This window comes from Streptosporangium sp. NPDC000563, from assembly GCF_040299985.1.
Lineage (GTDB): Bacteria > Actinomycetota > Actinomycetes > Streptosporangiales > Streptosporangiaceae > Streptosporangium.
This window is the reverse complement of sequence record NZ_JBEPDA010000011.1, coordinates 125947-182904: the sequence shown is the minus strand read 5'-3', so window position 1 is coordinate 182904 and position 56958 is coordinate 125947. Positions and strand designations below refer to the sequence as shown.

The 56958-nt window shown below is 71.7% G+C and carries 51 protein-coding genes and 1 pseudogene (1 of these 52 only partly in view); 22 read left to right on the top strand and 30 right to left on the bottom strand.

Annotated elements, in window-relative coordinates:
- Positions 1–3456: the start of a non-ribosomal peptide synthetase gene (locus ABT352_RS24735; protein WP_350947282.1), read on the bottom strand. Its footprint begins 9213 nt before the window's first position; 3456 of the gene's 12669 nt are visible here — the first part of the coding sequence; its start codon is at positions 3454–3456; its stop codon lies off the left edge, out of view.
- A 139-nt stretch (positions 3457–3595) separates the two neighbouring features.
- On the opposite strand from ABT352_RS24735, the gene ABT352_RS24730 reads away from it, so the two are divergent.
- Positions 3596–4999, top strand: a complete 1404-nt coding sequence (locus ABT352_RS24730) for a salicylate synthase (RefSeq protein WP_350947281.1) — start codon at positions 3596–3598, stop codon at positions 4997–4999.
- Positions 5000–5012: 13 nt separating this feature from the next.
- Here the strand turns inward: ABT352_RS24730 and ABT352_RS24725 are convergent, their stop codons facing one another.
- On the bottom strand, positions 5013–6656 hold the full coding sequence (locus ABT352_RS24725) for a (2,3-dihydroxybenzoyl)adenylate synthase (protein ID WP_350947280.1): 1644 nt from the start codon (positions 6654–6656) through the stop codon (positions 5013–5015).
- A gap of 3 nt (positions 6657–6659) precedes the next feature.
- Positions 6660–7067 (bottom strand): aspartate 1-decarboxylase, encoded by a 408-nt coding sequence (panD, locus tag ABT352_RS24720; RefSeq protein ID WP_350947279.1) that lies wholly within the window; start codon positions 7065–7067, stop codon positions 6660–6662.
- Positions 7068–7145: 78 nt separating this feature from the next.
- Between panD and entS the strand changes: the two genes are divergently transcribed.
- Entirely contained in the window at positions 7146–8435 is a 1290-nt protein-coding gene (gene entS / locus ABT352_RS24715) for an enterobactin transporter EntS (RefSeq protein ID WP_350947278.1), read from the top strand.
- 181 nt (positions 8436–8616) lie between these two features.
- Complete coding sequence (locus tag ABT352_RS24710; protein WP_350947277.1) at positions 8617–9045, top strand: hypothetical protein; 429 nt, start codon at positions 8617–8619, stop codon at positions 9043–9045.
- Positions 9046–9175: 130 nt separating this feature from the next.
- Here the strand turns inward: ABT352_RS24710 and ABT352_RS24705 are convergent, their stop codons facing one another.
- From ABT352_RS24705 to ABT352_RS24695, 3 genes are all read right to left on the bottom strand, one after another.
- On the bottom strand, positions 9176–12850 hold the full coding sequence (locus ABT352_RS24705; protein WP_350947276.1) for a non-ribosomal peptide synthetase: 3675 nt from the start codon (positions 12848–12850) through the stop codon (positions 9176–9178).
- 161 nt (positions 12851–13011) lie between these two features.
- A complete protein-coding gene (locus ABT352_RS24700) occupies positions 13012–14040 on the bottom strand; it encodes a FecCD family ABC transporter permease (RefSeq protein WP_350947275.1) in 1029 nt (342 codons plus the stop codon).
- Positions 14037–15056 carry a FecCD family ABC transporter permease gene (locus ABT352_RS24695; protein WP_350947274.1) on the bottom strand — a complete coding sequence of 340 codons (1020 nt, stop codon included), beginning with the start codon at positions 15054–15056 and terminating at the stop codon, positions 14037–14039. The genes ABT352_RS24700 and ABT352_RS24695 overlap by 4 nt, the downstream gene beginning before the upstream one ends.
- Before the next feature lie 228 nt (positions 15057–15284).
- Here ABT352_RS24695 and ABT352_RS24690 point away from each other — a divergent pair, with 228 nt between their 5' ends.
- A complete protein-coding gene (locus ABT352_RS24690) occupies positions 15285–15926 on the top strand; it encodes a response regulator (RefSeq protein ID WP_350947273.1) in 642 nt (213 codons plus the stop codon).
- Between the two features lie 150 nt (positions 15927–16076).
- Here the strand turns inward: ABT352_RS24690 and ABT352_RS24685 are convergent, their stop codons facing one another.
- The 5 genes from ABT352_RS24685 to ABT352_RS24665 form a co-directional block, all read right to left on the bottom strand.
- A complete protein-coding gene (locus ABT352_RS24685; protein ID WP_350947317.1) occupies positions 16077–16895 on the bottom strand; it encodes a maleylpyruvate isomerase family mycothiol-dependent enzyme in 819 nt (272 codons plus the stop codon).
- Positions 16777–17481, bottom strand: coding sequence for a hypothetical protein (locus tag ABT352_RS24680; RefSeq protein ID WP_350947272.1), 705 nt, complete (start codon positions 17479–17481; stop codon positions 16777–16779). The genes ABT352_RS24685 and ABT352_RS24680 overlap by 119 nt, the downstream gene beginning before the upstream one ends.
- Positions 17482–17977: 496 nt before the next feature.
- A complete protein-coding gene (locus ABT352_RS24675; RefSeq protein WP_350947271.1) occupies positions 17978–19381 on the bottom strand; it encodes a helix-turn-helix domain-containing protein in 1404 nt (467 codons plus the stop codon).
- A 270-nt stretch (positions 19382–19651) separates the two neighbouring features.
- A complete protein-coding gene (locus ABT352_RS24670) occupies positions 19652–20080 on the bottom strand; it encodes a nitroreductase family deazaflavin-dependent oxidoreductase (protein WP_350947270.1) in 429 nt (142 codons plus the stop codon).
- A 147-nt stretch (positions 20081–20227) separates the two neighbouring features.
- Complete coding sequence (locus ABT352_RS24665) at positions 20228–20644, bottom strand: winged helix-turn-helix transcriptional regulator (RefSeq protein WP_350947269.1); 417 nt, start codon at positions 20642–20644, stop codon at positions 20228–20230.
- A gap of 115 nt (positions 20645–20759) precedes the next feature.
- Between ABT352_RS24665 and ABT352_RS24660 the strand changes: the two genes are divergently transcribed.
- Positions 20760–21617 (top strand): NAD(P)H-binding protein, encoded by an 858-nt coding sequence (locus tag ABT352_RS24660; protein ID WP_350947268.1) that lies wholly within the window; start codon positions 20760–20762, stop codon positions 21615–21617.
- Positions 21618–21710: 93 nt separating this feature from the next.
- Here ABT352_RS24660 and pdxR read toward each other — a convergent pair whose 3' ends face one another.
- Positions 21711–23165: a MocR-like pyridoxine biosynthesis transcription factor PdxR gene (gene pdxR / locus ABT352_RS24655; protein WP_350947267.1), complete on the bottom strand. Its 1455-nt coding sequence runs from the start codon at positions 23163–23165 to the stop codon at positions 21711–21713.
- Between the two features lie 46 nt (positions 23166–23211).
- On the opposite strand from pdxR, the gene ABT352_RS24650 reads away from it, so the two are divergent.
- Together ABT352_RS24650 and ABT352_RS24645 are read left to right on the top strand one after the other, a co-directional pair.
- Positions 23212–24633, top strand: a complete 1422-nt coding sequence (locus tag ABT352_RS24650; RefSeq protein ID WP_350947266.1) for an MFS transporter — start codon at positions 23212–23214, stop codon at positions 24631–24633.
- A gap of 66 nt (positions 24634–24699) precedes the next feature.
- Positions 24700–25275 carry a dihydrofolate reductase family protein gene (locus tag ABT352_RS24645; RefSeq protein ID WP_350947316.1) on the top strand — a complete coding sequence of 192 codons (576 nt, stop codon included), beginning with the start codon at positions 24700–24702 and terminating at the stop codon, positions 25273–25275.
- A 40-nt stretch (positions 25276–25315) separates the two neighbouring features.
- Here the strand turns inward: ABT352_RS24645 and ABT352_RS24640 are convergent, their stop codons facing one another.
- From ABT352_RS24640 to ABT352_RS24630, 3 genes are all read right to left on the bottom strand, one after another.
- On the bottom strand, positions 25316–26077 hold the full coding sequence (locus tag ABT352_RS24640) for an SRPBCC family protein (protein ID WP_350947265.1): 762 nt from the start codon (positions 26075–26077) through the stop codon (positions 25316–25318).
- Between the two features lie 49 nt (positions 26078–26126).
- Positions 26127–26870: a helix-turn-helix domain-containing protein gene (locus ABT352_RS24635; protein WP_350947264.1), complete on the bottom strand. Its 744-nt coding sequence runs from the start codon at positions 26868–26870 to the stop codon at positions 26127–26129.
- Between the two features lie 115 nt (positions 26871–26985).
- Positions 26986–27342 carry an ArsR/SmtB family transcription factor gene (locus ABT352_RS24630; protein WP_350947263.1) on the bottom strand — a complete coding sequence of 119 codons (357 nt, stop codon included), beginning with the start codon at positions 27340–27342 and terminating at the stop codon, positions 26986–26988.
- A 48-nt stretch (positions 27343–27390) separates the two neighbouring features.
- On the opposite strand from ABT352_RS24630, the gene ABT352_RS24625 reads away from it, so the two are divergent.
- The 5 genes from ABT352_RS24625 to ABT352_RS24605 all read left to right on the top strand — a co-directional run bounded on the left by ABT352_RS24625 (position 27391) and on the right by ABT352_RS24605 (position 31239).
- The gene (locus tag ABT352_RS24625; protein WP_350947262.1) at positions 27391–28632 is read left to right on the top strand and encodes a cation diffusion facilitator family transporter; all 1242 of its coding nucleotides are present in this window, start codon (positions 27391–27393) and stop codon (positions 28630–28632) included.
- 260 nt (positions 28633–28892) lie between these two features.
- Positions 28893–29492 (top strand): hypothetical protein, encoded by a 600-nt coding sequence (locus tag ABT352_RS24620; RefSeq protein WP_350947261.1) that lies wholly within the window; start codon positions 28893–28895, stop codon positions 29490–29492.
- Between the two features lie 74 nt (positions 29493–29566).
- The gene (locus tag ABT352_RS24615; protein ID WP_350947260.1) at positions 29567–29794 is read left to right on the top strand and encodes a hypothetical protein; all 228 of its coding nucleotides are present in this window, start codon (positions 29567–29569) and stop codon (positions 29792–29794) included.
- 22 nt (positions 29795–29816) lie between these two features.
- Positions 29817–30410: a nucleoside/nucleotide kinase family protein gene (locus ABT352_RS24610; RefSeq protein WP_350947259.1), complete on the top strand. Its 594-nt coding sequence runs from the start codon at positions 29817–29819 to the stop codon at positions 30408–30410.
- 250 nt (positions 30411–30660) lie between these two features.
- A complete protein-coding gene (locus ABT352_RS24605; protein ID WP_350947258.1) occupies positions 30661–31239 on the top strand; it encodes an HAD-IA family hydrolase in 579 nt (192 codons plus the stop codon).
- Positions 31240–31317: 78 nt separating this feature from the next.
- Here ABT352_RS24605 and ABT352_RS24600 read toward each other — a convergent pair whose 3' ends face one another.
- From ABT352_RS24600 to ABT352_RS24560, 9 genes are read right to left on the bottom strand one after another with little or no spacing between them, the layout of a single operon-like run.
- Positions 31318–32607 carry an MSMEG_0565 family glycosyltransferase gene (locus ABT352_RS24600; RefSeq protein ID WP_350947257.1) on the bottom strand — a complete coding sequence of 430 codons (1290 nt, stop codon included), beginning with the start codon at positions 32605–32607 and terminating at the stop codon, positions 31318–31320.
- Positions 32604–33431, bottom strand: a complete 828-nt coding sequence (locus tag ABT352_RS24595; protein ID WP_350947256.1) for a carbon-nitrogen hydrolase family protein — start codon at positions 33429–33431, stop codon at positions 32604–32606. Before ABT352_RS24595 ends, ABT352_RS24600 begins: the two co-directional genes overlap by 4 nt.
- A gap of 3 nt (positions 33432–33434) precedes the next feature.
- Complete coding sequence (locus tag ABT352_RS24590) at positions 33435–34277, bottom strand: carbon-nitrogen hydrolase family protein (protein ID WP_350947255.1); 843 nt, start codon at positions 34275–34277, stop codon at positions 33435–33437.
- The gene (locus tag ABT352_RS24585; protein WP_350947254.1) at positions 34274–35812 is read right to left on the bottom strand and encodes an MSMEG_0567/sll0787 family protein; all 1539 of its coding nucleotides are present in this window, start codon (positions 35810–35812) and stop codon (positions 34274–34276) included. The genes ABT352_RS24590 and ABT352_RS24585 overlap by 4 nt, the downstream gene beginning before the upstream one ends.
- Before the next feature lie 7 nt (positions 35813–35819).
- Positions 35820–36872 carry an MSMEG_0568 family radical SAM protein gene (locus tag ABT352_RS24580; protein WP_350947253.1) on the bottom strand — a complete coding sequence of 351 codons (1053 nt, stop codon included), beginning with the start codon at positions 36870–36872 and terminating at the stop codon, positions 35820–35822.
- Positions 36873–36881: 9 nt separating this feature from the next.
- A complete protein-coding gene (locus ABT352_RS24575) occupies positions 36882–37394 on the bottom strand; it encodes an MSMEG_0572/Sll0783 family nitrogen starvation response protein (RefSeq protein ID WP_350947252.1) in 513 nt (170 codons plus the stop codon).
- A gap of 13 nt (positions 37395–37407) precedes the next feature.
- On the bottom strand, positions 37408–38223 hold the full coding sequence (locus tag ABT352_RS24570; RefSeq protein ID WP_350947251.1) for an amidohydrolase family protein: 816 nt from the start codon (positions 38221–38223) through the stop codon (positions 37408–37410).
- A 1-nt stretch (position 38224) separates the two neighbouring features.
- Positions 38225–39571 (bottom strand): MSMEG_0569 family flavin-dependent oxidoreductase, encoded by a 1347-nt coding sequence (locus ABT352_RS24565; protein ID WP_350947250.1) that lies wholly within the window; start codon positions 39569–39571, stop codon positions 38225–38227.
- A complete protein-coding gene (locus ABT352_RS24560) occupies positions 39568–39840 on the bottom strand; it encodes an MSMEG_0570 family nitrogen starvation response protein (protein WP_350947249.1) in 273 nt (90 codons plus the stop codon). The genes ABT352_RS24565 and ABT352_RS24560 overlap by 4 nt, the downstream gene beginning before the upstream one ends.
- A gap of 319 nt (positions 39841–40159) precedes the next feature.
- On the opposite strand from ABT352_RS24560, the gene ABT352_RS24555 reads away from it, so the two are divergent.
- Positions 40160–40657: a pyridoxamine 5'-phosphate oxidase family protein gene (locus tag ABT352_RS24555; RefSeq protein ID WP_350947248.1), complete on the top strand. Its 498-nt coding sequence runs from the start codon at positions 40160–40162 to the stop codon at positions 40655–40657.
- Positions 40658–40695: 38 nt separating this feature from the next.
- The gene (locus ABT352_RS24550; protein ID WP_350947247.1) at positions 40696–41808 is read left to right on the top strand and encodes a zinc-binding alcohol dehydrogenase family protein; all 1113 of its coding nucleotides are present in this window, start codon (positions 40696–40698) and stop codon (positions 41806–41808) included.
- Between the two features lie 78 nt (positions 41809–41886).
- Here the strand turns inward: ABT352_RS24550 and rox are convergent, their stop codons facing one another.
- The gene (gene rox / locus ABT352_RS24545) at positions 41887–43434 is read right to left on the bottom strand and encodes a rifampin monooxygenase (protein ID WP_350947246.1); all 1548 of its coding nucleotides are present in this window, start codon (positions 43432–43434) and stop codon (positions 41887–41889) included.
- Positions 43435–43720: 286 nt separating this feature from the next.
- Between rox and ABT352_RS24540 the strand changes: the two genes are divergently transcribed.
- Positions 43721–44581: an aldo/keto reductase gene (locus tag ABT352_RS24540; RefSeq protein ID WP_350947245.1), complete on the top strand. Its 861-nt coding sequence runs from the start codon at positions 43721–43723 to the stop codon at positions 44579–44581.
- Between the two features lie 227 nt (positions 44582–44808).
- Here ABT352_RS24540 and ABT352_RS24535 read toward each other — a convergent pair whose 3' ends face one another.
- Positions 44809–46647: a discoidin domain-containing protein gene (locus tag ABT352_RS24535; RefSeq protein ID WP_350947244.1), complete on the bottom strand. Its 1839-nt coding sequence runs from the start codon at positions 46645–46647 to the stop codon at positions 44809–44811.
- Between the two features lie 424 nt (positions 46648–47071).
- Here ABT352_RS24535 and ABT352_RS24530 point away from each other — a divergent pair, with 424 nt between their 5' ends.
- Positions 47072–47581 (top strand): hypothetical protein, encoded by a 510-nt coding sequence (locus ABT352_RS24530; protein ID WP_350947243.1) that lies wholly within the window; start codon positions 47072–47074, stop codon positions 47579–47581.
- A gap of 393 nt (positions 47582–47974) precedes the next feature.
- Positions 47975–48934: pseudogene (locus tag ABT352_RS24525) on the top strand (RNA polymerase sigma factor); the annotation flags it as partial.
- A gap of 40 nt (positions 48935–48974) precedes the next feature.
- Here the strand turns inward: ABT352_RS24525 and ABT352_RS24520 are convergent.
- Both ABT352_RS24520 and ABT352_RS24515 read right to left on the bottom strand, forming a co-directional pair.
- On the bottom strand, positions 48975–49799 hold the full coding sequence (locus ABT352_RS24520; RefSeq protein WP_350947315.1) for an NAD(P)H-binding protein: 825 nt from the start codon (positions 49797–49799) through the stop codon (positions 48975–48977).
- A 301-nt stretch (positions 49800–50100) separates the two neighbouring features.
- Positions 50101–50589 (bottom strand): hypothetical protein, encoded by a 489-nt coding sequence (locus tag ABT352_RS24515; protein WP_350947242.1) that lies wholly within the window; start codon positions 50587–50589, stop codon positions 50101–50103.
- A 132-nt stretch (positions 50590–50721) separates the two neighbouring features.
- Here ABT352_RS24515 and ABT352_RS24510 point away from each other — a divergent pair, with 132 nt between their 5' ends.
- The gene (locus ABT352_RS24510; RefSeq protein ID WP_350947241.1) at positions 50722–51882 is read left to right on the top strand and encodes a sensor histidine kinase; all 1161 of its coding nucleotides are present in this window, start codon (positions 50722–50724) and stop codon (positions 51880–51882) included.
- Positions 51879–52535, top strand: coding sequence for a response regulator (locus ABT352_RS24505; RefSeq protein ID WP_350947240.1), 657 nt, complete (start codon positions 51879–51881; stop codon positions 52533–52535). Before ABT352_RS24510 ends, ABT352_RS24505 begins: the two co-directional genes overlap by 4 nt.
- 20 nt (positions 52536–52555) lie before the next feature.
- On the opposite strand, the gene ABT352_RS24500 is transcribed toward ABT352_RS24505, so the two are convergent.
- A complete protein-coding gene (locus ABT352_RS24500) occupies positions 52556–53035 on the bottom strand; it encodes an Lrp/AsnC family transcriptional regulator (RefSeq protein ID WP_350947239.1) in 480 nt (159 codons plus the stop codon).
- Positions 53036–53144: 109 nt separating this feature from the next.
- On the opposite strand from ABT352_RS24500, the gene ABT352_RS24495 reads away from it, so the two are divergent.
- Positions 53145–54212, top strand: a complete 1068-nt coding sequence (locus tag ABT352_RS24495; RefSeq protein ID WP_350947238.1) for a Glu/Leu/Phe/Val dehydrogenase family protein — start codon at positions 53145–53147, stop codon at positions 54210–54212.
- A gap of 22 nt (positions 54213–54234) precedes the next feature.
- Here the strand turns inward: ABT352_RS24495 and ABT352_RS24490 are convergent, their stop codons facing one another.
- A complete protein-coding gene (locus ABT352_RS24490; protein WP_350947237.1) occupies positions 54235–54684 on the bottom strand; it encodes an Lrp/AsnC family transcriptional regulator in 450 nt (149 codons plus the stop codon).
- Between the two features lie 34 nt (positions 54685–54718).
- Between ABT352_RS24490 and ABT352_RS24485 the strand changes: the two genes are divergently transcribed.
- Together ABT352_RS24485 and ABT352_RS24480 are read left to right on the top strand one after the other, a co-directional pair.
- Positions 54719–55606, top strand: coding sequence for an SMP-30/gluconolactonase/LRE family protein (locus tag ABT352_RS24485; protein WP_350947236.1), 888 nt, complete (start codon positions 54719–54721; stop codon positions 55604–55606).
- Between the two features lie 233 nt (positions 55607–55839).
- Positions 55840–56907 (top strand): CPBP family intramembrane glutamic endopeptidase, encoded by a 1068-nt coding sequence (locus ABT352_RS24480; protein WP_350947235.1) that lies wholly within the window; start codon positions 55840–55842, stop codon positions 56905–56907.
- Positions 56908–56958: the final 51 nt, after the last annotated feature.

Below are 56958 nucleotides of genomic sequence, written 5' to 3'. Positions count from 1 at the left end.
GTACAGGCGCAGGCCCAGCGGCAGCGCGTCGGCGGCCGAGGGGCCGCGCAGGCGTTCCTCGAACCAGAAGCCGCGCTGGGCGGGAGAGGCGGGCACGATCTCGGGCCTGCTCACGTCGCGGACCCTCGGCCGGGTGCCCCGTACCAGCCTGGGCGCGAGCGTGGCGACCGTGGGCGCCTCGAAGACGTCGGCGACGGTGAGCTCGGCGTCGAGCGCGGCGCGCACCCGCCCGGCGAGGCGGGTGGCCAGCAGGGAGTGGCCGCCCAGGGCGAAGAAGTCGTCGTCGATGCCCACGGTGCGCAGGCCGAGGGTCTCGGCGAAGACCGCGCACAGCGCCGCCTCTCGGTCGTCGCGCGGACCTCGGCTCGACACCCGCGCCTCGGGCGCGGGCAGCGCGGCCCGGTCGAGCTTGCCGTTGACGGTACGAGGCAGTGCCTCAAGCCGGACGATCACCGAGGGAAGCATGTACTCGGGCAGCGTCTCGGCCGCCGTCGCCCGAAGGTCCGCCTCGTCGAGGTCATCGAGGTCTCCGCTCGGCACCACGTACGCGACTAGCCGCTTCTCGCCGGGCGCGTCCTCGCGGACCACGACGGCGGCCTGGACGACGCCGGGGTGGGCGGCGAGCACGGCCTGCACCTCGGCGGGCTCGATGCGGAACCCGCGGATCTTCACCTGGTCGTCGGTGCGTCCCAGGTATTCCAGCGATCCGTCGCGGCACCGGCGTGCCAGGTCGCCGGTGCGGTACATGCGCTCGCCCGGCGGGCCGAAGGGGTCGGCGACGAAGCGTTCCGCGGTGAGGCCCGGCCTGCCCGCGTAGCCGCGCGCCAGCTGCGTCCCGGCGAGGTAGAGCTCGCCGGGGACACCGATCGGGGCGGGACGCAGCGCGGCGTCCAGGACGTGGGCGCGGGTGTTGGGGAACGGCCTGCCGATCCCCGAGGACGGCAGTTCGGCGGAGGTCGCCCAGATCGTCGCCTCGGTCGGCCCGTACACGTTGACGGCCGACGCCGCCACCGCGTGGAGGGTTCCGGCGAGCGCCGCCGGAAGGGCCTCACCGCCGACGAGCACCCGCAGCCCGCGCAGCGCGGCCGGGTCCAGCGAGCCCAGCAGTGACGGGGTGCCCTGGACGATCGTCGCCCCGGTGAGCAGCGCGCCCAGCGCCGCCGGGTCGCGTACGCTCTCGCGCCCGGCGAGCACGACGGTCGCGCCGCTGATCAGCGGCACGTACAGCTCCAGCGCGGCGATGTCGAACGCGATCGTGGTCACCGCGACCAGCCGGTCGGCGGCGTCCAGGGCGAGACGCTCCCTCATGGTGAGCAGGAACGCGGTGAGCGCGGTGTGCGGGACGGCCACGCCCTTGGGCCGGCCGGTCGAACCCGAGGTGTAGATGACGTACGCCAGGTCGCCGCCTCGGACCGGATACGGCTCCTGGCCTGCGGTCGGCCCGGGGTGCGCGTCGGGGAACGTGTCGTCCGGTGTCGGCGTCTCGGCGCGGGGGGCGGCGAGCACCGGGGGGACATGGGCGGAGCGGAGCGCACCGTCCTGGGGCAAGGGCTCGGTTGTCAGCGTCCGGGGTGTCAGCGTCTCGGTTCCCCGCGGGATGAGGGCGGCCGTCTCCGGGGTCGCGATCGCGCAGAGCGGGGCGGCGTCCCGGATCATGTAGGCGATCCGGTCGGCCGGGTGGTCCAGGTCCAGCGGCAGGTAGGCGGCGCCGGACTTCAGCACGGCGAGCAGCGCGACCACCAGGTCGGGGGTGCGGGGCAGGGCCAGGGCGACGACCCGGCCGGGTCCCGCGCCGCGCTCGCACAGCACCCGGGCGAGGGCCGAGGCCCGCAGGTCCAGCTCGGCGTAGGTGAGCGTGGCCCCGCCAGTGCCATCGCCAGTGCCCTCGACGGCGACCGCGCCGGGAGTGCGGGCGGCCTGCTCCTCGAACAGGGAGGTCACCGTCGTGTCCTCGACGGGCCGCGCGGTGTCGTTCCACTCCTCCAGCAGGGCCGCCTCGGCCGCACCGAGCAGCTTCAGGTCGGCGATCCGCCGGTCCGGGCGGCTCACCGCGTCGCCGAGCAGCGTCTCCAGATGGCCGAGGAGCGCGTCGATGCGCTCGTCGTCGAACAGCTCGCGACGGAAGGTGGCCTCGACGGTCATCCCCCGGGGCCTGACGAATGCCTCCAGCGACAGGTCGAAGTGGGTGGTGCCGTTGTGGATGTGCGTCCAGCTCGTGGTGACGCCCGGTAGGTCCAGGTCGCCGATCTCCTGGGCGAGAAAGAGCAGCATGGTGTCGAAGAACGGCGAGCCGCCGCGCCTGCGGGCGGGCCGCAGCTCCCGCACGATCGTGTCGTAGGGCAGTGTCCGGTGCGCGAACCCCTCGGTGCAGGTGTCGCGGACCCGGCGCAGGACCTCGCGGAAGGTGGGGGCACCGGACAGGTCGGTGCGCAGCACGAGGGTGTTGCCGAAGTTCCCGGCCAGCCGCTCGATCTCGGTGTGCTCGCGGTTCATCACCGCCGAACCGATCGCGATGTCGGTCGCGCCGGTGTAGCGGTGCAGGAGCACGGCGTGGGCGGCGAGCATCACCATGTACGGGGTGAGGTTCTCCCCGGCGGCCAGTTTCCGCATGCCGTCGGTGACGGTGTCGTCGAAGCGGCGGGCCCTGCGTCCGCCGCGCTCGGAGGCGGTCGCGCCGCGCGGGCGGTCGGCGGGCAGGTCCAGGGGCGCGGGCGGCGGGTCGAGGCGCCGCCGCCAGTAGTCCATCTCCTCGGCCGGGTGCGGGCGGTTCTGCTCCCAGTCGGCGTAGTCGGGATAGTGGACGGTGAGCGTGGGCAGGCCGTCCGGCTCACCGGAGACGGCCGCGCGGTACAGGGCCGACAGGTCCCGTGAGAGCGAACCCCAGGTCATGCCGTCCCAGGCGATGTGGTGCACGACCAGGACCAGGGCGTACCTGTCGACGCCGAGCCTGAGCAGTTCGAGCCGGATCGGCCGCTCGGCGCGCAGGTCGAAGGGGAGCGCCGCGAGCCGCTCGGCGTACGCCTCGGCGTCGTCGGCGTCGTCGGCGTCGGTGGCGTCGGTGGCGTCGGTGGCGTCGGTGGCGTCGGTGGCATGGTCACGCACCGGCAGGTCGAGGGAATCGTCGGCGAGGACGTACTGCACCGGCGTCCCGTCGTCGTTCTCGTCGTAGACGGTGCGCAGCACGGCGTGCCTGCGCAGGAGCGCGCGCAGCGCCTCGCGGAGCGCCTCGGGGTCGAGCTCGCCTGACATGCGTACCAGCAGGCAGACGTTGTAGGCGGGGCTGGAGGGGAACGTCCGGTGGTGCAGCCACATGCTCTGCTGCGCGTACGACAGCGGGGCGGGGCCGTCACCGGCGCGTGGGGTGATCCGGTCCCTGCCGGGTCCGAGCCCCGCCTCGGTCATCATCCGCCGCATCAGTTCGCGCCGCTGCGCGACGTCCTGCCGCTGTTCCCGCACGCTCAACGTCCTTAGTGGCCGGGGGTCGGGCGCTCTGTCCCGCATCGCGACTTAGGTTAGCCTTGCCTCTTAAATCCACACAAGGTTAGCCTTACCTAAATTGCTGGAAGTTGTCCGGTTTCATAAAGGGGTGGGTTCCTTGTCCTCTGGTGTCCGCACGGATCAGACGCGCACGGAGATAGTCGTCGAGAGCGCGGCCGACCCGTTGCGCCTGGTCACCCACCTGGCCCAGTCCGGGCTGTTCGACGACTACGTCGTGTACGAGCGGCCGGGCCTGTGGACCTTCGCGGGCGGGGTGGCGGGTGAGGTGATCCTCGAACCCGGAGTCGTCCGCAGCCGCTGGCTGGACGCCCCCTCCCCGGCCTCCGCCGACCCCGCGCACGCGCCGGACCCCCTGGACCCGCTGGATCCGCTGCACGCGCTGGACCCGCTCGACCCGGTGGACCGGTTCGACGAGCCGTGGTCGGGCCGACCGGCCGCGGCGCTGGAGGCGGCGCTGCGGACCGCCCCGTGGCCGGCGTGGAACGCCTACGGCTGGATCGCGTTCGAGTTCGCCGCGCTCGCCCCCGCGGGCAGGCTCGCCCACCTGGTCGTGCCGCGCACCGAGGTGCGCGTCGAGGCGGGGCGCGCGCTGGTGGTGAGCATGGACGCCGAGGAGGCCGAGCGGGTCGCCGAGCTGCTGTCCGGCCAGGTCGTCCCCGGATCGCCGTCGTCGCCGTCGCCGGTCGACGTGCGCACCGGCGGCGACCTCTACAGGTCGCGGGTCGCCCAGGCGATCTCCGAGATCGACGCCGGGCTCTACGAGAAGGTCATCGTCTCCCGGCGGCTGCCGATCCCGTTCCCCGTCGACGTCGTCGCGACGTACGCGTGCGGCCGTGCCGCCAACACCCCGGCCCGCTCGTTCCTCCTCGACCTGGAAGGCTTCCAGGCCGCCGGGTTCAGTCCCGAGGTGCTGGCGGGCGTCGACGGGCACGGCACGGTGACGACCCAGCCGCTCGCCGGCACGCGCGCCTTCGGCCAAGGTGAGAACGTGGACTCGCGGACCCGCCACGAGCTGGAGAACGACCCCAAGGAGATCTTCGAGCACGCGGTATCCGTACGCGCGTCGCAGGACGAGCTGTACCGGGTGTGCGTGCCCGGCACGGTCCGGGTCACCGGCTTCATGGCGGTGAAGGAACGCGGCAGCGTGCAGCACCTGGGATCAAGTGTCAGCGGTGAGCTGGCGCCCGGCCGCACCGGCTGGGACGCGCTCGACGCGCTGTTTCCCGGCGTGACCGCCTCCGGCATCCCCAAGCCGGCGGCCGTCGACGCGATCGCCAGACTTGAGGAGCCCCGAGGGCTCTACGCCGGAGCCGTCCTCGCTGTCTCACACGACGGGGCGATGGACGCCGCCCTGGTGCTGCGCGCCGTCTACAGCGAGAACGGCCGGGCCTGGCTGCGGGCCGGCGCCGGCATCGTGTCAGGTTCGACGCCGGAACGGGAGTACGAGGAGACCTGCGAGAAGCTCTCCAGCATCGCCCCGTACGTGGTCCCGCGCACCTGAGAAGCGGAGGAGCTCAGCGCAGGCTCGCGGCGAGCTCCTTCTTGCTGATCTTGCCGACCGGAGTGCGGGGGAACGCCTCGACCGGCTCGACGCGGTCGGGCCACTTGTATCCGGCCACACCGCGCTCCCTGAGGAACCGCTTGATCTCCCTGAGGGTCGGCGCCTGGTCCCGCACGATCAGGAAGGCGCAGGTCCGCTCCCCCATCACCGGGTCCGGGATGCCGACCACCGCGACGTCGTGCACCGCCGGATGGGCGAGCAGGTGGTTCTCCAGCTCCTCTGCCGAGATCTTGTCACCGCCCCGGTTGATCTGGTCCTTGTCGCGGCCCTCCACGACGAGGTGTCCCGAGGGGAGCACCCGCACCAGGTCTCCGGTCCGGTAGAAGCCGTCGGTGGTGAAGGAGCGCGCGTTGTGCTCCGGTGCGCGGTAGTAGCCGCGCAGGGTGTACGGACCGCGGGTGAGCAGCTCCCCGACCTCGCCGGGGGCGACCTCCGCGCCGTCGGAGTCGACCACGAGGATCTCGTCGGCCGGGGACAGCGGCCTGCCCTGCGTGGTGTCGACCAGCTCGCGGGGATCGTCCAGCCGGGTGTAGTTGAGCAACCCCTCGGCCATTCCGAACACCTGCTGCACCGCGCAACCCAGCACGCCGGGAACCCGCTCGGCCCGCTCGGCGGCGAACTTGGCCCCGCCCACCTGCAGCAGCCGGAGCGACGACAGGTCCTCCCGCGACCAGGATGCCGCCTCAAGCCAGAGCAGCGCGATGGGCGGCACCACCGCGCACACCGTCACCCGCTCCCGCTCGATGAGGGGGAACGCCTCGTCGGGTGACCCGGAGGGGGCGAGGACGACGGTGCCGCCCTTGGCGAACACCCCCAGCACCCCGGGGCAGGCGAGCGCGAAGTTGTGCGCGACCGGGAGCACCACGAGGTAGACGGTCTCGCGGGTGAAGCCGCAGACCTCGGCGCTCGCCTCCAGGTTGTAGACGTAGTCGCGGTGGGTGCGCGGGATCAGCTTCGGAAGTCCGGTGGTGCCGCCGGAGAGCAGGAACACCCCCACGTCGGCCGGATCCGGCCGCTCGTACGACACGGGTCCGGAGACGAGGCCGTGATCGGGGGCGGTGTCGCGACCGGGAGTTCGGTCGGAGTCAAGGGCGGAGCCACGGTCGAGGTCGGTGTCGAGGTCGGCGAGGGCGAGGAACTCCTGGGCGTCCCCGTCCACCACGACGTGCTCCACGGCCAGCGAGCGGGCCAGGTCGCGGTAGTCGAATCCGCCGTGCGCGTCCGGGATGACGTACGCCCTCGCCTCGCTCAGCTCGCACAGGTAACCGATCTCGCTGCTGCGGTGCGCGGGCAGGGCGAGCACCGGGGCGGCGCCGATCCGGACGAGGGCGAGGAAGACGACGACGAATGAGGTGGTGTTGGGCAGTTGCACCACGACGCGGTCACCGCGCCGGATGCCCAGCCGCGCGAAACCCGCGGCGGTGCGCTCGGCCCGGCGGTCCAGCTCGGCGTAGGTGAGTCGCTCGTCCCCGGCCACGAGCGCGGTCCGCTCGGGGTCGCCCCCGTTCAGCACGTCGCCGAGCGGCCGGTCGCTCCAGTAGCCCTCCGCCAGGTAGCGCGCCGCGACCTCCTGTGGCCAGGGGGTGAATCCCTCCACGGGTCACCTCCCCGCGATCTGGGCCACCGCGCCCGCGACCGGCTCGGCCGGGTCGCCGCCGAGCGCGACGACGCGGTTGGCTCCGTCCACGTGCACGACCTTGGGCCGGTGCGCCCGCGCCTCCGCGTCGTCGAAGTTCCCGTACGAGATGACGATGACCAGGTGTCCGGGGTGGACCAGGTGGGCCGCCGCGCCGTTGACGCCGATCACCCCGCTGCCCGCCTCGCCGGTGATCGCGTAGGTGACCAGGCGGGCGCCGTTGTCGATGTCGACGACATGGACCTGCTCACCTTCGACGATGTCGGCGGCGGCCATCAGGTCGGCGTCGATCGTCAGGGAACCCACGTAGTGCAAATCCGCCTGGGTCACGGTGGCACGGTGGATTTTTCCGTTCATAAGGACCCGCTGCACTGGTCTGTCCTCTTTCCCTAAGGTCAACTAAGGTTAGCCTCACCTTATCCACTGTGTTCGGTGAGGAGAACCCCGAAGATGCTGCGCCGTCTGGCCATGGACATCAGCCCGCTCCGGACCAGCAGAGCCTTCCGCGACGTGTTCGTGGCGCGCACCGTGTCGGTCTTCGGGATCGGCATGCTGATGGTCGGGGTGCCCGTACAGGTCTACGCGATGACCGGATCGACCGTGCACGTCGGCGCGGTCTCCTCGGCCGAGGGCTTCGCGCTGCTCGCGGGATTCCTGTGGGGCGGTGTGCTCGCCGACCGGCACGACCGGCGCCGGTTGATGCTCGTCGCACGCACCGCCGCCGGTATCGGCTTCGCGCTGCTGACGCTGAACGCCTTCCTGCCCTCCCCCTCGCTCGCGGCGATCTACGTGCTCGCCGCCTGGGACGGGCTCGCGACCGGCGTCAGCGTGACCGCGCTGCTCGCCGCGACCCCCGCCCTCGTTCCTCCCGACAAGCTGGTCGCGGCGGGCGCGCTCAACGCGCTGACCGTACGGCTCGGTTCGATGCTCTCCCCCGCGCTCGGCGGCCTGACCGTGTCGGCGTTCGGCGTCGGGTGGAACTACGCGGCAGCGGCCGTGGGAACGCTCGCCACCCTCGGCCTGCTCACGAGGTTGCCCGCGCTCAGACCGGCCGTCGAGGTCACGGAGAACCCGCTCAGAGCGATCGGCTCGGGGCTGCGGTTCGTGGCCTCGCACCGCGTGGTCGGCTCGCTCATGCTGCTCGGCCTGCTGTTCATGGTGGCGGGCGGTATCCCGGTGCTCATGCCCGCGTTCGCCACCCTGCGGCTGGGCGGCGGCCCGGCCACGATCGGCCTGCTCTACGCCGCGCCCGCCTGCGGCGCGGTGCTCGGCTCGGTCACCAGCGGTTGGACCGGACGGTCACGCGCGCCGGGCAAGGCGCTGCTCGTCGCCTCGGTCTGCGGCTTCGCGCTGCTCGCCTGCCTCGGGCTGGCGACCCATCCGGCGCTCGCCGTCGCGATCCTCTTCGGGTACGGCCTCGTCGCGTCCGTCGAGGAGATCCTCCGCTACGGCCTCATCCAGGCGCACACCCCCGACGGTTACCTTGGACGGGTGAACGCCCTGTGGGCCGCCCAGGAGACCGGCGGCGAGGCCGTCGGCGCGCTCGGCGCGGGCGTCCTCGGCCGCTACCTCGCACCCGGCACCGCGATCGTCGTGTACGGCGCGGCCAGCGCCGCCCTCGCCCTCGGCCTCGCCCTCACGCTCACCGGCCTGCGCGGCGCGACCCTGAGGACCGACCCGCAGGACACCGAACCGGGAAAGGCCCGGTCCAGGGACGCCGAGCCGCGCCGGCCGGGGTGAGAACCGTCCAGGCAAAGGCACCGCGAAGAAACCACTGGAAAAACGACCGCTCTTGCCAGATCGTGAGAAGCGACAGCAAACCCCTCATGTCCCGTGCCGGCGCAGGACCGCCGGTGACGCCCACCCGACGAACCACGGCCCGGCCTCTGGGGGAAACCGCAGGAACGACGAGAGGAAGAACATGCCTCAGACGACCGCCGCCCTCCTGCTGCTCGTCGCCCTGACCGGCGGCACCGCACCGGCGCAGTCCGGCCTGACCCCGGCGGAAACGCCAACGGTCGCCCTCGCACCGGTTTCGGCCGCCGCCCCGGCGACGGGCGCCGTCGCGCGAGGGAAGGCCACCGGCCCGAACCTCCGAGCGTGTTACGACGGAAGGTGCAAGCTCACCATCTCGAAGGCGGTGCGGTTCCGGGTCAGCCCTCGATTCGGCGTCACCCGGCTGTCCGTCTCCTTCGGCCGGGATTTCGTGCGGGTACGGGCCACCGGCCCCGGTGTCACCTCGCAGGCGGTGCTCGGCCTCCGTTCGACGGGGTCGGTCAACGGCATCGGCGTACGGGTGGTCTCGCTCTCCCGGGGCAAGGCGGTGCTGAGGCTCTCCCCCGTCCGCTGACCGCGACGACCATTCCCTCCGCTCGTGAGCGGAGGGAATGGTCGCACCGGAGGCGCGGTCCCGGGCGACCGGCACCGGTTACCGCGACCACCCCCGGCGGTCACGTCCCGCCGGGGGTGGTCGCGGAGCGTCAGCCGGACTCCCCCGCGCCCAGGCGCTCGGTGAGCTCGTCCTCGGACATGTCCTCGACCATGAGCCAGATCTCGGCGACCGCCTCCAGCCTGCCGGGGGCCTCCTCCACCTCGACGAACCGGCGGGCGACGCGCGACACGGTCCGCTCGGTGAACAGCGCCCGCAGCGGGAGCGAGGAGGCGTCGAGTGCCTCGCGCAGCCGCGCGATGACGGTGGTGGCCAGCACCGAGTCACCGCCGAGCGCGAAGATGTCGTCGTGCGCGCCGACCCTCGGCACGCCGAGCACCTCACCGACGACCCGGGCGAGCACCCGCTCCAGCGCCGTGCCCGGCGCCGTGTAGGGCGTGCCCGTCTCCCCTGCCGCCGCTGCGACGAGGGCGGCGAGCGCCTTGCGGTCCACCTTGTTGTTCGCGGTGAGCGGGAGCGCCTTCAGGGGCACCAGGAGGTCGGGAACCATGTGCGGGGGCAGCAGTTTTCGCACGTGGGCGAGCAGTTCTCGTGTCGCGCTCTCCTCGGGCCCCGTCTTTCCCCGCCCGGTCCTCTCCAGGCCCGCCCTTTCCCGTCCCGTCTCCTCCGTCCCGGTCTTCTCCTGCGCCGTCTTGTGCGGCTCCGCCTCCTGGTCAGCCTCCCCGGCGAGCACGACCGCGGCGGCCAGGCGCGAGTCGGCGAGGAGCGCGACGGCGCGGCGCACCCGGGGGTGGCTCTCCAGCGCCGTCTCGACCTCGCCGAGTTCGATCCGGAACCCGCGCACCTTCACCTGGTGGTCGCGCCGTCCCAGGAACTCCAGCGTGCCGTCGGGCCGGTAGCGGGCCATGTCCCCGGTCCGGTACCAGCGGATGCCCTCGTGGACGACGAACCGGTCGGCGGTGCGCTCGGCGTCGCCGCTGTAGCCGTCCGCGACCCCCGCGCCGCCGATCCACAGCTCGCCCTGCGCCCAGTCGGGGCGGTCGCGCCCGGCCTCGTCGACGACCCGGCAGGCCACCCCGCGCAACGGGACGCCGTACGGGACCGCCGTCCAGTCCGCGGGCACCTCGCCGTCGACCTCGATCACGGTCGAGTGGATGGCGGTCTCCGTCGTACCGCCGAGCGCGACGAACCGTGCTCCCGGCGAGCGTTCCCGCAGCAGCGCGGGCAGGTGCGTGCCGACCCGGTCGCCGCCGAGCAGGACCAGCCGCAGGCTGGGCGCGGGGCCGGTGCGCAGCAGCATCTCCAGCACCGACGGCACGCAGTTCAGCACGGTCACCGACCACCGCTCGACCAGTCCGGCCCAGCGAGTGGCGTCGCGACGGTCGTCCTCCAGCGGGATCGCCACGGCGCCGCCGGCCGACCAGAGAGCGAACAGGTCGAACACCGACAGGTCGAAGTCGAGGGCCGACACGGCGAGTGACACGTCCGCCTCGCCGATCGAGAACCGCTCGACCAGATCGCCGATCGTGTTCATCGCGGCCCGGTGCGAGACCTCGACGCCCTTGGGCTCCCCGGTGGAGCCGGAGGTGTACAGCACGTAGCCGACCTGGCCGGGCGGGACGGGCACCGGCTCGTCCAGCGGCGCGGGGTGCGTCACGGCCGAGGTGAGCGAGACCGCGACCCCGGCCGTCCTGAGGATCCTCTCCCGCCGGACGGCGGGCTGCCCCGTTCCGACGGGCACGTACGCGGCCCCGGCCGCCAGCACGCCGAGCACCGCCACGGCCTGGTCCGGCCCCTTGGGCAGCTCGACCGAGACCCGGTCACCCGGCCGCACCCCCCGTTCCACGAGATGGGCGGCGACGCGCAGGGCACGGTCGGCCAGCTCGCCGTACGTGAGCGTGCGGCCATCGCCATCGCCACCGACGTCGTCGGCGCCACGAGTGCCGCCCGTGCCATCGCCGCCCCAGTGCAGCGCGGGGAGGCCGGGGGTGCGGCGCGCCCGCGCGAAGAACTCCTCGTGCAGCGTCCGCGCGGGCGGCGGTGGCTGGGCGTTGAGCTCGTGCCGCAGGCGTAGCCGGTCCGGCGAGGCGCCGATCCGCAGCGGCTCGCTCCAGTCGGCGTCCGGCGCGCCCAGACGGGTGATCGCCCCCGTGTAGGCGGCGAACATCGCGTCGGCGACGCCTTCGGGGAAGGCGGGGTCGCGCACGTCCCAGTTCAGCAGCAGTCCGCCGGAGACCTCGGTGACCTGGGCGTCCAGGAGCACCTGCGGCCCCTGGGAGATGATCCATCCCGGTTCTCCGAAGCTGCGCCGCGCCCGGTCGCCGAACAGCTCGCCGAGGTTGAGCGCGCTGGTGTAGACGATCGGGGCGAGCACCTGCTCGCCCCGCGACCTCGACAGATCCCGCAGCACCTCCAGGCCGGAGTAGTCGCTGTGCTCACCGGCCGTGTGCATCAGCGTCTGAACCTCGCGGGCGCGCTCGGTGAACGGCAACTCCCTCGACAGGTCGGCCTCAAGCAGGATGGAACCGGTGAAGTCGCCGACCACGGCGTCCACGTCGGGGTGGATCGGCTCGCGGTGGAACAGCGGCAGGTTCAGCAGGAAGCGCGGGGTCGCCGACCAGGCGCCCATCACCTCGGCGAAGACGGCGGCGAGCGCCATCGCGGGGGTGACACCCTCGCGGTGGGCGCGGGCGATGAGCCGCCGCCTGTCCTCGGGAGGCAGCCAGTGGTGCTTGCGGACGACGCGGTCGCCCGGTTGCGGCACGACCGGCAGCTCGGGTGGCCCCGACATCTCGCCGAGCCGCTCACCCCACCAGCGCCGGTCGCGGTCGCGTGCCTCGGCGCGCGGGTCGGCGGCGAGATAGCGCGCGTAGCCGTAGCCGATCGGCGGCAGGTTCTCGCCCTCGTACAGCGCCGCGAGGTCGGCCAGCAGCGTGCGGTAGCTCATCGCGTCGGCGGCGACCATGTCGACGTCCAGATGCAGCCGCGTCGCGCCGGAAGGCAGCAGGCTCAGCCGCACGTCGAAGACCCGGCCCGTCTCGATGGGGAGCCGCTGGGTGGACATCTCGGCGCGCAGCCGTTCCAGCTCCCCGGCGGGGTCCGGCACGGCGCGCAGGTCGTGCACCGTGACGGCGGGGCCCGGCCGCTCCGGCAGGATGCGCTGGGTTCCCTCGTCGGAGATCGCGACCCTCAGCATCGGATGCCGCTCGGCGAGTGCCACGACGGCCGCCTCCAACCGGGCGGGGTCGATCTCGCGGCCGTCGAGTTCCACGTAGAGGTGCGCGGCGACGGAGCCGAGCGACTGGCCGGAGTCCCGGCCGATCCAGTAGGCGTGCTGCATGAGCGCGAGAGGGAACGACCCGTCCGGTTCCGCGTCCCCCCGTTCCGCGGCAGGGGCGGGAACGCCGTCGAGGGCGGCACCGGAACCGAATCTGGAGCCGGAGCCGGACTCGATCCCGGAATCCGAAGCGGAACCGGCCTTGGTCCCGGGAGCGGACCCGGAAACAGACTCGGAAGCGGAGTTCGGGGACGGAAGCGGGTGCGGCGCGATGGCGCCGCGCTCGGCGAGCAGTTCCCACCACTCGGCCAGCGTGGGCCGCCGCGCGAGTTCGGCGAAGCCGACCTCGACGCCGAGGCGGCGCAGGTGGCCGGTCAATCCCATCAGCTGGATCGAGTCCATGCCCAGCTCGATGAGATTGTCGTGTGCCTCCACCCGCTCTCCGAGCAGGTCCGTCAGCGAACGGTGCAGTTCTTCCCTGGTCAGCACGAAGCTCCCCTTAATTCAGGTAAGGCTAACCTAATTTAGGAGCGTTGGGTCGTCAACGCGCGTCTCATGACGGCTCGCACGATCCAGGAGGCGCGGCCTCTCTCGTCGCCACGGCCGACCGGAACCCTCAGCATGCCGTCGCCTCGAAAACACCCGGCCGCTCACGCCCGCCCTCGCACTCCCTCGGTCGAGAGCAGCCAGACCAGATAGACGCCGCCGAGGATCCCGGTGACCACGCCGACCGGCACCGCGACCGGCAGGTGCAACGTCACCAGGTCGCTGAGCACGAGCAGCGTCGCGCCCATCAGCGCGGCCGGTACGAGCTGCGTACCGGGCTTGCGGGTGAGTCCGCGCGCCAGCTGAGGCGCGGCGAGCGCGACGAACGGGACCGGGCCCACCGCCGCGGTCGCCACCGCCACCAGCCCCACCCCGATCACCACGAGCGCGGCCCGCGTCCGCTGGACGGGCACACCGAGCGCCTGGGCCGCGTCGTCCCCGAGCTCGCCCATGCGCAACCGGCCCCCGAAGGCCAGCGCGGCCGGTACGAGGACGGCCATCGCCAGGGCGAGTGGCCACGCGTGCGGCCAGCCCCTGCCGTTCAGGCTGCCGGTGAGCCAGAACGCCGCCTCGTACGCCTCGCGCAGCTCGGCTCGGGTGACGAGGTAGGCGTTGAACGCCTCGAGCATCGCGGCCGCGGCGACCCCGACCAGGACCAGCCGGTAACCGTGCACCCCACCCCGGTAGGCGACCAGGTAGACGGCGAGCGCGGTCAGCACCGCGCCGAGGACGGAGCCGACCGCGACGGCGAAGGCGCCGCCGCCGATGACCAGGATCTGCAGCAGCGCGCCGGTCGCCGACCCGGTGGTGAACCCGATGATGTCCGGGCTGCCCAGCGGGTTGCGCGTGATGCTCTGGAAGACGGCCCCGCTCAGGCCGAGCGCCGCGCCGGCGAGCAGGCCGGTGAGCGCCCTGGGCAGGCGCAACGTGAGCACGATGAACTCCGTGGCCCGCTCCCCCCGACCGGTCAGCGCCCCCACCACCTCGGCGGCGGAGACGGGGAAGTCACCGCTGCCGACCACCGCCATCGCCGTCCCCAGCGCGAGGGCCACCAGCGCGGCACACACCACGACGACGCGCGGCTCCCATCGCAGGGACATCGCCCCGACGCGCAGGACACGACTCGTGCTCACAGCTGGGGAACCCTTCCGCGACGGACCATCAGGGCCAGGAGGGGGGCGCCGAGGAACGCGGTGACGATGCCCGTCTCCAGTTCGCCGGGCGCCGCGACCACGCGCCCGAGGACGTCGGCGGCGAGCATCAGCACCGGCGCCAGCAGCAGCGAGTACGGCAGCACCCAGCGCTGGTCGGGGCCGACCAGCGCCCTGACCATGAAGGGCACCGCCAGCCCGACGAACGCGATCGGGCCCACCGCTGCCGTGGCGGCACCGCACAGCACCACGATCGCGAGCGCCCCCAGCGCGCGGGTCCTGCCCGGCCTGGCACCCAGTGCGCGCCCGGTGTCCTCCCCCAGGGCGAGGGCGTTGAGCGGGCGCGCCAGGAGAAGCGCCAGCACCGTTCCCGCCAGCAGGAACGGGCCGATCCGCACGAAGAGAGCGAGGTCACGCCCGGACAGCGAGCCCACCTGCCAGAAGCGGAAGCCGTTGAAACTGCGCGGGCTGAGCAGCATCATCCCCGCCGTCAGCGAGCTGAACACCGCGTTGATCCCGGCGCCCGCGAGGACGAGCCGCGCGGGTGTGGCGCCGGAACGGCCGCGCGCCCCGATCAGGTAGACGAGCAGCGCGGCTCCGGCGGCCCCGAGGAACGCCGCCCACACGTAGACGAGGACGTCGTCCACCCGGAAGAGACCGATCACCGTCACGACCGCCACCGCCGCGCCGCCGTTGACGCCGAGCAGTCCCGGCTCGGCCAGCGGGTTGCGGGTCAGCGCCTGCATGAGCGCGCCCGCCAGTCCGAGCGCCGCCCCCACGGCGACCCCGAGCAGGGTGCGCGGCAGCCGCAGCTCCTGGATGATCAGCGCGTTCTCCGAGCCGTCCGGGGAGAACACTCCGGCCAATGCCTGGCCCGGCGGGATGTGCTTGGCGCCGATCACGATTCCGGCCAGCACGGCGAGCAGCAGCAGGCCACCCAGCAGGAACAGACCGGTGAGCCGTTTGGCGAGGTACGCGCTCTTCACGGAAGGAGACACGCGATTAAAGTTAGCCTAACCTAACTCAGGTGGCGAGGAAAAGATCCCGCTCCCCGGGGAGCCCGGCCGGTGACCCGCGAGATCGTACGGCGGCGGCGCTGAGGACCCGTTGAGGACCCGTTGAGGACCCGTTGAGGACCCGTTGAGGACCCGTTGAGGACCCGTTGAGGACCCGTTGAGGACCTTGGTCCCTACAGGCGAGGTCGTCGGACGACTACCATCCGAGGCATGATTCGCGTGTTCCTGGTCGACGATCACGAAGTGGTACGGCGGGGCGTGGCCGCGCTGCTGGAGTCCGAGGGCGACATCGAGGTGATCGGCGAGGCGGGGACCGCCGAGTCGGCGGTGGCCCGCATTCCGGCGCTGCGGCCCGACGTCGCCGTCCTGGACGTACGCCTGCCCGACGGCAACGGGGTGGACGTGTGCCGGGAGGTCCGCTCCAGGGTCCCGGATCTGGCCTGTCTGATGCTCACCTCATTCGCCGACGACGACGCCCTGTTCAACGCGGTGATGGCGGGCGCGTCCGGCTACGTGCTCAAGCAGATCCACGGCTCGGACCTGGTGGGCGCCGTGCGTACGGTGGCGGGCGGCCAGTCGCTGCTCGACCCGCAGACGACCTCGGCCATGCTGGCGCGGCTGCGCGAGCAGGCCGCCCGCAAGGACCCACTGGAGGCGCTGACGGACCAGGAGCGGCACATCCTGGAACTCATCGGCGAGGGCCTGACCAACCGGCAGATCGGCGAGCGGATGCACCTCGCCGAGAAGACCGTCAAGAACTACGTCTCCAACATGCTGTCCAAGCTCAGCATGGAGCGCCGCACCCAGGCTGCGGCCCTGTCAGCGCGGCTGAAGTCCCGCCGACAGGATTGACAGGATCTCCGCCCGACGCCGAGGTCACCGGCATCGGGCGGATCGTCACCGCTTCGGTCGTCGCCACCACTCCGGTCGCGCGGGACGCTCCACCCCGGCCGGGTGCCACGCCGTTCGGGTGTCTCGGTGACGAAGGACCCGCCGTGCGGGTTATCGGACGACCGCGAGGAGAGTGGTGGCGGCCGAGGTGAGGCCGAGGTCGCCGCGCGTGTCCGAACGTCGTCGCGCCTCTTCGACGGTGATTCCCCGGCTGGCGAGACGCCAGAGCACATCCTGATCCATTGTGACGTGCGCGACGGGTTCGTCCACCGTGTCGTCGGCGGTCATCTGCCATCGACCGGCCTGTCGTGCGACAAACCAGACACCGCCCGCCGAGCCGGTGACGTCGAATCGCATGACCGTGCCCTCGGGGCGGGTCTCGGCCCGCAGGGTGTGGGGCAGCGCGCGCAGGAACGTGTCGATGACGGGACCCAGCAGATCCGGGTCGTCGGCGCCCTGCCGGGAGACGGCATCGCGTATCTGCTGCTGGTGGACCCAGAACTCCGTGTATTCGCGGGCGATGTCGAGCCAGGTGGGACTGGTCAGATCGGTGGCGGCCCAGGACACGTCCAGATCGGCGGGGGCGTCCAGGTCGCGGACCGACCACAGGGCGTCGAGTTCGGGGCCCAGGTGAGCCAGCAGTTCGATCATCACCTGCGGGCTGCATTGACGAAATGCCCGGACGAACTCCTCGTTGACACGTGCCAGGTAGACGGGCAACGTCTCGTCGTCGGCGAAAACGGCGCCGCGGTACCCGTCCCGACCGCCCGAGAGCCGACGCAGGTAGTCGTTGAGGACGTGTCCGACGACATCATGAACATTCCACCCCGGGCAGACCGTCGGCCGCTCCCAGTCCTGCGGATCCAGTGATCCGAGCAGGTCGAGCAGCGCGCGACGTTCGCGTGGGAAGAGAGGCCGGGTGTCGACCACGGGACCGAAGATCATCATGCCGTGACAGTAGACCGCCTCGGCACGACACCTGGCCACAGGTTTTCGTGCCGAGGGCTTCGAGCAGGTTCTCGGCCTCGTCAGGGGCGACCCCGTCGAGCACCGTACCGAGGTGGGCGGCGAGCGCCTCGGTCGCGCTCGCGCCGACGAACACGCCGCCGTCGGTCATGGGGAACGCGATCCCGGCCGTGTTCGCGTCGCCCGGTGCGGCCAGGTAGTCGCTCTCGACCATCCAGGAACGTTCCAACACCTCGTCCCTGCGGCACGTCACCAGCCACCGGTTCGGCACGGCGGGCACCCACGTCTTCCCGTCCTCCTGGACGAGCCGGGTCAGCGCGTCCGGAAGCGGCCAGTGCAGGTGCACTCCCGGCCCGAGCACGAAGTCCCGCCCCTCGAAGGGGTCCGGAAGGATCTCCTCGCTGATGTACGGGGTTCCCGGCCGGACGTCCCGTTTCGTCATGGGATCGACATACGGCAACCGGGTGAAATCCACCGGCTCGACGACTCCGACCTCGTCCTTCGAATAGAGCGCCGCCAGACGCACCGGAACCACGAGCACATCAGCCATTAGCCCCTCTCGCCCCACCATCAGACCGACCGCACACAATAACGATATGTGCGACATTCCAGGAAGGCCGAATTTCGGGGCTGCAACACGGAGGGAATTTATCCGCAATTACCGAGAAGCCTCATTCACCTATCCAACCCTGAGGACCTGAGCCCGCGACACGTCTCGCCACCACCCCTGAGCTGCATTGATAATTCAGTGTCACCGATTTTTACGGATCCGCCATTCGCCGATCCGCCCTCTACTCATTCATCCACTACAAAAGGAACGAAAGACCGACTCAGCCTTTATTGCCACTTTTTCCGCACGGCGTTACGCATCGCCCCGCGGTTCACCTTCGACCCCGCCGCCCAGGGCATGACAAAGCCCTCACACCCCATTTCGCGAACGCGCCGGAAATCCCGGCGAACGAGGCGCACCCGCCCATGCGTCATCGACGCGCGCCCACCCCAAAGAGGCCGGAGGGGCACGGCGTCAATGCGTCAGGGCGAAAACGTCACCCGGCTCTCGACTCGTGCGACACCCCGAGGTGCGCGGGGATCGCCGGACTCGCCGGGATCGCCACCTCACGCCACTTCGAACCGGACGGTGCTTCCGTGCGTGGACCGATCCCCACCGTTTCGAGCGCCCTGCGATAGGCGTTCATCTGCTCCTCGGCCGCCCCGGCCCGGCCCCAGAGGTCACCGATCTCACGCCAGAGCCTGGCCGACTCCCGGTCGACGACGGGAGCCCCGGAGGTGCCCGGATCGGTGAGCAGCTCCTGCGCCTTCACCAGTGCCGGGCCCCCGTTTTTGGAGCGTGCCAGAGCCAGTTCGGCCAAAACCACGTGTGCCATCGCCGGCACCGTCCCCCGCACGTCGGCGAGCAGGCCGAGAGCCTGCTCGGCCAGACCGGTGGCGGCCTCCACGTCCCCGGAGCGCAGCCGCACGCGGGAGAGCACGACCAGGCCACGGGCGTGCTCGATCGTCCCGGGCGACAGGCGCGAGAGAATCTCGACCGCCGAGGCGGCGAACTCACCCGCCCGGTCGAGGTCGGCGTCCTCGGGACGCACGGTGGCGATCCATGCCCAGCGCATCGCGCTCTGGACGTGGCGGATGGCCATCCGCGCGGGCCGGCCCGCGGCGACGGCCTCCGCCGCGAGCCGCGCGGCGAGCGACGAGTCCTCCTCCTCCGCCGCGGCCGTACTGGCCCGCCACAGGCTGAGAACCTCCGAGTCGCGGTCAACGGCGTCGGGCAGCGGGGAGATCGCCAGCACGCGCTCGACGTACGCGAAGTCGATCTCGGTCTCGGCGAGCACCGCGGCGAGGTCGAGGGCGAGCTCGCCCCGGTCGAGCCCGAACCGCTCGGCCTGGGCAAGGGCCTCCAGCCCGAGATCCCGGGCACGCATCGTGTCACCGGCACGGTGGTAGCAGCGGCAGAGCGCCACGGCGACGGGAAGGACGGCGAGACGCTCGGGATGCGTCACGGCCTCGTGGCGAAGCCGCTCGTAGACCTCGACCGCCCCCGCCGTGTCCCCCTGGGCCTCCAGCGCGCGAGCATGACCGAAACGCGCCTGCGCCGCGAGCACGGCGCTGTCGTCACTCGCCGCCTTGGCCGTGTCGGCGAAGAGCTCGGCCGCGGCGGCCGGGTCCCCGTGACACAGTTCGAGTTCGGCCTGACGCAGGGCGAGCCCGGTGTCGACGCGCTGGTGCGGCTCGATCCCGTGGAGGAGGAACTCCATGCCGCAGCCGAGCCGGTCGGCGAGCAGGCGCGTGACGACCGGTGTGGGGGTCCGTTTTCCTGACTCGATGAGCGAAACATAACTGTCAGACAGGTCTGGCCCGGCCAACTGCGCCTGGGACATGTGCCTGCTCAACCGCAATCCGCGGATGCGGTCACCGATGGTTGCTTGACCGGCCATCACCAGAGCCGTTCCGTCGGCGGCACGATAAGATCCACGCCCCACTCCTTACGCACGGTTTACTCTCAATTACAGTAGATCGTACTGCTCTTCCTGGCTAGCGGAGCCGTAGCAACTGACCGTTTCACACAGGTTTCGCAGCGAGTGTCACCGGGGCGAGCGGCACGCTCGCTCGCCCCGTTGCCGGCTCGGTCGAGATCGCACACCGCGCACTCCACGTGACAAACACCCCGACGAGGCCGCCCGGCGGTGCGCACACCGGATCAAGCCTCAGGCACGGGTGAGAATCACCACCGGGATGTCGCGAGCCGTCTTGCGCCGGTAGTCGGCGTACTCGCCGTGGATTCCCACCATCTGCTCCCACAGGGCGGCCTTCTCCCGCGCGGTCGCGGTCCGCGCGACGGCGGTGAACACCTCGGCCTGCACCTGCACCTCGACCTGCGGCAGAGCCACCACGTTGTGGTACCACAGCGGGTGCTCGTCGGCCCCGCCGTTGGAGGCGACGACCACGTAGGCGTCGCCGTCGCGACCGTAGATGAGCGGGGTGCGCCGCTTCAGCCCAGACCTGCGCCCGACGGTGGTGAGCAGCAGGGTGGGCCTGCCGTAGTAGAGGTGCCCCTCCGCGCCGTTCGACTCGACATAGGTGCGAAGGTGCGCGGAGACCCAGTCGGTGGGGGAATCAATGATCTTGTCGCTCATGCCGGACACGCTATCGGCCCTCGGCGACATTTCTTGATCCACGCTTCCGGCCGCGCACCGATCCGGCCTCGCCCTCCTCGCCGCCTCGTTCCGCGATGAGGGTCGCCGGTCGCCGGACCGACGCGTACGACGCGACGGATGGCCCGCCTACGTCGTCCGGTGATCGCCTCTGGCCTGGTCGTGACGCGCACGGGCCTCCATCACCGCGGGCATCTCACCCTCCAGCCATTCGATGAGGTCGAGCAGGCGCGTGGCCGCCTGGGCACCGAGCGGCGTGAGACTGTACTCGACCTTCGGGGGGATGGTCGGCTCGGCCTCGCGGTGGACCAGGCCGTCGCGCTCCAGTGCCTGCAGGGTCTGGGCGAGCATCTTCTCGCTCACTCCGTCGACCCGGCGGCGCAGGGCGTTGAAGCGATAGGTCCCCTCGTGGAGCGCGACCATGACCAGGACGCCCCAGCGGCCGGTGATGTGCTCCATCGTCTCGCGCGAGACGCATCCGCGCATGAAGACGTCGAAGGTGAGCTGACTGAACTCGTCCTGCGGGATCGCGACCCGGTCGTCCATCCTTCCACCCTACTTTCTCGCCACACCACCCCAAAGAGAGTACTAACTTTTAGTTGGCGCTATCTATTAGTTAGTACTAACCTGACGGCGAACCCTTCGAGCGAGGAGAAGTGAAATGATCGTTGTCACCGGTGCCACCGGTCGGCTCGGCCGCCTGGTGGTGGACGGACTGCTGGAGAGCGTGCCCGCCGACCATGTCGTGGCCGCCGTGCGGAATCCCGGCAAGGCGGCCGATCTGGCCGCGCGCGGCGTCAAGATCAAGGAGGCCGACTACGAGCGGCCGGAGACGCTCAAGGGAGTCTTCGCGCCCGGCGACACGGTCCTGTTCATCTCCGGCGACGCCGTCGGACGGCGACTCGGACAACACCGCGCCGTGGTGGACGCCGCCAGAGCGGCCGAGGTCGCCCGCATCGTCTACACCAGCGTGCTGCACGCCGACACCACGCCCCTCGCACTGGCCGCCGACCACCGAGGCACCGAGGAACACATCCGCGCCTCCGGGATCCCGTTCACCTTCCTGCGCAACGGCTTCTACACCGAGGTCTACGCGGCGTCCGTCCTTCAGGGCGTCGAGCACGGTGTGATCTTCGGCGCCGCCGGTGAGGGCCGCGTCGCCGGCGCGGCCCGAGCCGACTTCGCGGCCGCGGCCGTCGCCGTGCTCACCCGCGAGGAGGACGGCGACAAGATCTACGAACTCTCCGGCGACACCGCGTGGAGCCTGCCCGAACTGGCCGCCGAGGTGTCGGCGGCCACCGGCAGGCCGGTCGTCTACCAGGACCTGCCGCACGCCGACTACCGCCAGGCGCTGATCGACGCGGGCCTGCCCGAGCCGGCGGCGACCATGTACGCCGACATCGACCTCGACATCGTCCGCGGAGCCCTCTCCCCCACCCCGGGCGAGCTCAGCGCCCTCATCGGCCGCCCCACCACACCGCTGCGCGAGTCGGTGGCCGCGATCCTCAAGGAGGCGTGAGCCCTCGCGACGAAGCCGCCGTTCCGACGTGGGCGGTGGGTCCTGCGAGAAGACGGCACCGGCACCGTTGAGCCATCGGGGCCTTCCGGAGGCTCAACAGCCCCGCAGCAGGTCCGCGACGGTGGCGATGCCGTCGGAGACTGCGTCCGAGGTCAGGTTGCCGAATCCGAGGACGAGCCGCGCGGGAGACGGCCGCCCTTCCGGGGGGCCGAGGAGATAACCACTCATCCCGTACAACCCAACGGACCGGCGGCGGGCGGCCTCGACCACGGCACGCTCGTCCGCGCCCGGCGGCAACTGGGCGACCGCGTGGAAACCGGCGGCCAGCCCGCGCAGCTCGACCTCGGGCGCGTGCCGACCCAGCGCCTCGACGAGGGCCGCGCGCCGGGCGGCGTAACGTGGCCGCATATGGCGCAGGTGGCGGTCGTATTGACCTGAGCTCAACAGATCGGCGAGCGCGAGCTGGTCGAAGGCCGGCGAGCCCCGGTCGGCGAACCGCTTCTGGTCCGCGACGTCGGCGGACAGGCGAGGCGGGCAGAGGATCCATCCGAGACGCAGAGCCGGGGCGAGCGACTTGCTCACCGAACCGATGAGCGCCACCCGGTCGGGGGCGAGCCCCTGCAGGGCACCGACCGGTTCGCGGTCATAGCGGAACTCGGCGTCGTAGTCGTCCTCGACGATCGTCGCGCCGCGGGCGACGGCCCAGGCGATCAGCGCCTGCCTCCGGTCGGGAGCCAGTACGACACCGGTGGGCGACTGATGTGCGGGGGTGAGGAGCACGGCGCGCGCACCGGAGGTCGCGAGCGCGCCGACGTCGATACCGCGCTCGTCGACGGGCACCGCGACGAGGTCGAAACCCAGCGCCATGGCGACGGCGCGGCAGTCGGGGTCACCGGGATCCTCCACGGCCACGACGCGCACCCCCTCCCCCGCCAACACCCGCAGAACGAGTTGCAGTCCCTGCGCGTACCCCGCGCACACGACGGTGTGGGACGGGTCGGCGGCCGCGGCGCGGACCCGCCGCAGGTAGGCGGCGAGCACATCGCGCAGCACCGGGTCACCGTAGGGATCGCCGTAACCGAGCAGGTCACCGGGCGCATCGCGGCAGGCGCGCCGCAGGGCCCGGCTCCACCGCTCGCGGGGGAAGCTCGACAGGTCGGGCACACCGGGCCGGAAGTCGATCCGAACGGGCCCGGTGAACGCGGTGGACTCGGGCGGCAAGGAGAGGGAGGACGGCGCGGCGGGCACGGGCTGTGGCTCGGCCACCGGCGGGCGGGCCTCGGCCGCCACGCGGGTGGCCGAGCCGCCACGCGTGACGAGGTAGCCCTCGGCCTGTAGCTGCGCGTAGCACTCGGTCACCAGGCCTCGGGAGACGCCGAGGTCGCGGGCCAGGACGCGTGAGGAGGGGAGCCGCTCCCCCGCTGCCAGCCGGCCGGCGCGGATGCTCTCGCGCAGCGCGCGTTCGAGCTGCACACGCAGTGGTTCCGGCCGGTTCCTGTCGACACGCAACAGGAGTTCGGGTCCCGAACCGGTCCACTCGATCGACATGAAAGCGGACCTTACCGCTGAGCCGGTTCCGCTCTAGGGTCGGCCCATGGATCACCAGAAGGGCGCCTCCGCGGAGACTCCCGGCGGCATGGGGCCCGCGGGGAGCGACGCGGAGACCCGGAGGAGCGGCAGGGATCTCCAGAGGGTCTGCGAGGAGACATCGAAGGACGCGGGAAAGAGGCCGCGGGACGGCACCGGCATCCTGAACCGCCCGATGGTCCTGTTGCTGACCGCCTCGCTCGGTGCCCTCGGCGGCTTCTACCTGCTGGCGCCCGTCGTCCCCCTGTACGCGGCCACATCCGGCGCGGGCGGTGTGGGAGCGGGCCTGTCGACCGGTGCCATGATGCTGGGGACCGTGCTGACGGAGTTCGCGGTGCCCGCGCTGCTGCGTGCGCACGGCTACCGGACGGTCATGGGACTGGGCCTGTTCCTGCTCGGAGCACCCGCCCTCCTGTTGCCCGCGTCGGCGTCGATGCCCTCGCTGCTGGGGATCTGCCTGGCACGGGGTGCCGGGCTCGGGCTCGTGGTGGTGGCCGGTGCGGCCCTGATCGCCGAACTGGTTCCCGCCGATCGGCGCGGCGAGGGACTGGGACTGTACGGGGTGGCCGTCGGGGTCCCCTCCATCGCCTGCCTGCCGCTGGGACTCTGGCTGAGCGAGCACGTCGGCTACGGGCCCGTCTTCGCCGCAGGGGCGGCGCTGTCACTGCTCGCGCTGGCCGCCGTTCCCGGCCTGCCCTCCCGGCGAGCGCGGCCCCAGCGGCACGAGGAGGGGCACGAGGGCAACGGCCGAACTCGGCGCGGGCCCGCCGTCCTCCGCGACGGCGGGATCGCCAGGCCCGCGCTCGTCTTCGCCCTGGTGACACCGGCGGCCGGTGTCCTGCTCACCTTCCTCCCGCTGGCCGCACCGGGGCGGTCACGCGATCTGGTCGCGGTGGCCCTGCTCGTGCAGTCCTGTGCCACGCCGTTCGCGCGCTGGGCGGCGGGCCGGTACGGCGACCGCCACGGTTCCGCCCGCCTGCTGGCCCCCGCCGTCCTGGCCGCCGCTCTCGGCACGGCCGGACTCTTCTGGGTGGACAACCCTGTCGCGATGATCGTCGGCATGGGGCTCTTCGGGGCGGGATACGGCATGGCCCAGAACGCGACCCTGGCGCTGATGTTCGAGCGTGCCCCCGAATCCGCCTACGGCCAGGTGAGCGCGACCTGGAACCTCGCCTACGACGCCGGGCTCGGCGTCGGCGCGGTCGGGTTCGGGTTTTTGGCAGGACCGGTGGGCTACCCTGCGGGATTCGCCGTCACCGCCGCCGTGCTGCTCACCGCACTCGCACCCGCCCTGTACGACCGGGCGAGGCACATCCCGGTGAGAAAACACGAGACACGACGGCATGACCCGCGTCAGGAGAGCGATGACCTCCCGCCCGCCACGGGAGACACGCGTCCATCGGCGAGGGTTTCAACACCCGAGCCCTGACGACCAAGGCGTGACAACGGGGCCCGGCGACACGGGTTCCGGCGACAAAGGGGAAATCTCGTGGGAATGGTTCTGCTGAACATCACGATGTCGATCGACGGCTTCGTCGCCGGCCCCGACGTCAGCGTCGAGCGCCCCATGGGTGAGTGCGGCGAACGGCTCCACGAATGGCTGTTCAACGACGACGCCGACCGGGAGGTGGACGCCGGGGTGCATCGGGACCTGTCCGCCTCGACGGGTGCGGTGGTGTTGGGCAGGCGGACCTTCGACGTGGGCGTGGGCCTGTGGAAGGACACACCGTTCCCCGCGCCGTCCTTCGTGCTCACCCACGAGGATCGGGAGGAGCTGCCCATGACGAGCGGGACCTTCACCTTCGTCTCCGACGGCCTCGAGAGCGCGATCCGGCGGGCTCGAGAGGCGGCGAGGGAGAAGAACGTCCTCGTGATGGGCGGGGCGGACATCGCCGGACAGCTCGTGAGAGCCGGACTCGTGGACGAGATCCAGCTCCAGCTCGCACCGGTGCTGCTCGGGACGGGCGTCCGGCTCTTCGACCGTCCGGCAGGTGACCACGTCGAACTGGAGAGGACCTTCGTGGCCGGGTCGGCACGCGTCACACATCTGCGGTTCCGCGTGCTGAGATGAAGGAGGGCGCCGCTGGAACCTTCCGTCCATCAGGACTCCGTTACACGTCAGGCTCCTGCTTCGCGTCGGCGGGAGCCTCACCGTCGTTCGCGGGCACCTCGGGGAAGTTCCGTCCCCACCACGCGTTCCAGCGGGATTCGAGATCGGCGAACGCGCCGTCGTCGAGGCCGTACGTGGTGAGCACCATCATGGCGGCGCCGCCCGGATTGGCGGGCGAGGGCGGGTTCTGCGCGGCGACCAGCAGGCCGTCGCCCCAGCCGTCGACGGTGAGACCGAGCTGGTTGGCCGAACGGAACCGGACCTGACCGCGCAACGTCTCCCCGGCGGGGGCCCGCAACTCGTACGGGCTCGCCGGAGGCAGCCCGGCGACCGCGGCGAGGCCGGTGGCCTCCAGCACCGGTGTGGTCGCCGCACCGGAGAGGAAGACCGTGCGCCGGTCGGCGTCCGGGTGCCGTTCCAGGGCGAACGCGAGCTGGTGGACGAAGGTGATCCAGCCCTCACTGATGTCGTCGTAGTAGTCGTCCCATTCGGGGTTGTCACCTCGCGGAGCGCGGGTCATCCGCAGGTGCGTACGGCCGCCGAGGTCGGCCAGTTCGAACAGGTCGCCGCCCTGGACCTCCATGCGGCGCTCGGCGGCCGACTCCACGACGTTCTGGTGGTAGATGACCTCGATCTCCTCGTCGAGACCCTCGAAGTGCCAGCCGTGCCAGCGTCGGATCAGCTTGGGGTCGCGCAGCGCGTTCCACACGTCGTCGACGGGTGCGGCGATGGTGACCTCAAGGGAGAACGGCTCGTCTGTCATGGGATGTCTCCAACGTGGGAACCCCGGGCCATGGGCCGGGGAGGGGATGTCAGCTGCCGGTTTCCGGCGCCTCGGGGACCGAAGGCCCGTCTCTTTCCGGCGTGTCCGAGGTGTCGTGCCCGCCGGTTTCCCGCGGGCCGGGCGCCGGATGTCCACCGGCGACGAGACGGTAGGGTCGCCCGCCGGGAGTGTCGAAGCGTGCCGCCACCTGTGAGAGAGCGTCGGCGAGCGCGTCGGTGAAGTCGTGCACGTCGCCGGGCTCGGCGAAGCGCACCCGCGCCTCAAGGGTGAACGTCAGCAGCCGGACGCCCTTCCGGTCGGCGGCGGCGGCCATACGGGTGACGTCGCGCACGGTGTCGGCGGCCACCTCGACGAGATGCTCGGCGGCGTACTGGTCGGCGACCCGGCAGAACCCCTCGGCCACCTCGGCGCCCCCGTCGTCACCCCCCTCACCGCCGCCGGTTCCGTCCGCCTTACCGGCTTCGTCGGCTCCATCGGCTCCGTTTGGTGAGGTGAGCACGCCGGGATCGACGAGGAAGGCGTTCGCGGTGACCCTCATGACGCGCTCGACGAAACCGCGCCGTGGGCGCTCTTCCACCAACTCGATCAGCCCGGCCTCCTCCAGCACCCTGAGGTGGTATCCGACCCGCTGGCGCGGCAGCTCAAGCTCGGTCGCGAGCTGGACCGCGGAGGCGGGCTCGCGCAGGCGGGCGAGAAGCCGCCGGCGGATCGGGGTGAGCGCCACGCGCAGCCGGTCGGGCTCGTCCATGAGTGTCATCTCGGTCGGCGTCACGCCCCCATGGAACCACTAGACAAATTAATCTGTCAATTGGCGGATCGGCCGGCCGCCACCACGAGGAGTCGCGATCACATCGGTGGCCGGCCCGGTCGTCGCCGCCCGGTGCGCGTCAGTCGTGGCGCGGGATGCCGGAGACCTCGTGATCAGCGTGGAAAAGAGCCTCACCGATGAGCGCGCGGACATGGGCGTCGCGGGCCCGATAGAGCACGCGGCGGCCGTCCCTGCGGGTGCGCACCAGTCCCGCGAGGCGGAGTTTCGCCAGGTGCTGGGAGACCGAGGGGCGCGCGACCCCGATCGCCTCCGCGAGCGAGCCGACGTCGTACTCCCCTGACGACAGCAGCCACATCAGGCGCAGCCTGGTGGCGTCACTGAGCATCCGGAACGCCTCGACGGCGGTCTCCACCTGAGCGCCGGTGGGTTGCTCCTGCGACGACTTGTCACCTGATTCATTGTCGCGTGCATACATGACTACATATACTCCGGGAAAAGCGCATCGGCCGCAAACGAGGTAGCCATGTCCGACCAGCAGGACGCCGGTTCTCCGTCCCCCCGCGAGTCCACCGACTCCGGCTCTCCGCACGATCAGCGCCACGAGCCCGCGCACGGACATGGACACGGACATGGACATGGACACGGACACGGACACGGACACGATCAGCGCCACGAGCCCGCGCACGAGCACGGACACGGGCACGGGCACGGGCACGGGCACGGACACGGATCCGTTCATGAACACGGACACGAACGACAGGGCCCCGCCGGTCGCCGGTTCGCAAGGCTGCTCTCACGCGCCGGCCACGCCCTCACCCCGCACAGCCACGACAGCGCGGGCAGGACCGACTCCGCCCTGGAGTCCAGCAGTCGCGGGTTGCGCGTGCTGGCCGTCTCCTTCGCCGTGCTCATGGTGACCGCCGTCCTCCAGGCGGTGGTCGTGGCCTTCTCCGGTTCGGTCGCCCTCCTCGGTGACACACTGCACAACGTCACCGACGCGCTCACCGCGATCCCCCTCGCGATCGCCTTCTTCCTCGGGCGCCGGGCCGCCAGCCGCAGGTTCACCTACGGCTACGGCAGAGCCGAGGACCTGGCCGGGATCGTCATCGTCCTGATCATCGCCGCCTCCGCCGCGCTCGCCGGGTACGAGGCAGCGCGGCGCCTGGCGGATCCCCAGGAGGTGCGGGCGCTCGGCTGGGTCGCCGCGGCGGCGGTGATCGGCTTCGCGGGCAACGAGTGGGTGGCCCGCTACCGGATCAGGGTCGGGCGCCAGATCGGATCGGCCGCGCTCGTCGCCGACGGACTGCACGCCCGCAGCGACGCCCTCACCTCGCTGGCCGTGCTGCTCGGCGCGGGCGGTTCCGCGCTGGGCTACCCGATCGTCGACCCGATCGTCGGCCTGCTGATCACGGTGGCCATCTGCTTCGTCCTCAGGGACGCGGCCCGCGCGATCTACCACCGGCTGATGGACGCGGTCGATCCGGCCCTGGTCGATCACGCGGAGCGGATCCTGGCCGCCACCCGCGGCGTGCGGCGAGTGGGGTCGGTGCGGCTGCGCTGGGTGGGCCACACGCTGCGCGCCGAGGTCGACATCGTGGTCGGTGAGGACCTGTCGCTGCTCCAGGCGCACACCGTGGCGGTGGAAGCCGAGCACCGGCTCATCCATCACCTGCCCCACCTGGGTGCCGCCACCGTGCACGCCGACCCGGACGACGGGGAAGGCGCCGATCACCACGCCGTCCTGGTCGGACACCGACACCGGTAGGCGCTCCGTACGATCGGCCCGCGGTTCCCGAGCCAAGCTCCCTCCCCGCGAAGGTGCGGGCGGGCCCGATGGAGCCTTGCCCGCGCGAGCCCGGCGCGGGAGTGGTCCTCATCGACTTCGGCATCGCGAAGGCGGACGTACCCATGCGAGCCCGGCGCGGGAGATGTAGTCTCACATGATCACCGTCGCGGCCCGTGGACCGGATCGGCCCGGCCGCAAGCCGTGGCGGCTCACCCCCCGATCCAGGAGAAGCGGCTGCGTTGGCCGATCACAGCAGAGGACGCCCCGGCTGGTTGCACGTCGGCCCGCTGGAGGCGCGGTTGACGCGCACCTGGGAGCCTGGCACGTTCCCACCGGCGGAAACGCTCCTCGCGATACTCACACTGGCGGCCGTGCCGCAGGCTCTCGCCACCCGCCTGACCACCCACCTGAGCGGCGGCATCGTGGTGGGTCCCGGGTCGGTGCCCGACCTTCCCGGCTTCGAGTGGCTGCGCGGTGTCGCGCTGCCCCTGCAGGCGGGCCACTGGGAGCGCAGCGCGGGTGTGTACGATCCCCGGCAGCGGCGGATCGGGGTGGGGAGCGCGCCTTCGCCCTCGGTGTCGGTGTGCGGGCACGAGATCGGCCACGCCACCGACCACATGGACCGGCTTCCCTCGCACTCGCCCTTCTGGACCGGCCTGCACGCCCGCACCCGTGACCGTCTTCGGCCGCCCTACCGCGACGACGTCACCGAACTGTTCGCCGAGGCCTTCGCCTGCGTGCTCACCCGCAGGGCCACCCGGCTGCTCCACCTGATCGGCGAGGAGAAGGAGGCCGAGCAGGTGTACCACCGGCTGTCCGGGCAGTACGGCATCGGCTGACCGTGGGCGTGCCACGACCCCCGGAGCTATGCTGAGCGAACAGCGGTCAGGAGAGACGAAGGGAAGGCCACGCGATGAACGTGACCATGCTGCCGGGGGGCACCCTCCGCGTCCCCGCGACGACCACGCTGGACAACGGCACCAAGGTCGACGGCACCCGTGACATCGGCCGCGACGACCCCGAATACCCCGACTGGCTGCCCCTCGCTCAGGACGAGGACGAGCAGCGCCGCCGCGACGTCGAGGAGCGCGACTCCGACCGTGAGATCCTGACCCGCTGGCGCACTCGCCGGAGCGCGTGATCCCACCCATCGCTCGCCCCCTGTGCGCGAAACCGTGCGCGAACCGGCCTGCGGCGCCTCCCGTGACTCCGATGTGAACGGCCACGTGCCGCGGATCTCGCGCTGGTTGCGCACCCGCCCCGCCCGAGCGGGCCGTACCCGCGTCCTGGCGGTCGAGGGGCGTTCGGGATCGGGCAAGTCCACCCTCGCCACCGCCGTGGCCTCGGAGCTGGCCGCGCCCATCGTACGGATGGACGACCTCTATCCCGGATGGGACGGCCTGCGGGGAGGGGTCGGCGCGCTGGTCGAGTGGGTGCTGCGGCCGCTGAGCCTGGAGCGGCCCGCGCGATGGCGGCGCTACGACTGGGCGGACGGCGGCTACGCCGAGTGGCACGAGGTCCCGGTCACCGAGATCCTGGTTCTCGACGGCACCGGCTCCGGCGCTCTCGCCGCCGCGCCGTACCTGAGCGGCCTGCTGTGGCTGGAGGCGTCCGACGAGATACGCAAGGCCCGCGCGCTGGAGCGCGACGGCGATCTCTACGCTCCGCACTGGGACCGCTGGGCGGCCCAGGAGGAGCTTTTCCACGCCCGCGACGACGTCCGTGCCCGCGCGGACCTGACGATCGCCACCACCTGAGGCGCGGGGAAGCCGGACGGTGACGCTCTCCGCCGCCCCCGCCGATGTTCGTCGGCCGGTGCGGGCCGAGATCCACACCTTGCAATCGCACACGAAGTACGATCGAATGAACACGAAAGGGTTCCGGAACGGCCCCGTGCGATCATTCGATCACCCCGGTCCCGCCGAGCGCGAGACATGCGGGAGCTCGTCCGCCGCATCGAGGCCGACACCGAGACCACCGGCGCAGGACCGTTGCGAGGAGAACCTGGTGACCACGTGGATGCTGCTTGACTACGGCGAGGTCATCTCCACCTCGCAGCCGCCCGGCGCGACGGCCGCGATGGCCGAGCTCATCGGCCAGGACGAGGTGACCTTCCGCGACCGCTACTGGCGCCACCGCGACGCCTTCGACCGCGGTCAGGCCTCCCACTCGTACTGGAGCGGGGTCGCCGGCAGGACGCTCACCGAGGACGATCCGCTCGTCGCCAAGCTCGACGCGGCCGACGTCGAGAGCTGGCTGCACCTCAACCCGGAGAGCCTGCGCGCCATCGAGGAGCTCGCGGGACACCACGGACTCGCCCTGCTGTCCAACGCCCCCGAGCCGCTGGCGGCCGCGATCGACGACGCCCCCTGGGCCGCGGCGTTCACCCATCGCTTCTACAGCTGCCGCCTGTCGCTGTCCAAACCGGACCCCGCCATCTTCGGTGAGGTCCTGCGCCACCTCGGCGCCGCCCCCGGCGACGTCACCTTCGTCGACGACCGGGCCGTCAACGTCAACGCCGCGGCGGCGCTCGGCATCAACGCCGTCCTCTACCCGGACTGGCCGCCCACCCCTCGCGCGAGCTGACGTCCGACCGCTCCCGTCCGACTTCGCCGTCCATGCTTCCCTCGCGAGCCGATGTCGGCCACACCTTCGGCCTCGATCTCACCCCGGTCCGTCGCCGCCGCGCGGACCGGCGGGTTCGCGCAGGGCCTTGTACAGGGCGATGTGCCGCTCGGCGGCCGAGCGCCAGGTGTGCCGGGCGGCGAGCAGGCGGCCCGCGGCCAGGCGCGCGGGGTCGTCTCCGGCCAGCGCCGCGCCGATCTGGCCGGCGAAGCCCGCGGGGTCGGCGGCGAAGCGCGCGGCACTCCCGAACACCTCGCGCAGGACCGGCAGGTCCCGGGTGACGAGTGGCACGCCCGCCGCCAGCGCCTCCATCGCCGCCAGGCCGAAGCCCTCCTTGAGCGAGGGGAAGGCGAAGACGGCCGCGGAGGCGACCAGCGACGGCAGCTCCTCGTGACCGACGGGCCCCAGGACGACCGGCTCCACGCCGAGGGCCGCGGCGCGCTCGGCCCACCGGACCCGGTAGTCGCGATAGTCGAACAGGGTCTCGCCCCCGGCGATCACCAGTTTCAGGCCGGGGTCTCCCGCGGCCAGCGACGCGTACGCCTCCAGCAGGTCCAGCGAGCCCTTGCGCGGTTCGATGCCGCCGACCGTGAGCACGTAGCGTCCCAGCCGGTCCCGCCAGTGTCCGTCGCCGCGCGCGGCGGCCTCGGCGAACCGGTCCGCCTCGACGCCGTTGGGGATGACCGTCGCGGTGATGCCCCATCCGGCGGCGAGCTCGGCGGCGACGGCGCGCGAGACGCAGACGTGCGCGCGGGGTTCGACGATGGCGCGCTCGTGGCAGGCGGCCAGCTCGGGGGTGGTGAAATGGTCCAGGTGGTGAACGGTCCGCACGCATCGTTCGACCGCGTTGGCGCTGATGCAGTCCTGCGCGTGCACGATGTCGTAGCCGCCGGGGGTGAACGCCTCGCGCAGCGCGGAGATCGAGCGCAGCACCCGCTCCCCCACCGTCTCGTCCGCCACCTCGGGGAAGGGCACCACCACCGACCGCACCGCGGGCGCCACAGGCCGGAAGAACCCCGCGTCGCCGCCGCGGCCGAGCGTCCACACCGTCACGTCCTGACCCGCCTCCGCGAGCGCCTCGGCGAGGTTGAGGGTGTGCACGACCCCGCCGCGCGGCTTGGTGGAGTAGGTCAGCAACGCGATCCTCAGCGCGGAAGGCGACGCCACGGCGTTCGCCGACCCCGCCGACCCCGCCGACCCCGCCGACCCCACTGTCTCGGCCGGGTCCGCGCTGCTCCCGGTGGTCGCGGTGATGTCGGTGATGGCGGTGATGTCGGTGATGGCGGTGATGTCGGTGATGTCGGTGCCCGGCGTGCGCGTGCCGCTCACGAGGCTCCCCGGTAGCTGCCGGGCCTGCGCTCGTCGAGGTGGCTCAGCACCCGCCGCGCGGTGGCGATCTCGGCGGCGACGTCCACCTCGGCGACCGCCAGGCCCGCCTTGGACCAGGTGCGGGCGAGGATGTCACCTCCGGGACCGACCACCTTGGCCTGGCCGAGGAAGCGCATGCCGCCCATCGCGCCGGTCTGGTTCGACGAGGCCAGGATGACCTGGTTCTCGGCGGCGCGGGCGCAGTCGTAGAGGTCGAAGAGGCGCGACTGGCGGTCCTGGGCCATCCGGGGCGCCCGGTTGGTGATGCTGGTCGGCCAGGCCGACAGGCAGGCGACGATCTGCGCCCCGTCCAGGGCGAGGCTCCGCGCCGACTCGGGGAAGGTCTTGTCGTAGTCGATGAGCATGCCCACCCGGCCGACCGGGGTGTCGAAGGCGTCGAAACGCTCGCCGGGCGCGTACGCCGCGATCTCCCCGGCGGGCAGGTGCACCTTGCGGTGGCGTCCCAGCACGCCGTCCCCGCTGACGCACGCGGCGCTGTTGTACCTGCGGGTGCCGTCGGCCTCGCAGTAGCCGACGCACACCACCATCTCGGCGGCCAGCTCGCCCACCCGCTTGATCAGCGGGTCGTCGGGGTCGAGCGCGGGGGGCAGCGCGTCGGGGTCGGGGTGGCGCAGGTCGGCGAGGTAGCCGCCCAGCGCGGCGTCGGGCAGCACCAGCAGCCCCGCCCCCGCCCTGCGCGCGTCGTCGATGAGCTTCGCGATGCGCCGCAGATCGAACTCCAGGTCCCGGCCGAAGTGCGCGGAGGCCGCGGCTATGCGGATCACGGTTCAGGATCCTCCCACGGCGAGCGCGGGGCGGTAGGCGTCCGGACGGCGGTCGCGCAGGTGGCCCATGGAGCGTCGGGCGGTCTCCAGCGCCGCCCGCACGTCCAGTTCGGCGACCGCGACACCGCCCGGCACGCCGGTACGGGCCAGGATCTCCCCTCCGGGGCCGACGACCTTGGCGCTGCCGACGAACCTGAGGGCGCCGAAGACCCCCGACTGGTTGGCCGACAGCCACACCACCTGGTTCTCCAGGGCTCTGGCCTGGTCGAAGAGGTCGAACCTGCGGGTCCAGCGGTCGTCGGCGAGGTCGGGCGCGGGGTCGGTCCTGCTGGCCGGCCAGGCCGACGCGCACACCACGATCTCGGCACCGTCCAGGGCCAGCGCCCGCGCCGACTCGGGGAACGCCTTGTCGTAGCAGATCATCATGCCGAGACGGCCGATCGGGGTGTCGAAGGCGGAGAAGGAGTCACCGGCCGCGAACAGCGCGTCCTCGCTGAGCGGCTGGTGGACCTTGCGGTGATGGCCGAGCACCCCGTCGCCGTTGACGCAGACCACGCTGTTGTACCTGAGAGGGCCGTCGGCCTCGCAGTAGCCCGCGCAGACGACCATGTCGCCCGCGAGCGCGGCGAGCCTGCGGATCTCGGGTCCTGCGGGGTCCAGGGCCGGCGGCACGTCCCGAGGGTCGCCGTCCATGCTGAGCAGGTAGCCGCCCAGACAGGCCTCCGGCAGGGCGAGCAGCCCGATCCCCTCGGCCCGCGCGGCGGTGATCAGTTGCTCGATGCGGGCGAAGTCGCCCTCCAGGTCGCGGTCGAACGGCGCCGCGACGGCGCCCATGCGTAGCTTCACGTCTCTCCTTCACGGAGTTCTGCGGGTTCTGCGGGTTCTGCGGATTCTGCGGATCCCGCGGGTTCTGCGGCCGTACCCAGCCCGGTCACCGGGCCGGTGATCACTTCGATCAGCTCCCCGTCCGGCCAGCGCAGCCGTACTCCCCCGCCGGGGACGAACTCGCCGCACGCGGCACCAGAGGCGGGACCGGCGTCGAGGCCGGGACGTCCTGGACGCTCGGCGGTGAGCATCGCGAAGCCTGGAAAGCAGGTCAGCCAGTCGCCCATGCTGACCGCGCCGGGCCTGGGCACGGCGGCGACGTCGAGGACGGCGCCGCAGCCCGAGGCCTCGGCGAGCATGCCGAGGGTGCCGGCGACTCCCGCCATGGACACGTCCTTGGCGGCGGCCGGGCGGGCGGCGGCGACGGCTCCCAGCATGGCCCGCAGCTGCGGGGTGCGGCGGTGCGTGGTGGAGTCCCACTGGCGGCCCGTGTAGCCGGGCCGCCACCCGCCGCCCAGGTCCGCGGTGAGCCACACCCGGTGTCCCGGCCGCGCCCCGCCGCCGGGAACCGGTTCCCTGGCGCGGCCCAGCGCGGTGACCGAGAGCGCCGCCGGCACGCCGAGCTGGGTGTGACCGCCGAGCACCGGCACCTCGTACGCCTCGGCGGCGCGGCGCAGGCCCGCCAGGACCCTCGCCACCGCCGAGGCGTCTCGCGCGCCGACCGCGTCCAGCAGCCCGACCGGCTGCGCGCCCATCGCCGCCAGGTCGTTGAGGTTGACCAGCACCGAACACCAGCCCGCCCACTCCGGGTCGCGCTCCACCATGGACGGCAGGATCGCGTCGCAGGCCGCCACCAGGTCGCTGCCCGGTACCGGGGCGCCGTCGTCGCCGACGAAGCCGGGGCCTCCGGGCGCGAGCCCGGCCAGCAGCGTCCCGAGGTCGCTCTTGGTGGCCGCGACCAGCGCGGCGATCCTGCCGACGGGCCAGCGCATCAGCACGTGCGGCAGGCCCGCGACGGCGAGGGGACGTACCCGCCGCCAGCCGAGGCGGGTGAACATGCGCTCGGCCCCGGCACGTACGGTGGCCTCGAAGCGCAGTGCCCCGGCCGCCTCGGCCCGCGCGCACGCGGCGCGCACCAGCGCGGGGCCGATGCCCGCGCCGTTGCGCTCGGCCGGATCGACGGCGAGCCGCCCGCCGCTCCACCACCCGATGTCGGGGCCACCGGCGGCCGGCCCGAGCCGGACGCCGCCGACCACGGCGCCGCTCCCGTCCCTGGCGACCAGGACGACGGTGCGCGGGTCGTCGTCGCGGTCGTCCAGGTCGTGGCCGCTGAACACGCGCTGCTCGGTCACGAACACCCGGTGCCGCAGTGCCCGGTAGGCGGCCAGCCCGTCCGCGTCCGCCTCCTCCACGATGAAGGAGGGCGCGCGGCTGCCGAGCAGCACGTCGCAGACCGGCTCGGAAAACCGCGATCCGCGGCCGGGAGCGGTGCGGCCGCCCGGCCCCGGACCGCCGCTCAGGACGGGGGCGACCGCGAGATCGGAGACGAGGCTCACGGGCGCCTCACCCGCCCGCGGCCTGGAGCGCGCTGCACGCGCCGCACGCGGCGCAGCCCGCGCGCTGGTCGGCGCCCGACATGCCCGCCTCCCGCAGCAACGCGGCGACACTCTCGGTCACCCTGCCGACCACGGCCGGGTCGGGACCAGGCACCCCCTCACGGCCGGCGAGGGTGTCGCGCATCGGGCGGAACGGCACGACGAACGGGTACACGCCGCGCTCGACGAGCCGCGCGGCCCCTGCCACCAGCTCGTCGGGATCCTCGCCGAGACCGACCAGCAGATAGGTGGAGACGCGGTTGCGGCCGAAGACGCGTACGGCCTCGTCCCACGCCTCCTCGTAGGCCGACATCGGCACCTCGGACTTACCGGGCATCCAGCGGCGGCGCACCTCCTCGTCGAGGGACTCCACGTGGATGCCGATCGCGGACGCGCCCGCCCGCCTGAGCTCGCCGATCCAGGCCAGATCGGCCGGCGGCTCGCACTGCACCTGGATCGGCAGGCCGGGTACGGCCTCCAGCACGGCCCGTACCGAACGGGCCAGGACGCGCGCTCCCCGGTCGGGGCCGCCGGTGGTGCCGGTGGTCATCACCATCTGCCGCACCCCGTCCAGGCGCACCGCCGCCTCGGCGACCTCGGCGAGCTGCGCCGGGGTCTTGGCTGCGACGGTGGCGCCCGAACGCAGGGACTCCTCGATCGCACAGAACCGGCACCGCTCCGCCTCTCCGTAGCGGACGCAGGTCTGCACCACGGTGGTGGCGAGCACGTCGGCGCCGTGCAGCCGGGCGATCCTCTCGTACGGGACACCGTCTGCGGTCACCAGGTCGTAGAAGCGAGGACGGCCGACCGCGCGGACGGAGGCGCCCAGATCGGTCTCGCCCAGCCACAGCCTGCCGTCCCTGACGGCGTACGGACTGGCCGGGTTGAGCGGGATCGCGGCGTTGGCCCCGTCGAGGACCAGGTGTCCGTCGTCGCTGGGTCCCGCACCGCCCGCGCGGCGCACCGGGGCGTCCACCCGGACGCCCATGATGGCCACGTCGACTCTCGTGCCGACACTCACCGCTGCCCCCTAGAACATGTAGGTCGAGTTGATGATCGCGCCCTTGCGGCCGTAGTGGATCAGCGCGTCCTGCACGTCCAGCGGGTGCGTGGGGATGACGCCCTCGATGAGGTCCTCCTCGCGGGCGCCGTGCAGCGACAGGCCGAACCGGCAGCAGTAGACCTTGCCGCCCTCCTCGATGAACGTCTTGAGCGAGTTGTTGATGTTGTGCTCGCCGGGGAAGGCGGAGTTGCCCGTGGTCGGGAAGCCCCGGGTGGCCAGGCAGTTCAGCGAGCCCGGTCCGTAGAAGTAGATCGCGGACTCGAAGCCCTTGCGCAGCGCCCTGGTCGCCTGCAGGATCGCCACGAAGCTCACCGACGACTCGTGGGCGATGCCGTGCACGAGCGTGAAGTACGACTCGCCGTTCTCCGCCTGGTAGTCGGGGAAGACCTTGGTGCCGCCGTAGAGGCTGGAGCCCTCCGGCAGGGAGGGGTGCGGGATCTCGGTGAGGCTCTGCTTCTCGAGGTCGGTCAGTTCGGTCATGGGTCTCTCCTTGTCAGCCGTACAGTTTCTCGAAGGTGTCGTGGAAGGCCAGGCGGGCCAGTTCGCCGTCGCCGGCGGCGGCGGCAAGGCGGGCGCGCTCGCCCGCGTAGTCGCCCCACGGCTCGTCGCTGGCGAACAGCACCCGGTCGTGGCCGATGCCGCGCCGGTCGATCTCCTGGGCCAGCCATCGGGGCGTGAACCCGATCGCCCAGGAGAGGTCGGTGTAGACGCGCTTGCCGGCGGCGATCCAGTCGAAGAACCGCGACCCGGCGAGCTTGATGTGGCCGCTCATGCCGCCGCCGAAGTGCACCAGGTGGATGGCGACCTCGTCGCCGTACCACTCGACCAGGTGGCCCACCTCGTCGATGTCGGAGGCGGCACCCGGTGAGGTGTGCACGTGCACCACCAGCCCGTGCAGTCGGGCGGTGGCGAAGACGCGGTCGAGCGCGGGTCTGCAGGCCGGGTCGGTGGGGCGCCCGCCCAGCAGGAAGCTGAGCTTCAGCGCGCGCACGCCGCTCTCGGCGGCCAGCGCCAGCGCCTCGGCCGTGCGACGCTCGTCCTCGGGGCGCGGCGATACCCACAGGCCGCAGCGGATCCGGTCGTCGCGGCCCGCCGCCTCCAGGCAGAGCTCGTTGAAGGCGAACGCGATCCCCGGATCGGGCACCCCGTAGTTGGGCATCACCAGGGCGCGTTCGGTGCCCTCGGCGTCCAGGTCGGCCAGCAGTTGCGCGACGGTCGCGCGGGCGGTCGTGTCGGGGTTGACCGGCGGCCCCCCGTAGAACGGGTGGGCGGGCAGCACCCCGAGGTGGCGGTGGGCGTCGAAGACCATGTCAGGTTCCCAGCAGCTCGGGGTGGACGAAGTAGCCGAGCGACGCCGGCTCCGCGGCGCGCGGGGCGGGTACCGGCCTGCCGGCGGCGGCGATGTGCCCGGCCAGGTGCTCGGCGTCGGCCGCCACCCCGGAGAAACGGCCCGAGCCCCAGGTGTGCTGCCAGGGCAGCCCGAGGAAGTACAGACCGGGGACCCGGGTGACGCCGCGCTCGTGGGTGGGGTAGCCGGTGCCGTCGAAGACCGGCACCCTGATCCAGCCGTGGTCGCGGCGGAAGCCGGTGCACCAGACGACCGAGGTGATCCGCCCCAGGTCCAGGGAGTCGGGCTCGGAGGCGGGCTGCCAGGGCGGCGTGTAACGCCTCTCGCCGGGGGCGGAGATGCCGTGCGCGGCGATGAAGGCGTCGATGGAGTCCTTGACGCTCTCGCAGACCGCGTCGGCGTGGTCGAGGTTGCGCCGCAGGTCGGGGGCGAACCGCGCCCTGCCACCGGTCCTCTCCTCCACGGCTTCGGCCGTTCCCGCGCCGGTCGCCGTGTCGTTCTCGACCGTGGTCAGCCTGCCGTACAGGCTCATCCCCTCCAGGGCGAAGGCCCGCAGGTCGATGTCGCGCCCGCCGTCGCGGCCGGTCACGTAGTGGTTGGCGCGGGCCCGGACGGCGTCGTGGTCGTCGAAGGAGTCGATGGGCCGGTCGTAGTAGCCCATCAGATCCAGCCAGGCCACCACGTCCCTGCCCCGGTAGAAGCGGGCCACCCGGGGCGCGCCGCCGACCGACAGGTGCACGCGCCGCCCGGCCAGGTGCAGGTCCTCGGCGATCTGGCACCCCGACTGGCCGGTACCGACGACCAGCACCTCACCCGGAGGCAGCAGCTCGGGATTGCGGTAGTCGGCGGAGTGGATCTGCGTCACGTGCGCGGGGAACCGCTCGGCCACCCGGGGGATCACCGGGACCTGGTAGGGGCCGGTGGCGACCACGACCTGGCCCGCGGTGACCGTGCCCCGGTCGGTCTCCACCCGAAACCCCCGCCCGTCGGGAAGGAGCCTGGTGACGTTCACCCCCTCCAGCACCGGTGGGGAGAAGGAGGCCGCGTAGTCCTCCAGGTAGCCGACGATCTGGTCGCGGAGCATGAACCCGTCGTGGTCGTCGCCCGGGTAGGGGAACCCGGGCAGGCGGCACTGCCAGTTGGGCGTGACGAGGCAGAAGGAGTCCCAGCGCCGCGCGCGCCACTCGTGGCCCACGCGGTGACGCTCCAGCACCAGGTGGTCGACGCCGTCCCTGCGCAGGCAGTGGCTCATCGACAGGCCCGCCTGGCCCGCGCCGACGACGACCACCTCGTGGTGACGGCCGTTCACCGCTCGAACCTCTCGACCGTCACCATGCCGGCACCGGCGAAACCGGCCGCCTTCCTCTCGATCTCGGCGACCTGCCTCGCCGCGGCCGCGCACCCGAACCCGTACCTCTCGCGTACGCGCTCACCGGCCGCCTCCAGCGCCCTGCCGCTCAGCGAGACGAATTCGGCGATTGGGTACGATTGTTCGGGATGAAGAAAGTCCTCAATGATGAGCGATGGGGAATAACAGCGTTGTTGTGAACCATCGGGCCATCTGACCTGGAAATACATCTCAGGCATACGAGTCTCCACAGGGGAAAGCGGCCTTATCCGAGTCGGTGCGCCTTTACCGCTGACGACAGTTCAACCGCCGGAAATTGCCGACCCGTTTCATCCGGAACAAAACGCGATGACCGTGGTCACACCAACTTCTCCACCGGTTAACAGTGAGGCGCCGGTCGGCATCGCGTCATGAGTCTCCACCGGCACCCTCACCCCCGATTAGCGGCGCGCCGGGGAGGGGAGGCCTCAGGTGATGCCGATCGGGGGGCGCGGAGCCGGAGGAGCCCCGGACTCGCAGCGACATCGATCTTCTCAGCGGGAGAATCCCATGACTGGACGCGTATCGGCCCCGGGCGACCTCGGCCGCCGGATCGCCAGGCGACGCGAGGATCTCGGCCTCACCCGGGACAGGCTGGAAACCCTGGACAGGGACGAGTGCCTGCGGCTCATCACCCCCGGCGGAGTGGGGCGCATCGCCTTCGAGGAGATCGGCGGGCCGGTGATCCTGCCGGTCGACTACGCCCTGCACGGCAGCTCGGTGATCTTCCGCACCGCTTTCGGCGGCCCGCTCGACGACGCCCTGCGCACCGGGGCCCAGGGGGTCGAGTCCAAGGTCGCCTTCGAGGTCGACCGGATCGACGACGCCGGCCGCGAGGGCTGGAGCGTGCTGGTGCGCGGGGGAATCCACCACGTCTCCTCGGAGGAGGACCGCGCCGCCCTGGCGGCGCTGGGCGTCCGGCCGTGGACGGGGGGCGAGCGGGAGCCGTACGTGAGGATCGCCGCCACCGAGGTCACCGGCCGTCGCATCCGGCGGCGCGACCCGTGACCCCCGCCGAGCCGGCCCCGCCGTCCCAGGAACCGCCCGTGACCCCCGCCGAGCCGCCCTCGCCGTCCCAGGAGCCGCCCGTGATCCCCGCCGGGTCCGGCCCTTCGGCTCACCGGCCGCCCGTGATCCCCTCGGAGATGGACGCCTGGGTCGTCACCCACCCGGGGCCGATCTCCTCGCGTCCCCTGCGGCCGGTGCGCGTCCCCGTCCCCTCCCCCGGACCCGGTGAGGTGCTGGTCCGCGTCGAGGCATGCGCGGTCTGCCGCACCGACCTGCACCTCGCCGAGGGCGATCTCCGGCCTCGACGCCCGAGGACCACGCCAGGCCACGAGGTCGTGGGGCGGGTGGTGTCCGCCGCCCCCGACGCCGTGCGGCTCACGCCGGGCACCCGGGTGGGGGTGGCCTGGCTCCGCTCGACCTGCGGGCGCTGCCGCTACTGCCTGCGGGGTGCGGAGAACCTCTGTCCCGGTTCGACCTACACCGGCTGGGACGCCGACGGCGGCTACGCCGAATACCTGACCGTTCCCGAGGACTTCGCCTACCCGCTCCCCGGCGACGTCCCCGCGGAGAAGCTCGCGCCGCTGCTGTGCGCGGGGATCATCGGCTACCGGGCCCTGCTCCGCAGCGACCTGCCACCCGGCGGACGGCTGGGCATCTACGGCTTCGGCGCCTCGGCGCACCTGACCGCGCAGCTCGCCCTCGCCCAGGGGGCGACCGTGCACGTGCTGACCCGCTCGGCCAAGGCCAGGGAGTTGGCCGTCGCCCTGGGCGCGGCCTCGGCGGGCGGCGCCGCGGACGCCCCGCCGGAACCGCTGGACTCGGCGATCCTGTTCGCCCCGGCGGGCGAGCTGGTGCCGGTCGCGCTGGCCGCCCTGGAGCGGGGCGGAACCCTGGCGGTCGCGGGCATCCATCTCAGCGACATCCCGCCCCTGACCTATCAGCGGCACCTGTTCCAGGAGCGCACGCTGCGCAGCGTCACCGCCAACACCCGCGCCGACGGCCGCGCCTATCTGGAACTGGCGACGCTCCACCCACCCCGGGTGACGACGGTGCCCTATCGGCTGGCCGAGGCCGACCGGGCTCTGGCGGACCTGGCCGGGGATCGCGTCGAGGGCGCCGCCGTCCTGATGCCCTCCCACTCCGCCCTCTGACGCGATGCTCACCCCCGTACGGGGGTGAGCATCGGCGCGAGCACTCCTCGCGGGTCTTTTCCGCCGCTCGGGCTGGATTCAGTCGGCGGGCCTGCCGAACCAGCGGGAGAGGTGGTCGTCCAGGTCCTGCTGGTCGTCGCCGATCCAGGCGACGTGGCCGTCGGGACGCAGCAGGACGCACGGGACGTCCAGCTCCGCGGTGGGATCCGCGAGGTGATCGACCCGGTCCGACCAGCCGCCGACGGTGAGGCGTTCGGTACGGTCCAGCAGCAGGCCACGGCCACGATGCAGCAGACCGTAGAGGTGGCCCTGTTTCACGTCGAGGTCGTGCATGCGGCGGCCGAGCAGGTCGGGGCCTTCGCCGAAGTCGTAGCGGACGCCGGTCGCGGTGATCTTTTCGGTCAGGTGGCGGTTCACCTCGTCGAAGTCCATCAGTTCGGTGAGCAGCCTGCGCACGGCCTGCGGGCCCGGTTCGGCGGACAACAGTTCCGTCTGGGCACGGGTGTTGTCCAGCACGTCCTCGGCGACCGGACGACGTTCGGCCTGGTAGCTGTCCAGCAGCGCCTCCGGGGCCCACCCGCGGATCTGTGCGGCCAGTTTCCAGCCGAGGTTGAACGCGTCCTGAACGCCCAGGTTGAGGCCCTGCCCGCCGATGGGGGGATGGATGTGCGCCGCGTCGCCGGCCAGCAGCACCCGCCCGGCCCGATATCGTTCGGCCAGCCGGGTGGCGTCTCCGAAGCGGGACATCCAGCGCGGGGAGTGCACGCCGAAATCGGTTCCGGCGATGGCACGCAACCCCTGTTTGAAATCCTCAAGGGTGGGCGGTTGCGCGCGGTCGCCGGCTTCCGGCGCGGGGACCACGACACTGTAGATCCCTTCGCCGAAGGGCCGGAGCCAGAACGGCCGATGGGTCTCGCGGACCTCGGCCATCCTGGCGGCGATCTCCTCCTGCGGCATGCCCACTGCCAGCTCGCCCATCAGGGTCTCGGTCCGCGAGGGCTCGCCGGGGAAACCGACACCGAGCAGCTTGCGCACCGTGCTGCGCCCGCCGTCACAGCCGACGAGGTAGCGCGAACGCAGCCGCGTGCCGTCGGCCAGCTCGACGGTCACCCCCTCGTCGTCCTGCTCGAGACCGGCGACCGCGCACCCGCGCCGGACCTGCGCGCCCAGTTCGATCGCGTGCTCTGCGAGCAGGCGCTCGATGACCGGCTGTGGGATGCCCAGCAGGTAGGCGTACGCGGAATCCAGGCCCTTGGGCGCGGGTTTGGGGATGGCGGCGAAGAAACCGCCGGCCGGACGTCGTCTTCCGTGCTGGAGCATGCGCTCCAGCAGTCCGCGCATCGCCATCAGTTCGAGGCTGCGAACATGCAGACCGACTATGCGGACGAACGACGCGGGCTCGATCTCCTTCTCCAGAACGAGTACTCGCACATCGTGCAGTCGCAGTTCGGCGGCGAGCATCGCACCGGTCGGCCCGCACCCGGCAATGATCACATCGAAGGCGTGGGAGGCGCGATCGGTGCCTGGGGCCGGCGACCGGAGAACTCCGGGAACGTCGCCCGCCGCGGAGTCACGCTCGGCACCGTCGTTCGGCTGCGGCTCGGCGGTGACCTGCTGAGAATGCATAGGTATTGCCTTTCGGGAGTGCCTTGTCCAAGCGGCGCTCCCGGCGACACCTACCTCGGTCGCCCGGCCATGACGGGAAGGGGGAGCACCCACGTCGATACAGCGTTCATGGGTCTCACCTCCTCAGGTGGTGTCACGGTCAGCCGTAAGTTACAAGCCCGAGCGTCATCCCGTCCATTCCTTTTTCTCACCACCTCGCCATCACCTCACCGTCGGTAACTCTCATTGGATGGCTTGATCGGGGCAGGGTGGAGAGGTACCAACCGATTCCCAAGAAGGAGCTCCCATGCAGACACGCCGCATCGGCGATGTCCAGGTCAGTGAGATCGGTCTCGGCGGAATGCCGATGTCGATCGAAGGGCGCCCCGACGAGCAGCGTTCGATCACGACGATCCACGCCGCGCTGGAGGCGGGTGTGACGCTGATCGACACCGCGGACGCCTATCACCTGGGCGCGGACGAGGTCGGCCACAACGAGTCCTTGATCGCCCGCGCGGTCGCCGGTTACGGGGGCGACACCTCCGACGTGCTGATCGCCACCAAGGGCGGCCATGCGCGCCCCGGTGACGGCTCGTGGACCCTGAACGGCTCGCCCGACCACCTGAAGAAGGCCTGCGACGCGTCGCTCGCGCGTCTCGGCGTCGAGGCCATCGGGCTCTACCAGTTCCACCGCCCCGACCCGAAGGTTCCGTACGCGGAGTCGGTCGGGGCGATCCGCGACCTGCTGGACGCGGGCAAGATCCGCTTCGCGGGCGTCTCGAACGCCGACCCGGACCAGATCCGGCTCGCCAACGAGATCCTCGGCGGGCGGCTGGTGAGCGTGCAGAACCAGTTCTCGCCGTCGTTCCGCTCCAGCGAGCCCGAGCTGGAGCTGTGCGCGGAGCTGGGCATCGCGTTCCTGCCGTGGAGCCCGCTGGGCGGGATCTCGCAGGCCGGCGAGCTGGGCTCGCGGTTCGCCGTGTTCGCGGACGTCGCGCGGGCGCACGGGGTGAGCCCGCAGCGGGTGTGCCTGGCGTGGATGCTCGCCAAGGCGCCGGTGGTGATCCCGATCCCGGGTTCCTCTCGTCCGGAGACCATCCGCGACTCGGTCGGCGCAGCCGACGTGAAACTGTCCGCCGAGGAACTGGCCCGCCTCGACGCGGCCTGACGAGACACGCTCGGGCATCGGGAGCGGCCCCGCGGGGCCGCTCCCGATGCCCGTCCGATGGGCCCGTGCCTGCGGCGCCGCCCCCCGGGCGCGCCCGGCATACGCTCACCGGCTCGTATCCGCTCGTATCCGCTCGTATCCGCTCGTATCCGTGAGGCCGGTCGGGACGAACCGTCGTCCCGACCGGCCTCACGCGCTCTCGATCACCGAACGCGCACGGCGGGCCGCTAGGAGTAATAGACCTCGAAGGCGGAGATCTGCCCGGCGGGCCAGCCGGTGTTCCCCGTGATGTTCAGCCGCACGTACCTCTTCGCCGTCGCCGGGAAGGTGATGGTCACGGTGTTGCCGGTGGCCGGGTCGAAGACGTGGCCCCGCGACGGCACCACCGTCTCGAAGTCGCCGCCGGACGAGGCCTGCACCGACAGTGTCTGGGTGCGCGTGCCCCAGGCCGCGGACGGCGGCAACCTCAGCACCAGGCGCCCGACGGAGACCTGGGCGCAGAGGTCAACGGTGATCGACTGGGGGAAGGTGTGGTTGGCGCTCTCCCAGTAGGTGTTCGCGTCGCCGTCGACCGCGTTGGCCGCCACGTAGTTCTGGGTGACGCTGCTCGCGCTGACCGCCTTGTTCCTGGCCAGGTCTCCGGTGCCGGGAGAGCACCCGGGTGGGGGGCCGGTCGTCGCGGTCACCGTGCCTGAGGGCGGCGAGGTGTTCTGCGCGGCGTCCCTGGCGACCACGTAGAAGCTGTAGGAGGTCGACGGCGTGAGACCGGTGACGGTGAACGACGTTCCCGTGGTGCTGCCCACCTTGACGTCGGTGGCGCCCGCCTCGCGGTAGACGTCGTAGCCGGTCACTCCGACGTTGTCGGTGGCCGCGGTCCAGCCCACCGTGATGCTCGTGCCGGAGGCCGGGACGGCGCGCGCGGCACCCGGTGCGGTCGGGGGCTGGGTGTCTCGCGTGCCGCCGGTCCTGCGGGTCTCGAACTCCGTCGCCCAGTACTTCGTCCGGTCCAGATAGGCGGTCTCCGCCGCGGTCCCCGTCCTGCCGTACGCGCCGTCGAAGGTCTGGTAGCCGAACCCGCCCGGCGGGGTGGAGTCCGCGGGCTCGATGGAGCTGCCCTCGTGCCACTCGTTGAACGAGGTGATGGAGACCCAGGTCGGCAGGCCGCCCTTGGCCGGGTCGAGGGCGTTGGACCACTCCAGGTCGTAGGTGGCGCCGTTGGCGCGGCCCAGGGTCGGGGTGGTGTTGCCCGGCACAGCGCGGTCGTCGATGTAGCCGGGAGCCACCGAGGGCGCCCAGATCAGGTTGTTCCGCTTGGCGTACGCGCTCGCGTTGGCCCAGCCGGGCGCGGTGGCACCGGCGATCCCGTCGTAGGTGTACATGCCGGAGAAGTGCGCGATCTTCGACGTGTCGGTGGTCTGGGCGAGCACGATGTTGCCCGCGGTGACCTGGTCGAGCGCGGCCCAGTCGGTGATCCTCAGGCTCTCGAAGACGTAGAACGCCGCCCGATCGCCGTGCTCGGCGTCACGGTAGAAGGCCGGGTGGGAGCCGTAGCGGGTGTTGATGTAGCGGATGTCCTCGACGGTGGAGGCCGCCGTGCGCCCCTCGTACGGCTCCAGGTGCCAGGCGACCTTGACGCCGTACCGCGCGGCGGCGTCCATCACGCCTCGGGTGAGCCTGTCCTCGAAGCTGTCACGCCCCCACCAGCTGTAGACGATGACGCCGACCCCGGCCTGCTTGATCCACTGCATGTGCCTGGTGACGGCGCCCGCGTAGTCGCCGGAGTCGTAGGCGCCCAGGCTGGGGTACAGGTCGGCGCCCACGTCGTCGGGTGGGGTGCGTCCGCCCTGCTGCCAGTGCCGCCACTCCCCGCTCGTCTGGGGGTTGCCGTACCAGGAGTAGTAGAAGAGATGGACGTTGGAGGACTGCTCGGGCACGGCCGCGCCCCGTGCCGGGAGCGGTGTCTGGGCTCCGGCCCAGCACAGGGTGGCCAGCAGCAGCGCGAGGACGATCTGGGCGCGTCGCCCGGTATGGCGTAAGCGGCTGACGGATTGATCGGATGTCTTCATCGGCTGACCCTTCGTCACGCGAGGCCGGATCGCCACGGTCGACGGGACATACGGTCGCCGCGATCCGGCCGGTGGGGGGCGGAGAGACTGCCGCCGTCACCGACGGAGATCGGCGAACGGCGCTGCGAACACCATAGGATGACAGGCAGATGACTGCAATGTTTCTACTTATTTTCGCAAAAATATGCCTGAAGAGTGGCTTTATGTGATGCAACAACCGACAGGGTGCGATGAGAGGGCGGGGAACGAAACGCCGATCTGGAACGGTCCGATGTTTCACTTCCCGAATCGCCGAGAGACGTCCGGAGCCCGAGCCCCACGCGGGTGATCATCGCAGGGTTCAATACCTATACAAAACGCCCGAAAGGCCTCACCAGCACGAATTCGCGTTGACCGGCCACCGGGGATTGGCCATATTTGCGCAATGATTCGTCTACGTCCCCTCGCGGGAGCGATCCTCGCGTCCGTCCTGCTGACCGGCTCCCTCGCCGCCCCCGCCACCGCCTCGGCCCAGGAGACCGTCGCCGTCTCCTCCACCGAGGCCGCCGCGCGACCCGGTAACGGCAAGATCCTCTACAACCGCATCAGCGGCGGCCGGGGCAAGCTGAAGGTGAAGAACGGCACCGGCAGGGACGCCGTCGTCACGCTGGTCCGCGGCAGGTCCAAGGCGATCAGCGTCTACGTCCGCGCCCGGTCCACCGCCACCGCCACCGGTGTGCGGGACGGCAACTACACCATCTTCTTCACCTCCGGCCACCGGTTCAACACCTCCCGGGGCAGGTTCGCCCAGTCCCCCTCCTACCAGCGCTTCACCGACCGGCTGAGGTTCACCACGACCACGACCAGCTCGACCATCGGGACCCTCACCCTCAACCCGGTCAGGGGTGGCAACGCCAGGACGACCGGCGTCAACCCGAACGACTTCCCGTCCTGATCCGACCCGATCCTGTCCGCCCCTTGTCCCCTCCTCGCGGACTCGGTCGGATACGGCGGACTCAGTTCCCCGCTCCCCCACCCGTACGTCCATCACCACGGCAACACCCGCAGCGTCGCCGGTCACAACCGCAGGGCCGCCTTTCCCCCACGGGGAAAGGCGGCCCTGCGCCCGTTCGGAGGTGGAAAGGGACCCAGCACCTGTAGGCAGCGGAGCCGATCAGCTCCAGGCGAAGGACGCGACGGCGAGCCAGGCGACGCAGCACACCGTCGCGGGACGTACCTTGAACTGCACAGGTTGTTGTATCCGACCAGACCTGGGGAAGGTGTGAACGCCATGGAAGCCGCTACCGTGGAAGGCACCGTTGAGGTTGTCGAGGCCGAGGAAGAGCTCGTTCTGACCGACGACGACGAGGCGCCCGCAGCCCTGGAAGCGAGCGTCGGAGCCAGCACCGACCCCGTCAAGGACTATCTCAAGCAGATCGGCAGGATCTCCCTGCTCAACGCCGAGCAGGAGGTCGAGCTCGCCCGGCGCATCGAGGCGGGGCTGTTCGCCACCGAGCGGCTCAACGACGGCGCCCGGCTCCAGCCCGACGTGCGCGCGGAGCTCGAATGGCTCGCCGAAGACGGCCACCGGGCCAAGAACCACCTGCTGGAGGCCAACCTGCGCCTGGTGGTGTCGCTGGCCAAGCGCCACACCGGCCGGGGCATGCTGTTCCTGGACCTGATCCAGGAGGGCAACCTGGGGCTGATCCGCGCCGTGGAGAAGTTCGACTACACCAAGGGATTCAAGTTCTCCACGTACGCCACCTGGTGGATCAAGCAGGCGATCACCCGGGCGCTCGCCGACCAGGCCCGCACCATCCGCATCCCCGTTCACATGGTCGAAGTGATCAACAAGCTGGCGCGGGTGCACCGGCAGATGACGACCGACCTGGGCCGCGAGCCCACCCCTGAGGAGCTGGCCGTGGAGCTGGAGATGACCCCGGAGCGGGTCGTCGAGGTCCAGGGATACGGGCGGGAGCCGATCTCCCTGCACAGCCCGCTGGGCACCGAGGGCGACAGCGAGTTCGGCGACCTCATCGAGGACTCCGAGGCGATCACCCCCGAGGACGCGGTGGCCTCCGCGCTGCTGCAGGAGCAGTTGCACACCATCCTGGACGCGCTGTCGGAGCGTGAGGCCGGGGTGGTGGCGATGCGGTTCGGGCTCGGTGACGGGCGGCCCAAGACCCTTGAGGAGATCGGACGCGCCTACGGGGTGACCCGCGAGCGCATCCGGCAGATCGAGTCCAAGACGATGACGAAGCTGCGCCACCCCTCGCGCTCGCGGGCCCTGCGCGACTATCTGACCTGAGCGCCCCCGGCCGGCCCGCGTCCGCACAGGCCGGTGACGCTCAGCCGGCCGTACGGGCGACGAGGGCGGTGACCGTCTCCTCCAGGCCCGACGGCGGCCGCCCCAGCAGGCGCGCGAGGTCGGAGCCGGTCGTGGCGAGGGCACCGGCGCGCACCGCGGGGAACACGCCCCCCAGCCAACCGGCCTCCGCGTCGGTGATCTCCCGATGCTCGATCGGCCTGCCCAGAACACGGGTGAGAACCTCGGCGAGCTCCGGATAGGTCCACAGCGGACCGAGCAACTCGTAGGTCGCGTTCTCGTGCCCGGAACCGGTGAGGGCGGCACTCGCGGCCAGCGCCAGGTCACGCAACCTCGCGGTGTTGAGCGGCCGGCCACCGGTGGAGGAGGTGATCTCACCCTCTTTTCCCGCCTGGACAAGCGCGGCGCCCAGGAACGCCTCGGAGTAGAGGGCGTTGCGCAGCACGGTGTAGGCCGGACCCGCCTCGCGGAGCGCCCTCTCCGTCGCCGTGTGGTCGGCGACGGGGCCCCGGCCGTCCTCCGCGCCCACGGCGCTGGTGTAGACGACGCGGCGCACCCCCGCCCGGACGGCGGCCTCGACGACGGCGCGGTGCTGCCGCACGCGGACTCCGGGCGTCATGTCCGGCCCGGACACCAGGAGCAGCACCTCGATCCCGGCGAGCGCGGCGTCGACGGACGCGGCGTCGTCATGATCACAGTGCCGCACCTCGACACCGCCGCCGAGCAGGTCCTCCGCCTTCTTCGGGGTACGGGCGAGCGCGACGAGGTCGCGGGCGGGGACCCTGGCGAGCAGGTCCTCGATGACGAGCCTTCCGAGATTTCCCGTGACACCGGTCACAGCGATCATGGTCAACGGCGTTTCCTCTCCTCTTCCGCGACTTCCCCGCGGCCTTTCCGCGGGTTTCCCGCGAGCCCTCCCGGACTCCGCACCGGTTCCGCGCGGACGGCCCGTCGACGGCCCGTCGACGGCCGGGAGATGCCCGGGGAGCGTACCGGCGAAGGCGCACCGGCCGCCTCGGATTTAATTCCCGCCACGACGAGCCCCGCGGCACGAAGGATCGCCGGACCGAACGGACACGCCGTCTCGGGAGCGGGCCACCACCCGCGCCCGACGAAGGGAGAAGCCGTCTCCCGCCGTGGCGCGTCCTTCAGGCTTCCCGGGCACCCGAGGGAACGACCTTGCCGAGCCCCCAGGCGGCGAGGCCGGTGATCGCTCCGACGATCACCCCGGTGAAGACACTGCTCACCGCGGCGAAGAGGCGCAGGATGAGGGACTGTACCGCCGGGTCGACGTCGCCCAGGTTTCCACCGAGCACGGGCGGGTTGTCGCCGAAGGCGGCCTCCCAGAGCACCTGATGTCCCACGGCCAGGAAGACGCCGTAGAACAGGCCCACGACGAGGAGGGTGAGGAAGGGGTTGGGTACTCGTTTCCAGAGGACGACCGCGATCCATACGATCGGCGGCACGAAGACGAACAGGGCGTTCACGAAGGTGCCCTCATGGATGATGTCCAGGTCGTGAAGCACGACCCGGGGCGCGGCGAGAAGAGCGAGGCCGATCACGGCGATCAGGGGCAGCCCGAGCGCCGGGCGCCTTCGGGCGAGCGGCCCACGCGGCGAGGTGTTGTGAGAGGTCATGGCCTCAAGCTAGGGAGCGCGAGGGGCGTGGCACATCCGTGTCCGATCTCGACACCCGTACGTCGGAAGGCGACTTCCCGTGTCGCCTCACGTGGACTGCGGAGCGCCGCGACGGCGCCTTAGGGTGGCTGCGTGGTCGAAGAACGGCGTGTTCGGACACGAAGAAGACTCCCGCCCTGGGCGGTCGACGCCCTGATCGGTGTGGGTGTCACCCTCGTGCTGTCGATCGTCATCTCCGCCGGCCAGGGAGGACGGCAGAGCCCGGACCCGATCGCCCATCTGTGGGCCGTGGGCCTGGGGGCGCTGATGCTCGTCCGGCGACGCCACCCGACGGCCGTGCTCGCCGTCACCGCCCTGGGTTTGTTCGCGTACTACGCCGCCGGTCACCCGGCCGTGGGAGTGGCCGTTCCCGTCGCCGCGGCGTTGTTCTCGGCGGCCGAGTTCGGCCGGCTCGTCCACGCCGTCGTCACCGCCACCGTCGTGATCGCGGTCTCGCTGTTCTTCCGCCTCATCGAGGGTGAGGACTTCTCGTTCGTCGTCGGCTACGAGCTGGCCGGGCACGTCCTGCTCATGGCCGCGGCGATCGCCCTGGGAGACGGCCTGAGGTCGAGAAGGACCGTGCAGGCGGGGGCGAGGCGGATCGCCGAACTCACCGCCCAGCGCTACCGGCAGGAGGCCGACGCCCGACTTCACGCCGAACGCCTCGCCATAGCGCGAGAGCTGCACGACTCGATCGGTCACACGACCTCCGTCATCTCCCTGCACGCCGATGTCGCCCGTGAGTCGCTCGGCCACGACGAGGCGCGGACCCGGGCGGCTCTGGATCTGATCAAGTCAACCAGCACGCGCACGATGAGCGAGCTGCGCCGGACCGTCGCCCTCCTCCGCACCCCCGGCGAGAATCCGAGGTCGGTCCTCTCGCTGTCGGGCGTGGGCTCGCTGCGTGAGACGGCCGCCGCGGCGGGGATCGACCTCGACCTCGAGATGCGCGTCACCACCGAACTTCCCGCGACGGTCGACGCCTGCGCGTTCAGAATCGTCCAGGAGGCGGTCACCAACATCGTCAAGCACTCCCGCGGCACCCGCGCCCGCGTCGTCGCGCTCGACGACGGAGCGGTCCTGCGCCTGTCCGTGACCGACGACGGCCCCGGGCAGGGCCCCGACAGCGGAGCGGGGCACGGCATCGCCGGGATGCGCGAGCGCGCGGAGACGCTCGGGGGCACCCTGACGGCCGGACGCGAGCCCGCAGGTTTCACGGTCCGAGCCGTCCTTCCACTGGAGCAGCCATCATGATCAGGGTGGTCATCGCCGACGACCAGGAGCTCGTACGCGCGGGCCTGCGAGCACTCCTCGAAAACGATCCGGACATCACCGTCGCCGGAGAGGCGTCCGGCGGACGCGCGGCGCTCTCCCTCGTCCGGGAGCTCCGCCCGGACGTCGTGCTCATGGACATCCGCATGCCCGGTATGAACGGACTCGAAGCGACCGCGGCCATCCGCGCCGACGACTCCCTGGACGGCTCACGGGTGCTGATCCTCACCACCTTCGACGACGAGGAGGACATCGTCGAGGCCGTCACGCTCGGCGCCGCCGGTTACCTCCTCAAGGACACTCCGTCGGAGGACCTCCGCAAGGCGGTGCGCACGGCCGCCGAAGGGGGGAACGTGCTCTCCCCCGCGATCGCCAGGCGCGTCATGGAACGCCTCGCCCGGGCCCCGAGACCACCCGTGCGCGACCCTCGGCTCGCCACCCTCACCGAAAGGGAACTCGCCGTCCTGACCCGGATCGGGTACGCCGAGACCAATGACAGGATCGCCGCGGCCCTCTTCATCAGCCCGGCCACCGTACGCACCTACGTCAGCCGGATCCTGACCAAACTCGACGCGCGGGACCGCACCGCACTCGCCGTCATCGCTCACCGCTCGGGCCTCGGCACCGGCGAGTAGCGGCAGGCGAGACCTCCCGCTCAGTTCGCGGGTGTGGACGTCACGTCGGGGAGCCTCGCCGGGGCGGTGTCGTGCACCTGCTGGAAGATCACCGAAGTGCGGAAACCCGCGATCTCGCGGCGCTTGCTGAGCCGGTCCAGCAGGAAGGCGTGCAGGTGGTCGAGGTCCTGGACCGCCACGTGGAGAAGGAAGTCGTCGCCACCGGCCAGCACGAAGACGCTGAGCACCTCGGGCAGGGCGCTCGCCGAGTCCTTGAAGGTGTCGATGACGGTGCGGCTGAGCGGGCGTACCTGCACGGAGACGAGAGCCTGGACGCCGCGGTTCAGGGCCGCGGGGTCGATGTCGGCGTGATAGCCGCGGATGACCCCGCGGCGGGTGAGCCCCCTCACGCGTTCCAGGCAGGTCGAGGGCGCGATCCCGAGTTTGCGGGCCAGCTCGCGATTGGACTGCCGCGCATCCGTTTGGAGAAGCCGGATGATCTCCGAATCAAGTTCGTCCATGACCGGTATTTTGCCGGTCGTTCCAACCATACGTTCGATCGGACCCCTGAGCGGCGACCGGATATCCGATTCTTGGACCCGGACGCCGATCACATGAAGGGATCGTCATATGCCAGGGTTCGATCATGAGCAGGTCGCGGTTCACACGGGGCCGCGCTCCGGCCTGCCCGTCATCGTCGCCGTCCATTCGACGGCGCTCGGCCAGGCGGTCGGCGGGTGCCGGATCTGGCACTACCCCGACTGGCGGGACGGTCTCTCCGACGCGTTGCGCCTGTCGGCCGGCATGACCGCCAAGTGCGCGGTGGCCGGACTGGCCAACGGTGGCGGCAAGACCGTCGTCGCCGTCCCCGAAGGGGTCGAACTCGATCCGGTCCGCCGCCGTCACGTGCTGTACGACGTCGCGGACGTCATCGCCTCCCTGGACGGCAGGTACGCCACCGGCCCGGACGTCGGGACCGGCCCGGCCGACATGGCGGTCATCGGCGAGCGCACCCCCCACGTCTTCTGCAGACCCGCGCGACAGGCCGGCAGCGGCGACTCCTCTCCGCACACCGCGGCCGGGACGCTCGCCGCGCTGCGCGCCGTCGGCAGGCGGCTCCACGGCACCCCGAGCCTCACCGGTCGTCGTCTGGCCGTGATCGGCCTGGGCAACGTGGGCGAGAAGATCGTCCGCCTGCTCGCCGCCGAGGGAGCCGAACTCCTCGTCGGCGACATCGATCCCGGCAAGCGGGCACTCGCCGACGAGGTCGGCGCCACCTGGGGCGAGCCCGCGCAGGTCGTCACCGCGGACGTCGACATCCTGGTGCCCGCGGCCCTCGGCGGCGTCCTCACCGAGGAGATCGTGCCCGGCCTGCGGTGCGCCGCCGTCGCGGGGCCCGCGAACAACCAGCTCACCACCCCGGCCGTCGCCGACCTGCTGCACCGCCGCGACATCATCTGGGTGCCCGACCACGTCGTCAGCGCGGGCGGGGTGATCCACGCCCTCACCGTCGAACTCGACCGCGGAACCGCCGACGAGGCGCTCGCCCGCGTCCAGAACATCGAGGACACCGTCACCACCCTGCTCGCCACCTCGGAGCGCACCGGCACCACCCCCGCGCGGGCCGCTTCCGAACTGATCCGGCTCCGCCTGCGCGCGGCCGCCGCCTCGCGCCGTTCCGGGCCCGGCTTCGATTGAGGTGGACCAGGTCACGAGGCCCTCACGCATCCTGGTGAGGGAGATGCAGGCCACGCTCGAAGAAGCTCTCCAGCACCATGATGGTTCGCGTCCTGGCCACCCCCTCGATCTCGAAGAGCCTGCGCAGCACCTCCTGCAGTTCCCTGGTGCTCGCCGTGCGCACCTTGACCAGCAGTGACGCCGGTCCCGCGATGACGTGCGCCTCCTCGATCTCGGGAATCGCGAGCAGTGCCTCGCCCGACGCGCCCATCCACGCCTGCCCCTCCACGAGCACGAAGGACAGCACGCCCCTGCCCGCGGCGACGGGATCGACCTCGATGGTCGTCCGCCGGATCAGCCCTCGTTCGCGCAACTTGCGCACCCGTTCGTGCGCGGCGCCGCTCGACAACCCCACCGCGGCCCCGAGCGCGGCGTAGGACCGACCGGCGTCGTCCTGAAGGATGCCGATCAACATCTTGTCAATCCTGTCCATCGCCGTATCATATTCTGCGATCAAGGAGGATTACATGACGGAATCCATTGCCGCGGAGTTCGAGGTGCTCGACGAGCGGTTCGCCGATGTCGGGGGCGACAAGCGGGTCGAGCGGATCCACCGCGGTTGCCGGTGGGCCGAAGGTCCCACCTACGTCCCGGCGGGCCGCTATCTGCTGTGGAGCGACATCCCCAACGACAGGATTCTCCGCTGGGACGAGATGACGGGAAACGTGGGTCCCTTCCGCGCTCCCGCGGGCTACACCAACGGCCATACCCTCGACCGGCAGGGCCGGCTGATCTCCTGCGAGCACGGCGCCCGGCGGGTGACCCGCACCGAGCACGACGGCTCCATCACCGTCATCGCCGACCGCTGGCAGGGCAAGCGCCTCAACAGCCCCAACGACGTGGTGGTCAGGTCGGATGACTCCGTGTGGTTCACCGACCCCAGGTACGGCATCGCCAGCGACTACGAGGGCCACCAGGCGGAGAGCGAGATCGGCAACGATCAGGTCTACCGTCTCGACCCCGCCACCGGAGAGATCACGGCGGTGGCCGACGACTTCGCCCGCCCCAACGGCCTCGCCTTCTCGACGGACGAGTCCCTCCTCTACGTCGCCGACACCCAGCGCGGGCATCTGCGGGTCTTCGAGGTGCGGGGCGCCGCCCTGGAGAACGGCAGGGTGCTCGCGGAATGCTCGGCGGGCGGTCTCGACGGGATCAGGCTCGACACCGCCGGCCGGATCTGGGCGGCGACGCACGAGGGAGTGCACTGCTTCGCCCCGGACGGCACCTTGATCGGCAAGCTCAGGCTTCCCGAGAAGACCTCCAACCTGGTCTTCGGCGGCCTCAAGCGCAACTGGCTGTTCATGACGGCCTCCACCTCCGTCTACGCGATCATGACCAACGTCCGCGGAGCGTGATCTTCCGAAAGCGGGACGGCGATCGGCTCGCGAATGCGACCGATGCGCCGGGAAGCCCGGCGGAGTCACCGGGAACACGGGGAGAACATCGAGTTCGACGGGGCGCGTCCCGCCCTCCGACCTCGTAAACTCCGTAAACCCATCGAAATGGATCGACGCGCATCCAGACCGGTGGCGCTGCGCCGCGTTTCCTTCCGGCCCGAAGGCCGGAGTGTCCACCCCGGAGGTATTCGATGCACGTCCCCCAGGACTCCGGGTCCGAGGCGACGCCCCTCCAGCCCTCCGGCCCGCCGCCTCACCGGCCCGGTGTCCCCGACCCGTCCGGCGCGTACGGTCCGCCACCGGGCGCGTACGGTCCGCCCGTGGACCACTTCCCGCCCCCGCCGAGGCACGAGCCCTGGATGGTGCCGGCGCCGCCCGGCAGCCGCTACGACCTGCTGGCGCGCACCCGTCTGCACGCCTGGTGGCGACCGGTGCTGGGCACGGTCGCCGGACTCGCGGGCCTCATGCTGGCCGGACTCGTCGTCATCCTCGGCGGTGCGACGCTCGGCGTGATCGTGGGCGCCGAGATGGGCGGATCCGATGAGCAGATCTTCACCGATCCGGTGCTCGACCTGGGGATCAACCTGCTCTCGATCGCGGTCGTCCTGCCGATCGTGTACGGCGTGGTGGCGTGGATCCAGCGGCGCCCGCCCGGCACCCTCTCCTCGGTCGTCGGCCGCCTGCGGTGGCGGTGGATGGCCCGGTGCACGGCGGTGGCGATCGGCGTCGTGGTGCTGGGCCAGGCCGCGGTCGCCGTCACCTACGTCGCCACCGGCGAAGACCTCGGCGAGTTGTTCGGCTGGGTCGGCTGGGAGCGCTTCCTGCCCGTTCTGGTCGTCACCCTGCTCCTGGTGCCCTTCCAGGCCGCCGCCGAGGAGTACGTCTTCCGGGGATGGCTGATCCAGGCGTTCGGCGCCTTCCTCTCCAATCCGTGGCCGGGCATCCTGCTGAGTACCGCCGCCTTCACCGCGGTGCACGCCTACGTCGACTGGGGCATCGTCGACGTCTTCGCCTTCGGTGCGCTGATGGGCTGGCTCGCGGTGCGGACCGGCGGCCTGGAGGCGGCCATCGCCCTGCACGTGGTCAACAACGTGCTGGCCTTCGGGGTCAGCGGAGCCGACGGCAGCCTGCCGGAGGCGCTGAAGCAGGGGTCGGTGCCCTGGCAGACCCTGGCGGGAACGGTCGTGCAGCTCGGCCTCTACGCGATCGTGGTCCTGGCCATGGCGAAGAGGCGGAGGATCGAGACCGTCTCCCCGTGACTCCCCGTGACTCCCCGTGACCCCCTGTGACTCCCCGTGACTCCCCGTGGG

Bases quoted from the DNA above. Each gene is read 5' to 3' on its own strand.
- entS (WP_350947278.1), top strand. From the start codon at position 7,146: ATGCTGCGCCGTCTGGCCATGGACATCAGCCCGCTCCGGACCAGCAGA.
- ABT352_RS24710 (WP_350947277.1), top strand. From the start codon at position 8,617: ATGCCTCAGACGACCGCCGCCCTCCTGCTGCTCGTCGCCCTGACCGGC.
- ABT352_RS24690 (WP_350947273.1), top strand. From the start codon at position 15,285: ATGATTCGCGTGTTCCTGGTCGACGATCACGAAGTGGTACGGCGGGGC.
- ABT352_RS24680 (WP_350947272.1), bottom strand. From the start codon at position 17,481: ATGGCTGATGTGCTCGTGGTTCCGGTGCGTCTGGCGGCGCTCTATTCG.
- ABT352_RS24675 (WP_350947271.1), bottom strand. From the start codon at position 19,381: ATGGCCGGTCAAGCAACCATCGGTGACCGCATCCGCGGATTGCGGTTG.
- ABT352_RS24670 (WP_350947270.1), bottom strand. From the start codon at position 20,080: ATGAGCGACAAGATCATTGATTCCCCCACCGACTGGGTCTCCGCGCAC.
- ABT352_RS24665 (WP_350947269.1), bottom strand. From the start codon at position 20,644: ATGGACGACCGGGTCGCGATCCCGCAGGACGAGTTCAGTCAGCTCACC.
- ABT352_RS24660 (WP_350947268.1), top strand. From the start codon at position 20,760: ATGATCGTTGTCACCGGTGCCACCGGTCGGCTCGGCCGCCTGGTGGTG.
- pdxR (WP_350947267.1), bottom strand. From the start codon at position 23,165: ATGTCGATCGAGTGGACCGGTTCGGGACCCGAACTCCTGTTGCGTGTC.
- ABT352_RS24650 (WP_350947266.1), top strand. From the start codon at position 23,212: ATGGATCACCAGAAGGGCGCCTCCGCGGAGACTCCCGGCGGCATGGGG.
- ABT352_RS24645 (WP_350947316.1), top strand. From the start codon at position 24,700: ATGGTTCTGCTGAACATCACGATGTCGATCGACGGCTTCGTCGCCGGC.
- ABT352_RS24640 (WP_350947265.1), bottom strand. From the start codon at position 26,077: ATGACAGACGAGCCGTTCTCCCTTGAGGTCACCATCGCCGCACCCGTC.
- ABT352_RS24630 (WP_350947263.1), bottom strand. From the start codon at position 27,342: ATGTATGCACGCGACAATGAATCAGGTGACAAGTCGTCGCAGGAGCAA.
- ABT352_RS24625 (WP_350947262.1), top strand. From the start codon at position 27,391: ATGTCCGACCAGCAGGACGCCGGTTCTCCGTCCCCCCGCGAGTCCACC.
- ABT352_RS24615 (WP_350947260.1), top strand. From the start codon at position 29,567: ATGAACGTGACCATGCTGCCGGGGGGCACCCTCCGCGTCCCCGCGACG.
- ABT352_RS24575 (WP_350947252.1), bottom strand. From the start codon at position 37,394: ATGACCGAACTGACCGACCTCGAGAAGCAGAGCCTCACCGAGATCCCG.
- ABT352_RS24570 (WP_350947251.1), bottom strand. From the start codon at position 38,223: ATGGTCTTCGACGCCCACCGCCACCTCGGGGTGCTGCCCGCCCACCCG.
- ABT352_RS24560 (WP_350947249.1), bottom strand. From the start codon at position 39,840: ATGTATTTCCAGGTCAGATGGCCCGATGGTTCACAACAACGCTGTTAT.
- ABT352_RS24555 (WP_350947248.1), top strand. From the start codon at position 40,160: ATGACTGGACGCGTATCGGCCCCGGGCGACCTCGGCCGCCGGATCGCC.
- rox (WP_350947246.1), bottom strand. From the start codon at position 43,434: ATGCATTCTCAGCAGGTCACCGCCGAGCCGCAGCCGAACGACGGTGCC.
- ABT352_RS24540 (WP_350947245.1), top strand. From the start codon at position 43,721: ATGCAGACACGCCGCATCGGCGATGTCCAGGTCAGTGAGATCGGTCTC.
- ABT352_RS24535 (WP_350947244.1), bottom strand. From the start codon at position 46,647: ATGAAGACATCCGATCAATCCGTCAGCCGCTTACGCCATACCGGGCGA.
- ABT352_RS24530 (WP_350947243.1), top strand. From the start codon at position 47,072: ATGATTCGTCTACGTCCCCTCGCGGGAGCGATCCTCGCGTCCGTCCTG.
- ABT352_RS24520 (WP_350947315.1), bottom strand. From the start codon at position 49,799: ATGATCGCTGTGACCGGTGTCACGGGAAATCTCGGAAGGCTCGTCATC.
- ABT352_RS24515 (WP_350947242.1), bottom strand. From the start codon at position 50,589: ATGACCTCTCACAACACCTCGCCGCGTGGGCCGCTCGCCCGAAGGCGC.
- ABT352_RS24505 (WP_350947240.1), top strand. From the start codon at position 51,879: ATGATCAGGGTGGTCATCGCCGACGACCAGGAGCTCGTACGCGCGGGC.
- ABT352_RS24500 (WP_350947239.1), bottom strand. From the start codon at position 53,035: ATGGACGAACTTGATTCGGAGATCATCCGGCTTCTCCAAACGGATGCG.
- ABT352_RS24495 (WP_350947238.1), top strand. From the start codon at position 53,145: ATGCCAGGGTTCGATCATGAGCAGGTCGCGGTTCACACGGGGCCGCGC.
- ABT352_RS24490 (WP_350947237.1), bottom strand. From the start codon at position 54,684: ATGGACAGGATTGACAAGATGTTGATCGGCATCCTTCAGGACGACGCC.
- ABT352_RS24485 (WP_350947236.1), top strand. From the start codon at position 54,719: ATGACGGAATCCATTGCCGCGGAGTTCGAGGTGCTCGACGAGCGGTTC.
- ABT352_RS24480 (WP_350947235.1), top strand. From the start codon at position 55,840: ATGCACGTCCCCCAGGACTCCGGGTCCGAGGCGACGCCCCTCCAGCCC.